Annotated in this window: 56 protein-coding genes, 1 other RNA gene and 3 other annotated features (2 of these 60 running past the window's edge); of the genes, 50 read left to right on the forward strand and 7 right to left on the reverse strand. The window is 36.9% G+C overall.

The features are described from left to right. Positions 1 to 2,423 carry the 3' portion of a valine--tRNA ligase gene (locus M948_RS34065; protein ID WP_021290969.1) on the forward strand. Its footprint begins 226 nt before the window's first position, so only the last 2,423 of its 2,649 coding nucleotides appear in the window; its start codon lies off the left edge, out of view; its stop codon occupies positions 2,421 to 2,423. 24 nt (positions 2,424 to 2,447) lie between these two features. Here M948_RS34065 and M948_RS34070 read toward each other — a convergent pair whose 3' ends face one another. After that, positions 2,448 to 3,317: an ATP-grasp domain-containing protein gene (locus M948_RS34070; RefSeq protein WP_021290970.1), complete on the reverse strand. Its 870-nt coding sequence runs from the start codon at positions 3,315 to 3,317 to the stop codon at positions 2,448 to 2,450. Between the two features lie 2 nt (positions 3,318 to 3,319). Further along, positions 3,320 to 4,228 carry an ATP-grasp domain-containing protein gene (locus M948_RS34075; protein ID WP_021290971.1) on the reverse strand — a complete coding sequence of 303 codons (909 nt, stop codon included), beginning with the start codon at positions 4,226 to 4,228 and terminating at the stop codon, positions 3,320 to 3,322. 73 nt (positions 4,229 to 4,301) lie between these two features. Here M948_RS34075 and M948_RS34080 point away from each other — a divergent pair, with 73 nt between their 5' ends. The 29 genes from M948_RS34080 to M948_RS34215 all read left to right on the forward strand — a co-directional run bounded on the left by M948_RS34080 (position 4,302) and on the right by M948_RS34215 (position 28,217). Beyond that, on the forward strand, positions 4,302 to 5,555 hold the full coding sequence (locus tag M948_RS34080) for a bifunctional folylpolyglutamate synthase/dihydrofolate synthase (protein ID WP_031335482.1): 1,254 nt from the start codon (positions 4,302 to 4,304) through the stop codon (positions 5,553 to 5,555). 106 nt (positions 5,556 to 5,661) lie between these two features. After that, a complete protein-coding gene (locus M948_RS34085; RefSeq protein WP_021290973.1) occupies positions 5,662 to 6,573 on the forward strand; it encodes an SPOR domain-containing protein in 912 nt (303 codons plus the stop codon). A 177-nt stretch (positions 6,574 to 6,750) separates the two neighbouring features. Continuing rightward, on the forward strand, positions 6,751 to 7,440 hold the full coding sequence (gene radC, locus M948_RS34090) for a RadC family protein (protein ID WP_021290974.1): 690 nt from the start codon (positions 6,751 to 6,753) through the stop codon (positions 7,438 to 7,440). Positions 7,441 to 7,785: 345 nt separating this feature from the next. After that, a complete protein-coding gene (locus M948_RS34095; RefSeq protein WP_021290975.1) occupies positions 7,786 to 8,826 on the forward strand; it encodes a rod shape-determining protein in 1,041 nt (346 codons plus the stop codon). A gap of 12 nt (positions 8,827 to 8,838) precedes the next feature. Beyond that, a complete protein-coding gene (gene mreC / locus M948_RS34100; protein WP_021290976.1) occupies positions 8,839 to 9,714 on the forward strand; it encodes a rod shape-determining protein MreC in 876 nt (291 codons plus the stop codon). Further along, on the forward strand, positions 9,714 to 10,253 hold the full coding sequence (mreD, locus tag M948_RS34105) for a rod shape-determining protein MreD (RefSeq protein ID WP_021290977.1): 540 nt from the start codon (positions 9,714 to 9,716) through the stop codon (positions 10,251 to 10,253). Before mreC ends, mreD begins: the two co-directional genes overlap by 1 nt. 43 nt (positions 10,254 to 10,296) lie before the next feature. Continuing rightward, positions 10,297 to 10,986 (forward strand): septum site-determining protein MinC, encoded by a 690-nt coding sequence (gene minC, locus M948_RS34110; protein WP_021290978.1) that lies wholly within the window; start codon positions 10,297 to 10,299, stop codon positions 10,984 to 10,986. Continuing rightward, positions 10,979 to 11,779, forward strand: coding sequence for a septum site-determining protein MinD (gene minD, locus M948_RS34115; RefSeq protein WP_021290979.1), 801 nt, complete (start codon positions 10,979 to 10,981; stop codon positions 11,777 to 11,779). Before minC ends, minD begins: the two co-directional genes overlap by 8 nt. A gap of 322 nt (positions 11,780 to 12,101) precedes the next feature. Then, positions 12,102 to 12,872, forward strand: a complete 771-nt coding sequence (locus M948_RS34120; RefSeq protein WP_021290980.1) for a M23 family metallopeptidase — start codon at positions 12,102 to 12,104, stop codon at positions 12,870 to 12,872. Next, a complete protein-coding gene (locus M948_RS34125) occupies positions 12,856 to 13,722 on the forward strand; it encodes a site-2 protease family protein (protein ID WP_021290981.1) in 867 nt (288 codons plus the stop codon). Before M948_RS34120 ends, M948_RS34125 begins: the two co-directional genes overlap by 17 nt. Positions 13,723 to 13,841: 119 nt before the next feature. Then, positions 13,842 to 14,495 (forward strand): reverse transcriptase-like protein, encoded by a 654-nt coding sequence (locus M948_RS34130; RefSeq protein WP_021290982.1) that lies wholly within the window; start codon positions 13,842 to 13,844, stop codon positions 14,493 to 14,495. A gap of 165 nt (positions 14,496 to 14,660) precedes the next feature. After that, positions 14,661 to 14,732 (forward strand) — a sequence feature (ribosomal protein L21 leader region). A 16-nt stretch (positions 14,733 to 14,748) separates the two neighbouring features. After that, on the forward strand, positions 14,749 to 15,057 hold the full coding sequence (gene rplU / locus M948_RS34135; protein WP_021290983.1) for a 50S ribosomal protein L21: 309 nt from the start codon (positions 14,749 to 14,751) through the stop codon (positions 15,055 to 15,057). An 11-nt stretch (positions 15,058 to 15,068) separates the two neighbouring features. Continuing rightward, entirely contained in the window at positions 15,069 to 15,398 is a 330-nt protein-coding gene (locus M948_RS34140; RefSeq protein WP_021290984.1) for a ribosomal-processing cysteine protease Prp, read from the forward strand. A 13-nt stretch (positions 15,399 to 15,411) separates the two neighbouring features. After that, positions 15,412 to 15,702 carry a 50S ribosomal protein L27 gene (gene rpmA / locus M948_RS34145; protein ID WP_021290985.1) on the forward strand — a complete coding sequence of 97 codons (291 nt, stop codon included), beginning with the start codon at positions 15,412 to 15,414 and terminating at the stop codon, positions 15,700 to 15,702. Positions 15,703 to 15,830: 128 nt separating this feature from the next. Beyond that, positions 15,831 to 16,361 (forward strand): Spo0B domain-containing protein, encoded by a 531-nt coding sequence (locus M948_RS34150; RefSeq protein ID WP_021290986.1) that lies wholly within the window; start codon positions 15,831 to 15,833, stop codon positions 16,359 to 16,361. A 14-nt stretch (positions 16,362 to 16,375) separates the two neighbouring features. Beyond that, positions 16,376 to 17,659 carry a GTPase ObgE gene (gene obgE / locus M948_RS34155; RefSeq protein ID WP_021290987.1) on the forward strand — a complete coding sequence of 428 codons (1,284 nt, stop codon included), beginning with the start codon at positions 16,376 to 16,378 and terminating at the stop codon, positions 17,657 to 17,659. A 76-nt stretch (positions 17,660 to 17,735) separates the two neighbouring features. Continuing rightward, positions 17,736 to 18,593, forward strand: coding sequence for a prephenate dehydratase (pheA, locus tag M948_RS34160; RefSeq protein ID WP_021290988.1), 858 nt, complete (start codon positions 17,736 to 17,738; stop codon positions 18,591 to 18,593). Between the two features lie 418 nt (positions 18,594 to 19,011). Next, the gene (gene safA / locus M948_RS42565) at positions 19,012 to 19,956 is read left to right on the forward strand and encodes a SafA/ExsA family spore coat assembly protein (protein WP_021290989.1); all 945 of its coding nucleotides are present in this window, start codon (positions 19,012 to 19,014) and stop codon (positions 19,954 to 19,956) included. Positions 19,957 to 19,960: 4 nt separating this feature from the next. Then, entirely contained in the window at positions 19,961 to 20,908 is a 948-nt protein-coding gene (locus M948_RS34165; protein ID WP_155974799.1) for a phosphotransferase, read from the forward strand. Positions 20,909 to 20,942: 34 nt separating this feature from the next. Beyond that, a complete protein-coding gene (gene nadE / locus M948_RS34170) occupies positions 20,943 to 21,686 on the forward strand; it encodes an NAD(+) synthase (protein WP_021290991.1) in 744 nt (247 codons plus the stop codon). A 67-nt stretch (positions 21,687 to 21,753) separates the two neighbouring features. Next, positions 21,754 to 22,323, forward strand: coding sequence for a YhcN/YlaJ family sporulation lipoprotein (locus tag M948_RS34175; RefSeq protein WP_021290992.1), 570 nt, complete (start codon positions 21,754 to 21,756; stop codon positions 22,321 to 22,323). A 140-nt stretch (positions 22,324 to 22,463) separates the two neighbouring features. Further along, on the forward strand, positions 22,464 to 23,195 hold the full coding sequence (locus M948_RS34180) for a YebC/PmpR family DNA-binding transcriptional regulator (RefSeq protein WP_021290993.1): 732 nt from the start codon (positions 22,464 to 22,466) through the stop codon (positions 23,193 to 23,195). A 99-nt stretch (positions 23,196 to 23,294) separates the two neighbouring features. After that, positions 23,295 to 23,894 (forward strand): Holliday junction branch migration protein RuvA, encoded by a 600-nt coding sequence (ruvA, locus tag M948_RS34185; RefSeq protein WP_021290994.1) that lies wholly within the window; start codon positions 23,295 to 23,297, stop codon positions 23,892 to 23,894. 16 nt (positions 23,895 to 23,910) lie between these two features. Further along, on the forward strand, positions 23,911 to 24,924 hold the full coding sequence (gene ruvB, locus M948_RS34190) for a Holliday junction branch migration DNA helicase RuvB (RefSeq protein WP_021290995.1): 1,014 nt from the start codon (positions 23,911 to 23,913) through the stop codon (positions 24,922 to 24,924). Further along, positions 24,911 to 25,108 (forward strand): DUF2905 domain-containing protein, encoded by a 198-nt coding sequence (locus M948_RS34195; RefSeq protein ID WP_021290996.1) that lies wholly within the window; start codon positions 24,911 to 24,913, stop codon positions 25,106 to 25,108. The genes ruvB and M948_RS34195 overlap by 14 nt, the downstream gene beginning before the upstream one ends. 20 nt (positions 25,109 to 25,128) lie before the next feature. Further along, on the forward strand, positions 25,129 to 26,157 hold the full coding sequence (gene queA / locus M948_RS34200) for a tRNA preQ1(34) S-adenosylmethionine ribosyltransferase-isomerase QueA (protein WP_021290997.1): 1,029 nt from the start codon (positions 25,129 to 25,131) through the stop codon (positions 26,155 to 26,157). 22 nt (positions 26,158 to 26,179) lie between these two features. Next, complete coding sequence (tgt, locus tag M948_RS34205; protein ID WP_021290998.1) at positions 26,180 to 27,319, forward strand: tRNA guanosine(34) transglycosylase Tgt; 1,140 nt, start codon at positions 26,180 to 26,182, stop codon at positions 27,317 to 27,319. A gap of 24 nt (positions 27,320 to 27,343) precedes the next feature. After that, complete coding sequence (gene yajC, locus M948_RS34210; RefSeq protein WP_021290999.1) at positions 27,344 to 27,601, forward strand: preprotein translocase subunit YajC; 258 nt, start codon at positions 27,344 to 27,346, stop codon at positions 27,599 to 27,601. A 160-nt stretch (positions 27,602 to 27,761) separates the two neighbouring features. Continuing rightward, the gene (locus M948_RS34215; protein WP_031335490.1) at positions 27,762 to 28,217 is read left to right on the forward strand and encodes a DinB family protein; all 456 of its coding nucleotides are present in this window, start codon (positions 27,762 to 27,764) and stop codon (positions 28,215 to 28,217) included. Between the two features lie 44 nt (positions 28,218 to 28,261). Here the strand turns inward: M948_RS34215 and M948_RS34220 are convergent, their stop codons facing one another. Then, on the reverse strand, positions 28,262 to 28,648 hold the full coding sequence (locus M948_RS34220) for a TIGR04086 family membrane protein (RefSeq protein WP_021291001.1): 387 nt from the start codon (positions 28,646 to 28,648) through the stop codon (positions 28,262 to 28,264). A 143-nt stretch (positions 28,649 to 28,791) separates the two neighbouring features. On the opposite strand from M948_RS34220, the gene M948_RS34225 reads away from it, so the two are divergent. Next, positions 28,792 to 30,090, forward strand: a complete 1,299-nt coding sequence (locus M948_RS34225) for an ArsB/NhaD family transporter (RefSeq protein ID WP_021291002.1) — start codon at positions 28,792 to 28,794, stop codon at positions 30,088 to 30,090. A 67-nt stretch (positions 30,091 to 30,157) separates the two neighbouring features. Here the strand turns inward: M948_RS34225 and spoVB are convergent, their stop codons facing one another. Then, positions 30,158 to 31,708: a stage V sporulation protein B gene (gene spoVB / locus M948_RS34230; RefSeq protein ID WP_021291003.1), complete on the reverse strand. Its 1,551-nt coding sequence runs from the start codon at positions 31,706 to 31,708 to the stop codon at positions 30,158 to 30,160. A gap of 120 nt (positions 31,709 to 31,828) precedes the next feature. Here spoVB and M948_RS34235 point away from each other — a divergent pair, with 120 nt between their 5' ends. The 7 genes from M948_RS34235 (at position 31,829) to dtd (ending at position 40,671) form a co-directional block, all read left to right on the forward strand. After that, complete coding sequence (locus M948_RS34235) at positions 31,829 to 32,125, forward strand: post-transcriptional regulator (protein ID WP_021291004.1); 297 nt, start codon at positions 31,829 to 31,831, stop codon at positions 32,123 to 32,125. Positions 32,126 to 32,177: 52 nt separating this feature from the next. Next, the gene (secDF, locus tag M948_RS34240; RefSeq protein ID WP_021291005.1) at positions 32,178 to 34,448 is read left to right on the forward strand and encodes a protein translocase subunit SecDF; all 2,271 of its coding nucleotides are present in this window, start codon (positions 32,178 to 32,180) and stop codon (positions 34,446 to 34,448) included. A gap of 112 nt (positions 34,449 to 34,560) precedes the next feature. Then, entirely contained in the window at positions 34,561 to 34,881 is a 321-nt protein-coding gene (locus tag M948_RS34245; protein ID WP_021291006.1) for a LapA family protein, read from the forward strand. A gap of 79 nt (positions 34,882 to 34,960) precedes the next feature. Continuing rightward, the gene (gene recJ, locus M948_RS34250) at positions 34,961 to 37,291 is read left to right on the forward strand and encodes a single-stranded-DNA-specific exonuclease RecJ (protein ID WP_021291007.1); all 2,331 of its coding nucleotides are present in this window, start codon (positions 34,961 to 34,963) and stop codon (positions 37,289 to 37,291) included. Then, positions 37,281 to 37,793, forward strand: coding sequence for an adenine phosphoribosyltransferase (locus M948_RS34255; protein ID WP_021291008.1), 513 nt, complete (start codon positions 37,281 to 37,283; stop codon positions 37,791 to 37,793). The genes recJ and M948_RS34255 overlap by 11 nt, the downstream gene beginning before the upstream one ends. A gap of 198 nt (positions 37,794 to 37,991) precedes the next feature. After that, complete coding sequence (locus M948_RS34260) at positions 37,992 to 40,190, forward strand: RelA/SpoT family protein (protein WP_021291009.1); 2,199 nt, start codon at positions 37,992 to 37,994, stop codon at positions 40,188 to 40,190. 34 nt (positions 40,191 to 40,224) lie between these two features. Next, on the forward strand, positions 40,225 to 40,671 hold the full coding sequence (gene dtd / locus M948_RS34265; RefSeq protein ID WP_021291010.1) for a D-aminoacyl-tRNA deacylase: 447 nt from the start codon (positions 40,225 to 40,227) through the stop codon (positions 40,669 to 40,671). 169 nt (positions 40,672 to 40,840) lie between these two features. On the opposite strand, the gene M948_RS34270 is transcribed toward dtd, so the two are convergent. Beyond that, a complete protein-coding gene (locus M948_RS34270) occupies positions 40,841 to 41,893 on the reverse strand; it encodes an N-acetylmuramoyl-L-alanine amidase (RefSeq protein ID WP_021291011.1) in 1,053 nt (350 codons plus the stop codon). A 126-nt stretch (positions 41,894 to 42,019) separates the two neighbouring features. On the opposite strand from M948_RS34270, the gene M948_RS43475 reads away from it, so the two are divergent. The 4 genes from M948_RS43475 (at position 42,020) to ssrS (ending at position 45,907) form a co-directional block, all read left to right on the forward strand. Further along, the gene (locus M948_RS43475) at positions 42,020 to 42,193 is read left to right on the forward strand and encodes a hypothetical protein (protein ID WP_021291012.1); all 174 of its coding nucleotides are present in this window, start codon (positions 42,020 to 42,022) and stop codon (positions 42,191 to 42,193) included. 51 nt (positions 42,194 to 42,244) lie between these two features. Beyond that, positions 42,245 to 42,462 (forward strand) — a binding site (T-box leader). Between the two features lie 127 nt (positions 42,463 to 42,589). Then, positions 42,590 to 43,876 carry a histidine--tRNA ligase gene (gene hisS / locus M948_RS34275; RefSeq protein ID WP_021291013.1) on the forward strand — a complete coding sequence of 429 codons (1,287 nt, stop codon included), beginning with the start codon at positions 42,590 to 42,592 and terminating at the stop codon, positions 43,874 to 43,876. Further along, the gene (aspS, locus tag M948_RS34280) at positions 43,873 to 45,648 is read left to right on the forward strand and encodes an aspartate--tRNA ligase (protein WP_021291014.1); all 1,776 of its coding nucleotides are present in this window, start codon (positions 43,873 to 43,875) and stop codon (positions 45,646 to 45,648) included. Before hisS ends, aspS begins: the two co-directional genes overlap by 4 nt. Positions 45,649 to 45,720: 72 nt before the next feature. Then, a non-coding RNA gene (gene ssrS / locus M948_RS42835) (6S RNA) lies at positions 45,721 to 45,907 on the forward strand. Between the two features lie 67 nt (positions 45,908 to 45,974). Here ssrS and M948_RS34285 read toward each other — a convergent pair. Both M948_RS34285 and M948_RS34290 read right to left on the reverse strand, forming a co-directional pair. Next, positions 45,975 to 46,646 carry an RsfA family transcriptional regulator gene (locus M948_RS34285; RefSeq protein ID WP_021291015.1) on the reverse strand — a complete coding sequence of 224 codons (672 nt, stop codon included), beginning with the start codon at positions 46,644 to 46,646 and terminating at the stop codon, positions 45,975 to 45,977. A gap of 97 nt (positions 46,647 to 46,743) precedes the next feature. Then, on the reverse strand, positions 46,744 to 48,021 hold the full coding sequence (locus tag M948_RS34290; protein ID WP_021291016.1) for a replication-associated recombination protein A: 1,278 nt from the start codon (positions 48,019 to 48,021) through the stop codon (positions 46,744 to 46,746). Positions 48,022 to 48,189: 168 nt separating this feature from the next. Between M948_RS34290 and cymR the strand changes: the two genes are divergently transcribed. The 8 genes from cymR to alaS all read left to right on the forward strand — a co-directional run. Beyond that, positions 48,190 to 48,609 (forward strand): cysteine metabolism transcriptional regulator CymR, encoded by a 420-nt coding sequence (gene cymR, locus M948_RS34295; RefSeq protein WP_021291017.1) that lies wholly within the window; start codon positions 48,190 to 48,192, stop codon positions 48,607 to 48,609. A 33-nt stretch (positions 48,610 to 48,642) separates the two neighbouring features. Then, positions 48,643 to 49,785, forward strand: coding sequence for a cysteine desulfurase family protein (locus tag M948_RS34300; protein WP_021291018.1), 1,143 nt, complete (start codon positions 48,643 to 48,645; stop codon positions 49,783 to 49,785). A 15-nt stretch (positions 49,786 to 49,800) separates the two neighbouring features. Beyond that, the gene (gene mnmA, locus M948_RS34305; RefSeq protein ID WP_021291019.1) at positions 49,801 to 50,913 is read left to right on the forward strand and encodes a tRNA 2-thiouridine(34) synthase MnmA; all 1,113 of its coding nucleotides are present in this window, start codon (positions 49,801 to 49,803) and stop codon (positions 50,911 to 50,913) included. A gap of 14 nt (positions 50,914 to 50,927) precedes the next feature. After that, positions 50,928 to 51,590, forward strand: a complete 663-nt coding sequence (locus M948_RS34310) for a tetratricopeptide repeat protein (protein WP_021291020.1) — start codon at positions 50,928 to 50,930, stop codon at positions 51,588 to 51,590. Positions 51,591 to 51,615: 25 nt separating this feature from the next. Beyond that, positions 51,616 to 53,919, forward strand: coding sequence for an SF1B family DNA helicase RecD2 (locus M948_RS34315; RefSeq protein ID WP_021291021.1), 2,304 nt, complete (start codon positions 51,616 to 51,618; stop codon positions 53,917 to 53,919). A gap of 70 nt (positions 53,920 to 53,989) precedes the next feature. Further along, positions 53,990 to 54,184, forward strand: a complete 195-nt coding sequence (locus tag M948_RS34320) for a hypothetical protein (protein ID WP_021291022.1) — start codon at positions 53,990 to 53,992, stop codon at positions 54,182 to 54,184. A 55-nt stretch (positions 54,185 to 54,239) separates the two neighbouring features. Then, positions 54,240 to 55,316, forward strand: a complete 1,077-nt coding sequence (locus tag M948_RS34325) for an AI-2E family transporter (RefSeq protein ID WP_231378682.1) — start codon at positions 54,240 to 54,242, stop codon at positions 55,314 to 55,316. A gap of 110 nt (positions 55,317 to 55,426) precedes the next feature. Next, positions 55,427 to 55,636: a binding site (T-box leader), on the forward strand. A 56-nt stretch (positions 55,637 to 55,692) separates the two neighbouring features. Beyond that, a protein-coding gene (gene alaS / locus M948_RS34330; RefSeq protein ID WP_021291024.1) for an alanine--tRNA ligase crosses the window boundary here: on the forward strand, positions 55,693 to 57,671 show its 5' portion. The gene runs 664 nt beyond the window's last position; 1,979 of the gene's 2,643 nt are visible here — the first part of the coding sequence; it begins with the start codon at positions 55,693 to 55,695; its stop codon lies off the right edge, out of view.

Here is a 57,671-nt window from a genome sequence, read left to right on the forward strand (position 1 = left end):
GAATGCAAGGATATGATGTGCTATGGCTGCCAGGAATGGATCATGCTGGAATTGCAACCCAAGCAAAAGTAGAGGCAAAACTGAAAGAACACGGTACGAGCAGGTACGAATTAGGTAGAGATAAATTTTTAGAAAAAGCTTGGGAATGGAAAGGGGAATATGCTGATTTTATTCGTTCCCAATGGGAAAAATTAGGTCTTGGCTTAGATTACTCCCGTGAACGTTTCACGTTGGATGATGGCTTATCAGATGCTGTGAAAGAAGTGTTTGTAAAGCTTTATGAAGAAGGGCTTATCTATCGCGGAGAATATATTATTAATTGGGATCCTCAAACGAAAACAGCATTATCGGATATTGAAGTTATTTATGAAGAAGTAAATGGAAAATTCTATCATATGCGCTATCCGATAAAGGGTAGTAAAGAAACAATTGAAATTGCAACAACACGTCCAGAGACGATGCTAGGTGATACTGCAGTAGCCGTTCACCCAAAAGATGATCGTTATGCTGATTTAATTGGAAAAAAAGTTATATTACCAATCGTTGGCAGGGAAATTGAGATCGTTGCTGATGAATATGTAGATATGGAATTTGGTTCAGGTGCTGTGAAAATAACACCTGCGCATGATCCGAATGATTTTGAGATCGGTAATCGCCATAATTTGGAAAGAGTTCTAATTATGAACGAGGACGGAACGATGAATGATAATGCTGGGTCCTATGCAGGCATGGATCGTTTTGATTGCCGGAAACAGATTGTAAAGGATTTACAAGATCAAGGCATTCTGTTTGAAATTGAAGATCATACGCACCAAGTAGGCCATTCGGAGAGAAGTGGAGCCGTGGTCGAACCATATCTTTCGACTCAATGGTTTGTTAATATGCAGCCGTTAGCTGATGCCGCGATTGCGTTACAACATCAAGAAGATAAGGTTAATTTTGTTCCACAACGATTTGAGCGAACGTACTTGAATTGGATGGAAAATATTCGAGATTGGTGTATTTCTCGTCAACTCTGGTGGGGACATCGAATTCCAGCTTGGTATCATAAAGAAACAAATGAAATTCATGTTGGCAAGGAGGCACCAGAAGATATAGAAAATTGGGAACAGGATGAAGATGTCTTAGATACTTGGTTCTCATCCGCATTATGGCCATTTTCTACAATGGGTTGGCCGAATACAGCTAGTGAAGATTTTCAACGCTATTTTCCTACAGGGGTACTAGTTACAGGTTATGACATTATTTTCTTCTGGGTTGCCCGGATGATCTTTCAATCGAAGCACTTTACGGGGCGTAAACCTTTTAATGATGTATTAATTCACGGACTTATTCGTGATGCAGAAGGTCGAAAAATGAGTAAGTCACTTGGCAATGGTGTCGATCCTATGGATGTCATAGATAAGTATGGTGCTGATTCCTTACGCTATTTCTTATTAACTGGGTCAACACCAGGTCAGGATTTACGCTTCCACTGGGAAAAGGTAGAATCCACATGGAATTTTGCCAATAAGGTTTGGAATGCATCTCGTTTTTCGATTATGAATTTGGAAGGGTTTAGCTATGAAGATATTGATTTAACTGGTGAAAAATCACTTGCTGATAAATGGATATTAACACGATTGAATGAGACGATTGAACAAGTTACTAAAAATACGGATAAATATGAATTTGGCGAAGCAGGACGTTATCTTTACAACTTTATTTGGGATGAATTATGTGATTGGTATATAGAAATGGCGAAATTACCGCTGTACGGTGATGATGAGTTGAAAAAGAAAACAACTCGCTCTGTTCTCGCTTATGTACTAGATCAAACCATGCGTATGTTACATCCATATATGCCATTTATAACGGAAGAAATTTGGCAACAATTACCTCATCAAGGGTCGTCCATTACAGTAGCAAATTGGCCGCAAGTAAATCATGCATTTCATGATGAGAAAGCTTCGCAAGAAATGAAACGACTTGTATCGATTATTAAATCTGTGCGTAATATTCGAGCAGAAGTTGATACCCCAATGTCGAAACAAATAAAATTATTAATTCAAGCTGAGAACCAAGCTGTAATTAATGAATTGAAAACACATCGCGATTATCTGGAGCGTTTCTGTAATACGAGTGAATGTACGATTGCTACTACGGTAAATGTGCCTGATAAAGCAATGACTGCGGTTGTAACAGGTGCTGAATTATTTTTCCCACTAGAAGGGTTAATTGATTTTGATAAAGAAATTGCGCGGCTAGAGAAAGAATTAACGAAGTGGAATAAAGAAGTTGAACGCGTCAAGAAAAAGCTTGCAAATCAAGGTTTTGTTAATAAAGCACCACAGGCCGTTGTGGAGGAAGAGAAACAAAAAGAGCGAGATTATCTAGATAAACAGGCGAAGGTAAAAGCTAGATTGGAAGAACTGAGGGGATAATAAAAAGAAGGGAACTGTCTATCATTAGAGCAGTTTCCTTCTTTTTAACTTCTCACTTATATGGTCTACATAAATACGAAGAATATTTATATCACTTGAATTACTTAATGTTCGAGAACCGACAATATCCTCAATTTCATTAAATAACAGATTCCCATCATAATCAATTAAAAAGTCTATCCCTACCATTCCAAAATCAAAGTATTCGACTATTTTCTTAATCAGGCATCGTTCTTCATTATTCAATTTATATAATGTTGCTGAGCCTCCCAATTTAAAATTGGCCCGAAAATCTGTATCATTCTGTCGTAATACAGCTGCGACAATTTTTTTCCCAACTACAAAGACACGTAAATCCTTTCCCATTTGCACATGACAAGATTGAATAACAAGATTAGTAGTGCGAAGTAACTGTTGACATCTTAGGTAGCTTTGCTTATCTGCAATGTAGTAAACCTGTTTTCCACTTCTCCCGGAGGTTTCCTTAATAATAAACGGATAAGGTAAAGGTGGGTGAGAAGAGAGCTGCTCTTTTTTGGAATAGATGGTATCTACCATCGGAATATTCAATTGTTGAACAATATGATGAGTAAGAGCCTTATCATTACAAACTCTGGAAACATAAGCAGAATTAAAGACGATGATATTACATGCTTCCAAATGAGTGCTCAACATGGGATCAATCGTGCGAACAATAGCGAAGTCTAAATCCGTTATCATCTCACCGTTGAAGTAAACTCTTCGTTGATTATTTTCAATACCGATTGTAATGTTTTCTCGAATTACAAGTTGTAATTGAAGTGATTGTCGAGCAGCTTCTTTGATAAACCAATTAATATAGGATTGGTTTCCTCTGAAGTCTTTCTTGCTGTAAACGATCCAACCTTTAAGCAATGTTATTCTCCTTTTTGAAAATCAGTTAATTGCTGATAAATATAATCAATCATATCATCAGCCACATTAATTCCAGTACAATCAAACATATTACGAATGTGGGCATTCGAATTGATTTCGCATACAATCGGGGTTTGGTCAGGTCCGAACAATAAATCAACTCCAGCGAAGTCTGCCCCTATTGCTTTCGTAGCAGCAATTGCTAATTCTTGCTCATCAATTGTTGGGGTATAGGCTTCCATTTTACCACCAGCGGAGACATTTGCCCGAAAATCATTATCAGCTTGACGCTTCATGGAAGCAACAACCTGGTCACCAACCACATGAAGCCGCAAGTCTTGACCATAACTTGTTGCTATGAATTCTTGGAACATATATGGCTTCCCTTCTAGTTCGGCAAGCTTTATCCTTAACTCAGCTTCTGTTTGTATAAAGTAAACCTGTTGCCCGAATGAACCAAATGCTTCTTTAACAATCATTGGGAAACTAAATAATTGAATGGCTTGTTTCATGACATCCATATCTGGTTCCCCCTGCGTAAATGATTTAGGTGCTATCAATGTTTTAGGGATCGGCAAATTGTTAGCTGCCAGTTGCTGATAGCTGGCAATTTTATCATCACTAATGGAAATTGCTTCGGCACTATTAAATACACGCATTCCTATCTTTTCTAATTGTTTTGCTAAATAGATGTCTTTATCTGCGAATACGATATAATCAGGTGCTTTTCTATGTTGGAGATGTAGGATTTCTAAATTTCCTTCGCCAAGATACGCAAGCAACTCAGTATTCTTATAAATGGATGCAGTACCTCCTTTATGAATAGCAGCTGCTTGAATCCATTCAGCAAAATCAATAAATTTTTTTCCTGGTAAACTTCCATTATAAATAATCCAACCGTGTAACTGCATTGCTTCTGTCCTTTCTGATATACTAAATAGGAAAATTAAACGATAAGTGTGGTGCTGTAAGTTGTTTCAACAAATGAATCAAATAGAAAGTTTTATAAAAAATCGTAGACAATTGGGAATTAAGCCGGGGCTTCAACGTATGGAAAAGCTACTTAATCTTTTAGGAAGGCCCCAGGAAAAACTAACAACTATCCACATAGCAGGTACGAATGGAAAAGGTTCTACAGCAGAATTTGTGAAACAAGGTTTAATTGCAAATAATTATCAGGTAGGTATGTTTACATCCCCTAGTTTAACAGGGTTAAGAGGGCATGTTTTTCTGAATGACGAGCCTATCCCTGAGCATTTAATTTTGGATATCTGGTCCGAAATCTATCCAGCCATCTTACAATTGGATGATATGGAATTACATCCTAGTGAATTTGAAATCATTACTGCTATTGCTCTTTTTTATTTTGTAGATCGGACAGATATAGCCATAATAGAAGCTGGAATGGGAGGCAGGGAAGATACAACGAATTGCATTCTACCTATCCTGTCCATTATAACAAATATCGCTAAAGATCATACTGCTTTTTTAGGGGATACCATTTCCGAAATTGCCTCCCACAAGGCTGGTATAATAAAATCAGGTACTCCAGTCATAACTGGGGAACTATGCCAAGAAGCGACAGAAATTGTCAAGAAGGAGGCAACTGCAAAACAAGCACCTATATATCGACTTGGCAGTAATTTTACATATCACGCATTACAAGGAAATAGCATAACGTGGATGCAATCACCAGCAATGCCTTATGACTTAACCATTAATATGCCTGGGGAACATCAAAAGGATAATGCCTCCATTGCTATGATGGCACTTCAATTACTGACCAGAGCTGGATTTCATTTGGTTATATCCAAAGTTCAATCTGCTTTTTGTCGGGTGAAGCTGATTGGAAGGTTTGAAATTGTTCAGAATCACCCATTAATTATTGTTGATGGTGCACATAATCCAGCCGGAATCTCTCGTTTTCTGGAAACAATGGAGAGCAACTATAAGTATATGGATCGTGCGTTATTGTTTGCTGTCTTTAAAGATAAAGACTTAGAAAATATGCTTCACCAATTACAAGGTAGATTTACTTCGATCACCTTGACAACTTTCAATCACCCAAGAGCTGCCAGTGTTACAGAAATGCAACAATATGGAGGTGAAATGATAGTTGAACCAAATTGGCAAAAAGCAGTCAATAAGATGGTAAACCCAAACACTGTATATTTTATAACTGGTTCATTACATTTTATTTCGTTCGTACGTGACTACATGAATGTTAATAAAAGATAAATATATGTTGAACGATTCTTTAGTAAGATGACAGATTTCGTCTTACTTTTTAACCTTGCTGTGCTAGAGTTTAACATAAATCTAGTGCGGGGAGGGAAGAAAGGTAGTGGAAAATAAGGACAAGCGAAAAATAACAGTCTGGGAAAATGGTAAGCAAGTAAAACTCTATATAAACAAGCAAGAAACACAGGATTCAATTCCGACATCTGATTCCCCTGGAAAAAAACAAGAAGCAGCTACAGTTTCAGATGATGAAGGTGAAGTACCTGCTTATACTAGATTGACCAAAATACAAGCTGCACGATTTGAATCCTTAAAGCAGAAAGTAAAGAAATGGAAACCAGTTATTATTGCAATCCTTTCTGCCCTAGTAATTGGTTCATGTTTAGGGATAATGATGCTTAAAATGTTTGTTACTATAGAGGATAGCGGTCAAGCAAATGGAAGTGCAAGTATACCAGCTGTCGATAATAAAGACCAGGAAGAAAATGAAAGTCAAGGAACGGCCACAACCATTCATGGACTTCAAGCATTTGTATTACAGGGAGGCGTGTTCTCTGAAAAGGCAAATGCTGAAACATGGGCTACTAACTATAAGGACAATGGGATTCCCACCATGACCTGGGAAAGAGAGGGAAAATACTTTTTATTAATTGCTGCCGTTGCTAGTGAGAACGAGGCTGATCAATTGAATAAAAGCCTGGCTGCTGCCGATATGGATATTTATGTAAAAAATTGGTCAACGGATAGTTTTGAAGTTAATCTAACACAAAGTGAAAGTGATTGGATCAAGTCATTTACAGACATATGGAAAGCAGATCTAGAAACTGAAGGCTTCCAAACAAAAACATGGCAAGAGCTTTTGGATAAGTATCCACAAGAGGGAAACAAACTTGATGGGTTAAAAACGGAAATAGAAACTGCAATATCGGAAAATGAAAAGGGAGATTATTTACAAAGTAGAGCTGTTCTCTTAAATCTATGGTATGCTTACATGTCTGTTGCAAAAAATAATTAAGTGAATGGATGGAAAATTCCATTTTAAATCATAAGGTAATACGTATTAACTAATTATTTGTTATGGAAAAAGCAATTATGTAAATCATTCATTCCATTTCTTTTTGAAATTACCAATTTGTATCATTCTCTGAGGTGTTCTAAGATAATACTATCTTATAACAGAGGAATGGTCTGAATGAACGCTACACCTATTATGATAAAAGATGTACCAAAAGATGATCGCCCTAGAGAAAGACTATTAAGATTAGGTGCAAACCATATTTCGAATGCAGAATTGCTATCCATCGTGTTAGGAAGTGGGACAAAAAAAGAGTCTGTAATCACATTATCAAGTCGCGTTTTAATGCATTTTGAAGGTTTGAAGCTATTAAGTGATGCAACCATAGAAGAATTGATAGCTATAAAAGGAATTGGTACAGCAAAAGGTGTCTTGATCTTAGCAGCCATAGAAATAGGTAAACGCATGCATGATTATAAACCAGATGAACGATATGTTGTTCGCTCTCCTCAGGATGGAGCAGACTACATAATGGAAGAAATGCGAGGGTTGAAACAGGAACATTTTATTGCATTATTCTTAAACACGAAAAATCAAATTATTCACAGACAAACTATTTTTATTGGTAGTCTCAATGCTTCCATTGTACATCCACGTGAAGTGTTTCGGGAGGCAATCAAGCGTTCAGCAGCCTCAATTATTGTTGCCCACAACCATCCATCCGGAGACCCTACCCCTTCACAAGAAGATATCCATGTAACAAGGCGATTAGCTGAATCAGGAAAAATGATAGGAATTGAATTAATTGACCACATTATAATAGGTGATCGTAAATTCATTTCTTTAAAGGAAAAAGGGTATTTATAAGAATTATGTATTATTTGAGCTTATTTCAGTATATAGAAGTATTGAGATAAAAAGGTAAATAACTTTTTGGTGAATGAACAAAAATGATCCGATAATAACACTATCTATTTTATTCTTTTTTTCGTATAATTATATAGACGAATGATTCAGTAGCGCCATTTTTCAATTATTCATGGAAAGTGGCGCTTGTTGAGCTTCATTTTAATTGGATTGCTAAAAACGAAAATTAAAGATTAGGACATGGTGGTAATTGTTTTACTTTTAACGATTAAAACGAGATAATTGGATTCGATATTATGAACCTACATATAACCACATGAATGTGATTTGGAAAGGGAGATTTTTTTGGGAATATTTAATTTTTCTCAGGACTTAGGGATAGATTTAGGTACTGCAAATACTCTTGTGTTTGTAAAAGGCAAAGGTGTTGTTGTAAAGGAACCTTCTGTGGTTGCAAAGAATAAACAAACAGGCGATATAGAGGCCGTGGGAAGTTCAGCACGTAATATGATTGGTAGAACACCTGGTAATATAACAGTTATTCGGCCGATGAAAGATGGAGTTATTGCTGATTATGATACAACTGCAGCTATGATGAAATACTATATACAAAAAGCAATGAAGAATCGGTCTTATTTTGCTAAGAAGCCAAATGTTATGGTATGTGTACCTTCTGGCATAACAATGGTAGAAGAACGTGCTGTGATTGATGCTACTAAACAAGCAGGTGCAAAAGAAGCTTTTCCTATTTCAGAGCCGTTTGCAGCAGCGATTGGTGCGGGTTTACCGGTATGGGAACCAACCGGAAGTATGATTGTTGATATTGGCGGTGGCACAACGGAGGTCGCTGTAATTTCGCTTGGAGGAGTTGTGACAAGCAGATCAATTCGTACGGCAGGGGATGATATGGATGAAGCTATTACCAATTATATTCGTAAACATTATAGTTTAATGATCGGCGAAAGAACCGCAGAATCCATAAAACTTGAAATTGGTACGGCTGGTGACATTACTAAAAATGAAGAAATGGATATTCGTGGCAGAGACCTTTTAACTGGCCTGCCAAAAACGATTACCATAACCGCCGAAGAAATTGCGTTATCATTGAAAGATACAGTAGAATCGATAGTTGATGCAGTCAAAAATACATTAGAAAATACACCTCCTGAACTTGCAGCAGATATTATGGACCGTGGAATAGTCTTGTCCGGAGGCGGATCTTTGTTAAAACAAATAGATAAAGCTATTAGTGATGAGACAAAAATGCCTGTCTTTGTTACGGAAGATCCACTTGAAAGTGTAGCAATTGGAACTGGCAAATCTTTAGAATACATTCAGCACTTCCGCTCCCATCCGAATGTATCATCACGTCCGACTGTAGAGTAAGTTGGTGTTCCTATGTCTTTTTTACGTAAAAAACGCTTATTTATAATATTAATTGGTTTTATTATTCTAGTCGCGTTAATTGGTTTCTCGCTTAGAGATCGAGATAATCTAACAGGCGTAGAAGAAGTTATTAATGATACAGTAGGATGGGCACAAGGTATTATTCATGCTCCGATTAATTTTATAACAGATATTGTAGGAAATATGGATGATTTTAAAGATACGTACAAAGAAAATCGGATATTAAAAGAAAAACTGGCTGAATATAAAGGACTTATTTATGAAGTTCAAGAATTAAAAGAAGAGAATGAGGATTTAAGAAATAATTTAGAGCTCACCGATTCCGATAACATGCGGAATTATAATCCAATCCAAGCAACTGTTATGTCAAGATCACCTGAACGGTGGATTGAGCAAGTAACGATTAATAAAGGGAAAAAGGATGGCGTAGAAGCTAATATGGCAGTCATAACTCCAGAAGGAATGGTTGGTAAAGTGCTTGCACCATCACAAAGTACTTCAACCGTTCAGCTGCTAACAGGTTTTGATCAATTTAATCGTATATCAGGTACCGTTTCTAGGGATGGACAAGAGATTTTTGGAATGGTTGAAGGATTTGATAAAGAAACCGAAAGCCTGATCTTCCGAATTATTGAGGAATCTAAAGAGGATCTAAAAGAAGGAGAATTAGTTGTTTCGTCAGGGATGGGCGGTGTATTCCCTGCAGGGTTGCCAATTGGTGAAGTGAAAGAAGTCGTTCCCGATCAATACGGACTAACCCGAACGGCATTAGTTGAACCTGCTGCTGATATGTATGATATAAATCAAGTCATTGTAGTTGATCGTGCCGTGCAAGAGGATACAGAAAATGGAGAGGAGGGCGAGTAATGAAACGTCTATACTTGCCCCTCATTCTTTTTTTAATTATGGTACTAGAAGGAGTAGCATTGGAGTTGCTACCGGGAAGTCTACTAACAAATGATTTACTTATTGTACCGCATTGGGTATTTATCTTCCTTGTGTATATTGCCATTTTTTACGATAAAGATAGAACATATTTTTCGGTAATGTATGCCCTTATATTCGGGTTAGTTATCGATATTGTATATACAGAGGTACTAGGTGTCTATATGTTTTCCTATGCCTTACTTATATATGTCGTACATGGTTTAAAGAAGCTGCTACACGGTAATATTTTTGTGACGATCTTGCTTGGAATTGTTGGATTAGCACTAGCAGATGTCGCTATCTATTTAATTTATATGGTAGTAGGAATTACCGATGTAGCTTGGAAAGAATATTTGTCCATTCGATTACTACCGACAGTACTATCTAATCTAGTATTTTTACTCGCTTTATATCCAATCGTTGTTAAAAAACTTACTGCATGGGGAAGGGAGCAATTGGCAAGAAGCAATCCTATTTAATGTTTTGTTCAATTTTCTCATGTTAGATAAATGAGGTGAACATGTGGTACAGGAGAAAAAGCAATTAATTACGATGAAGGGAACAAAAGATGGACTAACATTATTTATCGAAGATAGTTGTTCTTTTGAACAGGCGATACAAGAGCTTGGACGTAAAATGAAAGAAAGTAGGCCAACCCAGCATGAACCTATTGTCAGTGTTAGAGTGAAATTAGGTCATCGTTATCTAAATGATGAGCAACTAGAACGGTTAAAACAAACGATATGTGAGGAAAACCGGTTTACGATTCATTCAATAGAATCGGATGTCGTTCTTCGCGAAGAAGCTCGTCTTTGGCAAGCAAATAGCGAAATTAAAGCAATGAATCGAATTGTTCGTTCGGGCCAGATATTACATGTCACTGGAGACCTATTACTTATAGGAGATGTAAATCCTGGTGGCAAAGTTACAGCAACAGGAAATATTTACATATTGGGGAATTTACGGGGAATTGCCCATGCTGGTGTTGACGGTGACATAAAAGCATTCATAGCAGCATCTTTCATGAACCCTAGTCAACTTCGAATTGCTGATTATATCAGTCGTGCTCCTGACTATGAATCTGATGGTGTGTATATGGAATGTGGTCTAGTTGATGAAGAGAAGGATAAAATCATAATTGATCGACTACAAGTTCTCTCACATAAAAGAAAAGAAATAAACAGGTTCGAAAGGAGAATGCAAAATGGGTGAAGCGATCGTTATTACATCAGGTAAAGGCGGAGTTGGTAAAACAACTACGACTGCAAATATTGGAACAGCATTAGCATTAATGGAGAAAAAAGTTTGTCTAATAGATACAGATATTGGTTTAAGAAATCTTGATGTAGTGATGGGGCTAGAAAATAGAATTATCTATGATATTGTTGACGTGATTGAAGAAAGGTGTAAATTAAAACAAGCTTTGATCAAAGATAAACGTTTTGATTATTTATCCGTACTGCCTGCCGCTCAAACAAGTGATAAATCATCTGTCACTACAGAGGGTATGCTGCGTATCATTACAGAGTTAAAACAAGAATATGATTATATAATAATTGATTGCCCAGCAGGAATAGAACAGGGGTTTCAAAATGCAATTGCTGGTGCTGACAAAGCAATAGTTGTGACAACGCCAGAGAAGTCAAGTGTAAGGGATGCAGATAGAATTATTGGCTTATTAGAAAAAGAAGACATGGTTGAACCACCGCGATTAGTTATTAATCGAATTCGGAATCATATGATGAAAAGCGGTGATATGCTTGATATAGATGATGTGCTCCAAATTTTATCCGTTGATTTAATTGGCATTGTTATTGATGATGAGGAAGTTATCAAAGCTTCGAATAAAGGTGAACCAGTAGCATTTAAGCCAAATACGAAAGCTTCGATTGCTTATAGAAATATTGCTAGAAGGATTCTAGGTGAAACCGTTCCTTTACAGAACCTTGATACGGAAAAAGGGATGATGCAGAAAGTGAAAAAGTTTTTCGGAATGCGTGTATAAAAAGGTTTAAGGAGCAGGCATCGAGAGGTTCTCGTTGCCTTGTTTTTTTGGTTGTTTTTCTTTTATTCCATCTTTTTAGGAATTCCTTTCGACTAGACTTTAGGCGAGATCAAAGCAGCACAGACCGTGGCAATGAAGCGAAAAAACTTACAGTCGGCCGCAGAAAGGGAACGGGATGTGATTCTGGAGGCAAAAGATCCTCGTTGAAAAATACGGATCGCAATGGTATAAGAAATGATTTCTTTTTAGCTTAGCCTTTTTCTGACATATCTTTATAATCTCTCTCATAGACTTGTACAAATGCTTGAGAAGGATTGTGAGGATGATGAGTAAAGGAGTAAAAAAAGTACGTCAATCAATCGAACAACGAAAAAAAGCCCGAGGTGTACCCACTAAAGGAAAACCAAGCAAACAGGTGATCCCTCCTTTTTTACAAGAGGAGGAAAAGCATGGATATGCACCAGTATTTTCTGATCCAGGATATCCTTCAAAATCAAAAGGTAAAACGGTAACAAATTTTTTATTAAAAGGTACACTTTCTATTTTGTTATTTTTAGGTGTCGCTTTACTTTGGCAAGTAGAATCCCCTGTATTACAATCACCGAAAGAGTGGACAGGTAGTGCATTAACAGAGGAATTTCCTTTTGCTAAAGTAAATGTTTGGTACCAAGAGACCTTTGGAAGCCCATTAGCATTTGTTCCTGATAATCAATCGGAGAACGTAACGAGTAATGCTTCTGCTATGCCAGTTAATGGAAACGTGACAGAAACATTTCAAACAAACGGCACCGGAATAAAAATTGCTCCAACGGGAGAGAGTACAGTAACGGCCTTACAGGAGGGTGTTGTAATATTTGCTGGTAATGATAAAGAAACAAATAAAACGATTGTTGTACAGCATCCTGATAGTAGTAAAACAACATATGGTTATTTGAGCAATATTGATGTACACATTTATCAGCATGTAACAGCAAACCAAACAATCGGCCAATTCAGCCCTACACAAGAAAGCCAGTCCGTATTCTTCTCGATTGAGAAAGATAACGATTATATCGATCCAGTACAGGTGTTAAAAGTTGACGACACTCAATAGTCTTCCTAAAATTCATCTCCATCCGATTTTATTAGTATTTATTATCATATCTTTTTTTACAGGAACGTTTATGGAACTGGCTATTCTATTATTTATCGTATTTTTTCATGAAATGGGTCATCTATTGGCTGCGCGCCATTTTAAATGGCGAATTCGAAAAGTTATGCTTTGGGTATTTGGTGGGGTAATGGATACAGAAGAACATGGGAGTAAACCATTAAAAGAAGAAATGTATGTTACTTGTGCAGGGCCATTTCAACATATAATTATTTATCTTGGATTACTGATCGTAGGGACTGGAGATATATTACCTCCTCCCGTTTTGGAACTATTTTATTATTATAATACGATTATTTTATTATTTAATTTATTACCTATTTGGCCTTTAGATGGCGGTAAGCTGTTATTATTATTTTTATCTTCTTTATTACCATATAAGAAAGCATATTATTCCATTATTTTCGGTTCGATGATAGCTAGTTTAATTTTATTATCTATTCAACTTTTTGCATTTCCTTTTACATTAAGCTCATTCTTTATTTTTATTTTTTTATTTATGGAAAATAGAACCGAATGGAAACAGCGGTATTATGCTTTTATGCGATTCCTTTTGCAACGTTATGAAGAGGAATCAAAAAATAATACAAGACGCATGCCGATTCATGTTAAGGATAGTGAATCATTAATGGAAGTGTTTTCTTACTTTTATCGAGAAAGAAAACATGATATTCATATATATGATGCTAATTATAAACGACATGCTCTAGATGAAGCGTTCTGTTTGAAAAGTTTTTTTTACGATAAACAGGTGAATAAAAGCATTGGAGAAATTGCCGATCACATAACCTAAGGGCAAGCCTTTTATTGGGCTTGCCCTTTTTTATTTTTAAATAGAGGAGATTGCTATTAGGAATTAAAATAATTAGGGTAAAGTATATATACGAAAGGTGTTTTCAAGGAGGCAATGAAATGAAAGTAAGAATGGAATTTACGTATCGAACCCCAAAAGGTGCTGAAATGACTTGTTTTTCTGAAGAGATGAAGGTGCCTAAAGCATTATTACTAACGGAGGATTTAGAAAGAACTGGACGTTTAAAAAAGATCACTTATGTAGATAAGCATGATACAACATGGTCCATGAAGGAATTACAGCGTCATATTGAGGAATTAAAAACAGAGGTTCATGATATTATCCTCTACTTCGACGGTGGGTTTGATCCAGAATCAAATCAGTCAGGGTTAGGTTGTGTTTTGTATTATAAACAGAACAATAAATCATTTCGTCTCAGAAAAAATGCACTGGTTGAGGAACTTAAGACAAATAATGAAGCTGAATATGCAGCACTTCATTTAGCACTTCAAGAACTTCATTCATTAGAAGCACATCACATCCCAATTACAATTATAGGTGATTCAAATGTTGTTATTAATCAATTACGTGGGGAATGGCCATGTTATGAGTTTGAACTTTCGAGATGGGCTGATCGAATTGATGCCAAGCTTGAAAAATTGGGAATGGAACCAGAATATGTGCTAGTTTCTCGAAATAAAAATAAAGAAGCAGATCAACTAGCTTCGCAAGCTCTTCGAAAAATTGAAGTAGTTAGTACGAAAGAAATTTAACCATTGCACAATACATGAATAGATTGTCCAGTAAAAATTGTGTTGTGCCAATTTTATATGAAAGTTGCAGTTCGTTAAAGTTGTTAAAATGAATCAAATACCTGAATGTAATCTTGACACATGTACTGAAAACATGGTAGCATTAATACGTTATTCATCGTAGCACCAGTGCTACAACCGCGCAGAACAGGTTTTTAAACCAATGAAGGTACCTGTATGGCGAGTCTGAGTTAATTAAGGAGGTGCATGTAGTATGTACGCTATTATTGAGACAGGTGGTAAACAAATCAAAGTAGAAGAAGGTCAAGAAATCTACATTGAAAAAGTTGCTGCTGAGCAAGATGATGCTTTTACATTTGATAAAGTTCTTTTTGTTGGTGGAGATGACGTGAAAGTCGGCGCCCCGTATGTTGAAGGTGCTACTGTAACTGCAAAAGTTGCCAAACATGGTCGTCAAAAGAAAATTACTGTATTTAAATACAAACCAAAAAAGAATTATCATCGCAAGCAAGGTCATCGTCAGCCTTATACCAAATTGGTAATTGACAAAATTAATGCATAAAGGATTCTAACATGATAGTTATAACCGTAATTCGTGAAAATGAGCAAATAACAGCATTTGAACTTTCTGGACATGCTGAAAGTGGACCATATGGCTATGATTTGGTTTGTGCAGGAGTATCAGCTGTATCCATTGGAGCAGTAAACGCAGTTATGGATCTATGCGATACAGATCTTGTTATTAGACAAGGAAATGACGGTGGGTATCTTCATGTAACTATTCCAACCTCTGTTTCAGATGAGAAAATGGAGAAGATACAATTGCTATTTGAGGGAATGCTTATATCATTAAGTTCAATTGAACAAGAATATAGTAAATTTATAAAAATACAAACGAAATAAGGAGGTGGAAATAATGCTACGTCTAGATTTGCAATTTTTCTCTCAGAAAAAGGGTGCAGGTAGTACGAAAAACGGTCGTGACTCTGAATCGAAACGACTAGGATCAAAACGTGCGGATGGCCAATTTGTTACTAGCGGATCGATTCTTTATCGTCAACGTGGTACCAAGATTTATCCTGGAGCGAACGTTGGACGCGGTGGAGATGATACACTTTTCTCTAAAATTGATGGTGTAGTTAAATTTGAACGTTTTGGACGTGACCGTAAAAAAGTAAGTGTATACCCAGTTGCTAAAGAAGCATAAGTATTATAAAAAACTCCAGCCAGTATGTTGGCTGGAGTTTTTTATAATCTGAGGAAAAGGTCTACCCAATATGAATGATCTTTTCTTAATTTTTTGCTATACTTTGGAACATAGTGAGGGGGCGTAACATGACAGAAAAAGAGGTAGTTCAGCTAATACAGCATTACCGACATGACTTGATGAATCATTTACAAGTCATTCATGGTTATGCATCCATGGGAAAAGTAGAAAGAGTAGAGGAAAAAACGTCTGATGCTATTGCCTATTATCATGAAGAGCGGAAATTAATGCAACTACAAGCTTTTGAATTCTTCTTGTGGGTGCTTCAATTTCATCAAATGTATCAAGATATGCGATTAAAATTTCGAATACATACGGAAAATAAAAAGGTAGAAAAAGCAGACAAGCTATTAACAGAACAATGTCGTCAGATCATGGCATTGGTCCAAGACGAAAATCAGAGTAATGATCTAATTGATATTGAATTGGAAATGGTAACAGGTAGGACAGAAGTTATAGAGGTTCGCTTGATGATTTATGGGATAATAAATCAGGAGAGCTTACTAATTCGCTTAAATTCTTTAACGAGTTTATACACGTTATCTGTATACAAACAAGCGAATTGTTTAATATGTGATTTCTCTGTACCATGTTTCTAAGATGAGGTGAAAGTATGTTTGTAGATCAAGTTAGTGTATATGTAAAAGCTGGCGATGGAGGAAATGGACTCGTTGCGTATCGTCGAGAAAAGTACGTTCCTAAAGGTGGACCAGCAGGTGGCGATGGAGGAAATGGTGCAGATATTATCTTTAAAGTAGATGAAGGTCTTAATACATTAATGGATTTCCGGTATAATCGCCATTTTAAGGGAAAGCGTGGAGAAAATGGGATGAGTCAAAATCAGCACGGTAAAAATGCAAAATCGTTAATCATTCCTGTTCCTCCTGGCACTACTGTGACGGATGAAGAAACGAATGAAGTGATTGCTGATTTAACCAATCATGGGCAAGAGGCAATTATTGTCAATGGTGGCAGAGGCGGACGAGGAAATTCACGATTTGCCACTCCTAGAAACCCAGCGCCAGATATGGCTGAAAATGGAGAACCAGGCCAAGAACGTAATATAAAGGTCGAACTGAAGCTTATTGCTGATGTTGGCTTAGTGGGTTTTCCGAGTGTGGGTAAATCTACCTTGCTATCTGTTGTTAGTGCAGCAAAGCCCAAAATCGCAGATTACCATTTTACAACATTGGCGCCAAACCTTGGTGTGGTTGAAACAAAAGATCATCGTGGATTTGTGATGGCAGATTTGCCGGGTTTAATCGAAGGAGCGCATGAAGGGGTTGGTTTAGGCCATCAATTCCTTAGACATGTAGAACGAACAAGAGTTATTGTTCATGTCATTGATATGGCTGCAACAGAAGGTAGGGATCCATATCAGGATTTTCTAAAGATAAATCAAGAGTTAACGAAATATGATGCAAAAATCATGCAACGTCCACAAATCATTGCTGCAAATAAAATGGAAATGCCAGGTGCGAAAGATAATTTAGCACAATTCAAACAAGAATTAGACGACAAGTATCCAGTTTTTGAAATTTCTGCTCTCACAAAAGAAGGAATCAGAGATCTATTATTCGCTGTTGCTGATGCACTAGATAGTATACCGAAAATATCTCCAGAAGAAGAGCCTGAGCAAGAAGAAAAAGTAATTTATCGCTATCACAAGGAAGAAGCACCATTTAAAATTACTCGTGATGATGATGGAGCTTATGTTTTATCTGGAGCAAAAATTGAAAAATTATTTAAAATGACTGACTTTAATCATGATGAAGCTGTACAGCGATTCTCTAGACAATTACGGGGAATGGGCGTTGATGATGCACTACGAAAACGAGGTGCAGAAGATGGGGACACCATTCGTCTTTTAGATTTTGAATTTGAGTTTATTGAGTAATCGAAATAAATCCGTGTAGGTAGCTGAACCAGGCTACTAAAGAATTTTTTAAAAGAAGTGAAGGGAGATTATGGTTTTGGCAGCAACGATTGGTTATTTAGGTCCAAAAGGAACATTTACAAAATTAGCAGTAGATACAGCTTTTAATGGCGAAGTAAAACAAAGCTTTGCTACAATTCCTGAATGTATAGACGCTGTGAATGAAGACGAAATTGATATTGGCGTCGTGCCGCTTGAGAATGCAATAGAAGGCACCGTGCAGTTAACGATTGATTATTTAGTACATCAAGTGAGGTTACCGATTGTAGCAGAAATCGTTGTTCCGATACAACAACATTTATTAGTGGATCCTGAATTCACGGGTAGTTACGGAGAATTAAGTGAAATACACTCACATAGTCATGCAATTGCTCAATGCCATCAATATCTTCATCAGCATATAGCAAATGCATCGATTCATTATACATCGTCAACAGGCAAGGCTGCTGAATTAGTTGCTGAGAAGAAAGGATCGATTGCGGCAATTGGCAATAAATTAGCAGCAGAATTGTATGGATTACGTATTTTGGATGAGAATATACACGACTTCCCAAATAACCATACAAGGTTTGCTGTTTTAAGTAAGAAGGAAAACCAGATAAAGATTAATCACCCAAAATATTCTGAAAAGACAACCGTCTTAATTACGTTACCTAGTGATTACGCAGGAGCCTTACATCAAGTTTTATCTGCTTTTGCCTGGAGAAAAATGAACTTATCAAAGATTGAATCACGACCTATGAAAACCGGTTTAGGCAATTATTTCTTCATTGTTGATGTTAATCAAGAATATGATGAGGTGCTATTTCCAGGGGTCATTGGAGAATTAGAAGCATTAGGATGCAATGTGTCAATATTAGGAACATATCCAGTATATCAAATGAATGATATGTAGATAGTTAATTGAGTCGGTAATCTAAATGATTGCCGATTTTTTTGAAGTTAAGAAAGTATAAGGTTTTGCTTTGTTGTGTCTAGCTCGAGCGTCTACCCCCTCAAGGTCTTAAGCAATCTTACGTTGTGGCAGAAAACGTCACTTCGGAATTAAGATTTTGTCGGGGATGACCAAGGTACTTGCGCTATTCATGAGTGTAATTATTTAGATGAGCAGCTAACTTGAAGGTATTCGTCGCATGCTTTATAGGCTCTATATTTAGCCTCTTCATCAAGAATAAGGTGTGTACGTGGCCTCAATGACTAACTTGGAAGAGAACCCTGAGTCTTAAATTAAATTATTCAACATTTAAACTTTCCATGCATATGTTGATATAGAGTATTAGCCCAGAAATGAAAAGAGAGGAGATTGATTCATTTTGAAGATACACATTGTACAAAAAGGAGATTCATTATGGGAAATAGCACAGCAATATGGTGTTGATTTTGAAGAATTAAAACAAGTCAATAGTCACTTATCAAGTCCTGATATGATTATGCCTGGTATGAAAATTAAAATCCCAGGATCCTCCAAGGCAGTAAAGCAACAACAAATGCAACAAAAACCAAAAGAGCATGCGTATAAAGATGTTTCACCGAAACCATTACCAGTAATAAAAGAGGATGATAAAGAAAAGCCAAAAATGATGAAACCTGAAATGCCAGTACATCAAATGCCACCAATGCCGGCTCAACCACAGATGCAAATGCCAATGATGGAGCAAGATTTTCACAATTATACAACGATCAATTTTCCACAAATGCCAATGCCTAAACAACCAGAAAAGAAAGAAATGAAAAAGGAAGAGCCGAAGAAGGAACAAGTTAAACCGATGCCTTTACCGTATCCGATGCCACAACCTCAACCACAACAACCTATGGTACCGTTGTGCTGTTATGTAATGGATCCATGTTATCCACAAGTACCATTTCAAATGATGGGGCCTGCGCCGTTTGGATATGGTGGGCCTGGTCATCATCATGGACACCATCCTATGCCACAGGTGCAAGGAGCAATGGATGCAAAACACGACTGTGGTTGCGGGGGTTCTAAACCTTCATATGGAATGTACAGAAATCAAGATTATCAAGTACCACCAACGCTACAGCAACCAGAAGGCATGAATCAACAGCAACCACAACAACCACAGCAACCACAGCAACAACAACCGGAAGGCATATATCAACAGCAACCATCAAACCTTTACCCTCCACAAGTTAGAAATGATATGTATCAGCATCCTCACCCAATGCCGCCTGGATATCCTCCATATGCTAGCTTTGGTGACGAGCAACAACAATCAGGTAATAATCAAAGTGAATAGAAGTATGAGTAGAGACGAATCCTATCATCGTCTCTCTTCTTTTTTCTTTCATAAAGGAGAATTAATGGTGAAGAAAATACGGATGATTAAACAACCATCCGTTTATTCCCTCACAACTAGTGATGAACAGAAATATATTGTGAAGCACCACCTTCAAAGACAGAAGGTAAAAAGGCAGTGGGAATTCTTTGAAGCAATGGAAGATCGAACGATAATAAATACTTTTATTCATTTTCCGAATGGTAAAGCTTATCTGGATAGTGATGATGGTGTATGGACAATTGCGCCTTATTTAGAAGGAAAAAAACTACATTATATGAATGAAGAAGATCGATGTAAAGCACTAGAATGTATAACTCAATTTCACCAAAATGCAGTCCATATCTATCCCCGCTCTTCCCGTACCAATACAGAATATATTAAACGTTGGTATCAACGTATTTTGTTATTTCAAGAAACCAAAGCCATTTTTGATCATTATCATTTTACATCCCTATTTCAAGATATTATACAGACTGCGAAATACTATCTTTCGAAATGCATGCAAATTCCGATTCGACAATATGAAGAAGAAGCCATAATGAATGGAAAATGGATTCATGGGGATGTAGCAGCACATAATTTTCTAAAAGTTGACGACACTGTATATCTAATTGACTTTGATTTAGTAAGGAATACGGCACCTATTTATGATAAAATTCAACTTGGGCAACGCTTTCTTCCGTATATTGGATGGAATTTAAATAAACTACTCTCCTATCCTATGGTTAATGAATACGATCTTAAGGCTTGGTTATACGCAATATGTATCCCAGTAGATATTATGCGGGAGTGGTTACGATTTTTAAGGCAAGGTAATCATTCAAACAGCTATAATGAACTTATTCATATACAAAACAAATGGGAAATACGTCAATATTTTTTTAATGATATGAAAATAATGCTAGAATAAAAACGTAGGATTAATTATTCAAGGAGCGATCATTATGCAAAAAGAAGTAGACCAAATTGTTAATTGGTTACAAGAACAGGTGAAATTAGCCGGCGTTAATGGATTATTAGTTGGTATAAGTGGTGGGATAGATTCGGCGGTTGTAGCTCATTTGATTAAACGTGCATGCCCTGACCATTCTTTAGGGGTTCTTATGCCGATTAATACCAGTGAGGAAAATATGCAAGACGCCAAAGAGGTAGCAGCAAGTTGCGGTATTAATACTATTACGGTAGATCTAACGGAAGCACGTGCATCAATGTATGGTAATATTACAAAAGAATTAAAGTCATCCGCAACATATAAAGAAGAAAATGCCCAGCTAGCAAAAGCTAATTTAAGTGCAAGATTACGCATGAGTACTTTATATACTGTAGCAACAAACCATAATTATCTTGTGGTAGGTACAGATAATGCTGCTGAATGGTACACTGGTTATTTTACAAAATACGGTGATGGTGGCGTGGATATTTTACCAATTGTAGAATTTACAAAAGGTGAAGTGAAAGAGCTGGCAGATTATTTAGGCGTACCCGATTCCGTACTAAATAAACAGCCAAGTGCTGATCTTTGGGAAGGGCAAAGTGATGAAAAAGAAATGGGAACCACCTATGCAGAGATCGATGCGCTTATTAAAGGAGAATCAATTCCTGAAAAGGATAAAGAAATAATTGAAGCAATGCATAAACGAACAGCACATAAACGAGATCCTTTACCACAATTTAATCGTACGATTTAATTTCCTTAAATTAACTGTGTAAAAATACCTCCTTTATCCAAACTAATCGATAAAGGAGGTATTTCCTATGCGTATCAAACATGGATTAATATTGCTTTCTTTGCTTCTAGTTTTGACAGCTTGTGCAACAAATTTAAATGAAGATGTACAAGAAGAACAACAACAGTCTGGCAATACGCAACCAATTCACTATGAAACAGATCAAGAAAAAACCGAACGAAAGAATCAGCGGGAGCAAACGATTGGAGACAAAGGTGGCTATCCTCAAACACATCAAAAGAAAGCAAATAATGCAAACTATAAAAACGGTTATTCAGACGCCTTTACAAATGATGAGGCAATTAAACTGTCTAATAAGTTACAAAATAAACGAGAAATTGTGCAGGCGCAGGTTGCTTCCACGGAGAAACGGATTATTGTCGGAGTTATCCTCGCAGAAGATGAGAGGCAAGGGACCGCAAACACAATTAAACAAGAGGTAAAAAAGATCGTCCCTGATACTGATAAAGAAATTGTTGTATATACGGATGATGTTCACTGGGATAGTATGAAGAATTTGGATTCGAGAATAAAAGCCAAAAGTAATGGGGAGAAAATCGAGAACATCATCAATAATTTTATTGAAAATAATCAATAAACCCTTATATAAAAGGGTTTATTTTTTTATACTTTGGCTATCGACAGCAGTTACTGTATTGCTATTCTTAGTCAAAACTTTAATAAGTTCCATTTTTTTGATATAGTAATAAAGGAAATTTCTAGAGAGGAGAATGTCCGATGGCTGGTCATTCTAAATGGAAAAATATACAAAGACGAAAAAATGCCCAGGACGCTAAAAAAGGAAAGGTATTTATGCGTCACGCAAAAGACATTTATACTGCAGCTAAACAAGGTGGCGGTGACTTGTCAACGAATGCTGCTCTAAGGCTTGCGGTCGATAAAGCCAAATCAGATAATATGCCGAACGATAATATAGATCGAGCGATTAAAAAAGCTACTGGAACATTAGATGGTGCTAGTTTTGAAGAGTTAACATATGAAGGCTATGGCCCTGGAGGGGTTGCAGTTATTGTTAATGTATTAACAGATAATAAGAACAGAACAGCAGCGGATATTCGGCATGCATTCAAAAAGCATAATGGAAACTTAGGTGAAAATGGCAGTGTATCGTTTATGTTTGACCGTAAAGGTTACATCGTTATCGCGGATGAAGAAGGAGCAATCGACGAAGATGAGCTTACTTTAGAAGCGTTAGAAGCAGGAGCAGAAGATATTAATAATGAAGAAGGAGCGTATGAAGTATTTACAGCTCCAGAGGATTATCAAGCAGTTGTGGATCATTTAAGGGAAGCGAAATATACGATTACAGACTCAGAGGTTACAATGTTTCCGCAAACATACAGTTCCCTTTCAGAGAAAGATGAATCCAATATGCTTCATTTAATTGATATGTTAGAAGATAATGAAGACGTTCAAGATATTCATCATAATTTAGAGGTTTCAGAGTAAGGTAAGTCAAACTTCTATTTCTTTTCGAAGGAATAGAAGTTTTATTCATTTGTTATGACTTGTGATAAAATGGTGGAGAAGGTTAAAGGAGCCGATTCAATGATTTCATATATAAAAGGATTACTGACATATATAAAGGATGATAGCATTATAGTAGATGTCCAAGGGATCGGCTACGAAATTATCTGTGCCAACCCTTTCGCATTTCAATCCTTTGAAAATGAACAAGTATTCGTGCATACATATCATCATATTCGTGAAGATGCACAGCTATTATTTGGCTTTAAGAATGAAGATGAGAAATATTTATTTACTAAGCTTATCTCTGTCTCAGGAATTGGGCCAAAAGGCGCTTTAGCTATTTTAGCATCTGTTGATGTTGCAGGATTTGCTGCTGCTATCGAAAGGGAAGATGATAAGTTTTTAACTAGCTTTCCTGGTATTGGTAAAAAGACAGCACGTCAAATTATTCTTGATCTTAAAGGGAAATTAGTGGTTACTACAGCCGTTGTTGAAGATTCTGATCAGCCTACAGAAATGGCTAATCAAGCGATCATTACGGAGACACGGGAGGCCCTGAAAGCATTGGGGTATACGGATAAGGAAATTAAGGCAATATTACCTCAGCTACAAAAAGAGGAGAGTAAGAATACGGATGAGGTTATCCGAAAAGCCTTAAGTCTACTTATGAAAAACTAAGAAAGGGGGATAATGAATGGAAGAACGGATGATTACTGGAGAGCTTCAAGAAGAAGATACGTCAATTGAATTAAATCTGCGACCGACAACATTGAAGCAATATATTGGACAACATAAAGTGAAAGAAAATTTAAGTATATTTATTCAAGCTGCAAAAATGCGTGAAGAGCCTTTAGATCATGTCCTATTGTATGGACCTCCAGGACTAGGCAAAACAACGCTTGCTGCAATCATTGCAAATGAAATGGGAGTCCAATTTCGTTCTACATCGGGCCCCGCAATTGAACGTGCGGGAGATCTTGCGGCAATTTTGTCGTCATTGGAACCTGGAGACGTTTTATTTATTGATGAGATTCATCGGCTGCCTAGGTCAGTTGAAGAGGTGCTCTACCCAGCTATGGAAGACTTTTTTTTGGATATCGTAATCGGTACGGGGCCTAGCGCTCGGTCGGTTAGAATTGATTTGCCTCCTTTCACATTAGTTGGTGCGACTACCAGGGCTGGCTTACTATCAGCTCCATTAAGAGATCGCTTCGGGATTCTTAGTAGATTAGAATATTACGATGCCAGAGATCTTTGTTCTATTATTGAACGTACAGCAGATATCTTTAATACGTCGATTTCTCAAGAAGCTGCTGTAGAAGTTGCTAGGAGATCTAGAGGTACTCCCCGGGTTGCTAATCGTTTATTAAAGCGAATTCGAGATATCTCGCAAGTAAAAGGGGAATCGGAGATAAGTTTGGCTACCTCGGGAGAGGCCCTTCAGATGTTGCAAGTAGATAAAGTAGGTCTGGACCATATTGATCATAAATTATTAAAAGGAATCATTGAGAGTTTTCAAGGAGGCCCCGTTGGTTTAGACACAATTGCTGCAACAATTGGAGAAGAGTCACAAACAATTGAAGATGTATATGAACCATATTTGTTACAAATTGGTTTTATCCAGCGAACTCCCCGTGGGAGGGTAGCAACGTTTCAGGCTTATGAACATTTTGGTTTGAAGGTAGCGGATGATCATGAATCTCGGTAAATTATTTATTATAATAGGGGTCATTTTTGTAATCGTTGGTATCATTTGGAGCTTTATTGGTAAGCTTCCTGGTGATATCACGTTTAAAAAAGGGAATGTTGTATTTCACTTTCCAATTGTAACATCAATTGTTGTAAGTATTATTTTAACACTTATTTTTTATATTATTGGCAAGTTTCGCTAAGATAAGTAAGGAGATTCATAATGAATATAGACGATTTTGATTTTGATTTACCAGAAGAGTTAATTGCACAGACACCATTAAAAGATCGATCCGCGTCGAGACTTCTCGCATTGAATAAACGAAATGGTGAAATGGAACACAGCCATTTTACGGATATTAAGCGATATTTTAGAACAGGAGATTGCTTAGTATTAAATGACACACGCGTGTTGCCTGCTAGACTGCATGGCGAGAAAGAAGATACAGGAGCAAGTGTCGAAATTCTTCTTTTGCATCAAACTGAAGGAGACATGTGGGAGGTCCTTGCAAAACCTGCAAAGAAAATAAAAAAGGGAACCATCATTAGCTTTGGTGATGGGAAATTAACAGCTACTTGCATGGGGCTGAAGGAACATGGCGGACGTATCGTAAAGTTTGATTATGAAGGAATTTTCTATGAAGTATTAGATGAGTTAGGTGAAATGCCTTTACCGCCCTATATCAAAGAGCAGTTACCAGAGAAAGAGCGTTACCAGACGGTTTATGCGAAAGAGGAAGGTTCTGCGGCAGCCCCAACTGCTGGGTTGCATTTTACCAACGAATTACTCGATGAACTAAAGGAAATGGGAGTAATTATTACATTCATTACTTTGCATGTTGGATTGGGCACTTTTCGACCAGTAAGCGTAGATAAAGTGGAAGAGCATGAGATGCATGCGGAATTTTATCACATGACAAAAGAGACAGCTGAAATTCTTAACCGTGTTAAACAGGAAAATGGCAGAATCATTTCAGTTGGTACTACATCAACGAGAACATTAGAAACGATTGCTAGAGACCATAATGGTATGTTTCTGGAAGCAAGTGGTTGGACAGATATATTTATTTATCCCCCATATGAATTTAAAGCAATTGATGGATTAATTACTAATTTCCATCTCCCTAAATCCACTTTAATTATGCTAATAAGTGCTTTCGCTGATAAGGATACGATACTAGCTGCATATCAGGAAGCAGTGAAACATCGTTATCGATTCTTTAGTTTTGGCGATGCCATGATAATTATTTAAAATAAAAAGGAACGAATAATTTATGACACCAATCACATATGAATTAATAAAGACATGTAAACAAACAGGCGCTAGACTTGGAAGAGTTCGCACACCTCATGGATCATTTGATACGCCAGTATTTATGCCTGTTGGAACCCTGGCAACGGTAAAAACAATGAGTCCCGAAGAATTAAAAGAAATGAATGCGAATATTATTTTATCTAATACCTACCACTTATGGCTTCGACCAGGACAAGATATTATTAAAGAAGCTGGAGGGTTGCATCGTTTCATGAATTGGAATGGTGCGATTCTTACTGATTCAGGTGGATTTCAAGTATTTAGTTTAAGCGATATGCGTGATATTAAGGAAGAGGGCGTACATTTTCGTAATCATTTAAGTGGAGAAAAATTATTTTTGTCTCCTGAGAAGGCTATGAGTATACAGAATGACCTTGGTTCTGATATAATGATGGCGTTTGATGAATGTCCACCGTATCCAGCTGAGCACCAATATATGAAAGATTCTGTGGAAAGAACATCCCGTTGGGCTGAACGTTGTCTAACGGCACACCAACGAAAAGACGATCAAGGCCTATTTGGTATTATCCAAGGTGGGGAATATGAAGACTTAAGGAAACAAAGTGCAAGTGATCTCGTTTCCCTCGATTTTCCCGGCTATGCAATCGGCGGATTGTCTGTTGGAGAACCCAAAGCTGTGATGAACAAAGTACTTGAGTTCACAACGCCTCTTTTGCCTGCTAATAAGCCGCGATATTTAATGGGAGTTGGATCCCCGGATTCACTAATTGATGGAGCACTACGTGGGGTCGACATGTTTGATTGTGTACTACCTACAAGAATTGCAAGAAATGGAACGTGCATGACATCAAATGGACGATTAGTAGTGAGAAACGCTAAATATGCTCGAGATTTCACACCAATCGATGAAAATTGCGATTGCCATGTTTGTCGAAATTACACACGTGCATATATACGACACTTAATTAAGTGTAATGAAACATTTGGTTTTAGGCTTACTACTTATCATAATCTCCATTTTCTGTTAAAATTAATGGAACAAGTACGTACCGCTATCAGCGAAGATCGGCTTGGCTCATTCAAGGAAGAATTCTTTGAACAATACGGTTTTAATAAACCCAACGCAAGGAATTTCTAACAAACCGAAGGGAGGAATTTTATAATGGACATGCTTATCTCGTTATTACCAATTATCCTGATGTTTGTTATTTTCTACTTCTTGCTCATACGTCCTCAACAAAAACGTCAAAAGCAAGTGAAACAAATGCAAACAGATTTACAAAAAGGAGATTCGGTAGTTACTATTGGCGGATTTCATGGTGAAGTTCATGCCATGGATGAAAATACAGTAGTTATTCAAGGTGGAGACGGTACGAAGTTAACTTATGACCGCTCAGCAATCCGTGAAGTGAAACAATAATCTCCTCTACTCGTTGGAATAAGCAATAGGCAATGTTGTCTGTTGCTTATACCCTGAGCATTTATATTTACATATGATCGATATAAAACCAACACACCATGTTTATACCAAACTGGTTTGTTGGTTTTTAATTTACATTTAAAAAGGAGGAAACATGGAAATGGAGAATGTCTTGCAGTCTATATCTTATTGGATAGATAAAGTTCCTGAAGAATTAATGAAGTTGGATGAAGAAGAATGTTGCATAAAGCCATCCCTAACAAAATGGTCTAAAAAAGAAATCCTTGGTCACTTATGTGATTCTGCGATTGTTAATATAGAAAGATTTATCAAAATACAGTATGAGGCAGAACCGTATAAAATAACAGGGTATAACCAAGATAAATGGGTAGAATTACAGAACTACCAAGTAGTCCCTGTCAAAGATATTTTGGAACGATGGATATGTCTAAATAAACAAGTAATCAGAATTATTGAAGCAATAGACGATGAAAAGCTTCACATAAATTGTGATATTGGTAATTCAGAGTTAAAATCGTTATCTTGGTTGATCAATGATTATCTTGAGCATATGGAACATCATATTACGAATCAACTTTTACCGATAAAATCATAAAGAAATCCGCTAATTTTAAGATTAGCGGATTTTTTCTAGTATTATTAGCTTTCAGTGACTTGAGGTCCCACAATATTAACGCCAACTGCTCCACCAAAGAGTGCTGCGGCTATATAGGCAACATGATGTAACATTTGTTCTAGCGAGAATCCTTGTTGATAACCCAGATATTGAACTAGAAAGATAAATAGTGTAAATCCTGTTCCAGTAATTGCACCGATTATCCAGCCTTTTGCTTTCCCTTTTATCCCAGCTGCCATACCACCGATAAATAACGATAGGAGACCAATAATGAGTGTAACCCATGATAATGCAGGCTCATTGAATGAGGTGAATCGAAGTAGTAAAGCTAAGATAAAACTCGCTATCATGATTAATCCAAATACAGTGATCCAACCATAGAGTAATGCAGTGAATTGGTTTTTCTGCATGGTTGTTTCCTCCCTTCCTGTTTGTCCACTTTATTTAATCGTATTCACGACTGAAAAATAATAGACGAAAAATATTTTGTTTTTTAAATACATATAGTGTATTAAGGTGTTCAAAAGCAGATGAATGGGAAGGTAGGTGTAAGATGGAAATTATTCTAGCCTCTCTTATATTTATTATTTGTTATATATTTATAATGACGGAGAAGGTTAACCGCGCGATTGTTACCATGGCTGGAGGTACATTATTACTATTAACTGGTATTTACACGACAGAACGAATGTTCATGCATTATATTGATTGGAATACGATTGCTTTGCTTTTTTCTATGATGGTGTTAATAGCTATTACGGAGAAAACCGGATTATTTTCTTTTATTGCTATTCGTTTTGCTCAGAAAGTGAAAGGAGCACCACTACCATTATTGTTAGGTGCTGGTATTTTAACTGGATTAGGCTCTGCATTGTTGGATAATGTAACTACAGTGTTAATTTTTGTACCAGTGATGCTAAAAATAACGAAATTGCTCAAGCTACCCGCCTTTCCATATCTAATTACTATTATATTTAGTTCCAACATTGGTGGCGCTGCAACACTAATTGGAGACCCACCGAATATTATGATTGGACAGGCGGTTGATCATTTAACTTTTTCATCCTTCCTGGTTCATGTTGCACCGATAGCCCTAATTATGTTTTTCATTATGTTATTAATGGTAACTTTGCTTTTTCGTAAGAAAATAAAACGTCATTCTATGGATACGGATGAACTTTTAAGATTAAATGCCTCTGCTTACTTAAAAAAGTCACCAATGCTCTATCAATCTGTGTCTGTACTTGTCATGACAATCTCAGGTTTTTTATTACATGCTTTTATCCATGTTGAATTAACTACCATAGCTTTATCAGGTGCAATATTATTATTGTTACTAACGGAGAGAGAGCTTGCGACAGAAAAAATATTCGAAAAGGTTGAATGGGTGACGTTATTTTTCTTTATTGGTTTATTTACGCTTGTTGGTGGTTTGGAGGAAGTGGGAATTATTGATGAGTTGGCACGGGCTATTGTGCTTTCAACTGATGGGGATTACGTTCAAACAACCTTATTAATACTTTGGGTATCGGGGCTGTTTTCAGGGATAGTAGACAATATACCATTTGTTGCAGCAATGATTCCAGTAGTTCAAGAGTTTGAAAGTTATGGGATGGTATACCTTGACCCTATTTGGTGGTCATTAGCACTAGGAGCATGTTTGGGAGGGAATGCTACGCTTGTTGGCGCCTCCGCCAATGTCGTAGTGGCTGGGTTGGCTGAAGGAGCAAAACAAAAAATCTCCTTTGTTCGATTCATGTTATATGGTTTTCCATTGGTGATCCTATCGCTAATCATTGTAACGATTTATATTTATTTCCGTTATCTCATACCATATATGGGGCAACCATAAAAACCTGCCTGTTACTTGGCAGGTTTTTTAACTAGTTAATAAATTGTAAGATGATTACGTACCCACTTTACAGCCACTTTTGTAGGAAGGGAAGTTGTTTTAATTCTTCTCTCGTAATAAATCGAAGTAAAAATAAGAATAGGATATAAATAAACATTAAGCCAATTAATAAGCTAATAAACACGAGTATTCCTGGCTGGAGGTTGTCATAAATTCCTTTAATAAATCGGCCTACTCCCCAAGTCATTGTTAAGAGTAGTATCATTTTAGTAATATCTTTCAGCGGAATACCAAACCCGATAGCTTTATATAATGATCCAAGATGCAGTAGAGTAATGAGTACAACGCTTAATGCCATGGAAATAGCGACACCCATAATACCAAAATTAGGATTGGATGCAAGCATAAATAGAGCAACAAATTTACATATTGCCCCAATCAGGCTGTTCCACATAGCAGGCCTCGCTAAATCCAATGCTTGTAGCGCTGCTTGTAAAGGTGCTTGTATATAAAGTAAAATATAAAATGGAGCCATCAATAATACAAACCTGCTTGCATCTCCCGTGCCGTACATGTATGTTAAAATTGGTACAGAAAAGAGTGTAAGTACAATGGTGGCAATAGCTCCTGATGAAAAGGAAATGCGAATAGACTGATGAATACGGTAATGGATTAATTTCGTATTGTTTGTAGCTTCTGCTTCAGAAATAGAAGGTACCAATGCTGTAGACAGAGAATGCGTGATAAAAGTTGGTAAGAATAATAAGGGTAATACATAGCCTGTAAGTTCGCCATATTGCTTAGTCGCTAATGTACTAGATATCCCGGCAATAGCTAGACTTTGCGCTACTAAGATAGGTTCTAGAAAATTAGATATCGATCCGATCATTCGGCTACCTGTGCTAGGAAGTGCAATGGAGAACAATTCTTTAAGTGTGTCTCTACTTGAACGTAAATAGGAAAAGAAACGAGAGCGGATTTTAATTCGTTTTTTTAACTTGAACATGCGCACCATATAAAGTAAGGAGACGAATTCACCTAGAATTATACTAAACATCGCACCAGCTGCCGCAAACTCTAATCCATATGGTAGTAATAGTTTCACAAAAAGTGCGACACAGGAAATCCGGATAATTTGCTCGATGACTTGTGCATAACTTTGTGGCTTCATATTTTGTTTTCCTTGAAAATAACCTCTTAAAACAGATGATATAGCTATGATGGGGATAATCGGACTAATGGCTAATAATGGATAAAGTGTGCGATCATCGGTTAGTAATGTAGTTGCAATAAATGGTGTAGCTAAGATCATACCTGTAGTAAAAATAATACTGGATATGCCAGTAATTACTAGAGATACGATGAGGATCTTTTTAATTTTAGCATGATCCCCTTGAGCCTCGGCTTCAGCGGTCCTTTTTGAAATAGCAACAGGTAAACCGAGTTGCGTAAGGGTAATCACTAAGAAGAACGTAGGAAGTGCCATCATGTATAGACCTACACCTTCTTCTCCCATGAGACGAGCAACAACAATACGGTTAATAAAACCAAGAAAACGTGTAATCATACCAGCTAGTATTAAAATAAGTGTACCTTGTAAAAATGTTTGTTTGGTCATTATATACGACCTGCCTTCTCAAAAAATGGAATTTCATATACAATGATATATATGCGATTCACTTGGCCAAGCATGACAAGTTACCGAATTTTAGTACTCCGAATTTAGGAGGGTTCTTTTTTGGAAATTGTACAAACTGTAACAGAATGGAAAGAAATGGTGATGCCTGCATTACAAAGTAAGGCAGAAGAGTTTCATTTAATGGGGTATGAACAAACAACAACCGATGACGTATGGAAGTGCTTAATGCAGAAGGTATGGAAGGGTGATCCAGAGAAGCGAATTTATGAAGTAGTACAAGATATCTTCCAGTTGAGTACAGCTGCTTATATAAGTTATTTGACCGTAGAAGCTTACCAGGATGGCGATTTAATGGCATCCATTCAAGCTGTAACAAATGAGACAAACAATCATTAGTTTAAATTACATAAAAAATTATCACCCTAAGAAAAAGGGAGGCCATGGATAGATGAAAAATAGAGGCAGAATAGTTGCCTTTTTTCTAATCGTACTTATTTTTGCAGGTACAATTGGAACAACGGTTACAGGCATTACAAAAGATATAAATTTAGGATTGGATTTACAAGGTGGATTTGAAGTACTCTATGAGGCAGAACCAGTTGATGGAAATCAGGAAATGGATAGGGGCTTATTAGAATCCACCGTTGAAACCTTGAATGATCGAGTAAATCGATTAGGTATAAGTGAAGCAAGTATTGATATTGAAGGGGAGAATCGAATCAGAGTACAGCTTGCCGGTGTAGAAGACCAAACAGAGGCAAGAGAGTTACTTTCTACCGCAGCACAGTTATCGTTCCGTGATGTCAACGATAAGGAACTTTTAAATGGGAACGATGTAAAAGAAGGAAGTGCCAAGCAAGACTTTGACCCTAATAGTAATCAACCGATTGTTACATTGCAGTTAAAAGATGCGGAGAAATTTGCTGATGTGACAAGTCAAATTAAAAATATGGATAATCCAGAAACACCTTATCCAGATAATTTGCTTGTGATTTGGATGGATTATAAAGAAGGCGACAGTTATGCTGAAGAATACCAAAAAGAGGATCCTAAATTTGTATCGGCTCCTAGTGTGAGCGAAACATTAAATACGAATAATGTTATGATAAGTGGAAACTTCACAGTGGATTCTGCGAAGCAATTAGCTAATATCATAAACTCTGGGTCTTTACCGGTACATTTGGAAGAGATTTATTCCACATCAGTTGGAGCACAATTCGGAGAACAAGCATTGGATAAAACGGTCTTTGCCGGGTTTATAGGTGTAGGATTAATTTTCTTATATATGATTGCTGTGTACAGATTTCCAGGCTTCATTGCAGTTATTAATTTAAGCATTTATATTTATCTGATTTTATTAGTGTTTGAATTAATGAATGGGGTACTGACATTACCAGGTATTGCTGCTTTAATTCTTGGTGTCGGTATGGCTGTCGATGCAAATGTGATTACCTTTGAGAGGATCAAAGAGGAAATTCGTGCTGGTAAATCGATCATCGCTTCGTTTAAAGCAGGAACAAAGAACTCGCTGTCAACCATTCTTGATGCAAATATAACAACCCTGCTGGCTGCTTCTGTCTTATTTATATTTGGGACAAGTTCGGTAAAGGGATTTGCAACCATGTTAATTGTAAGTATTTTAGTAAGTTTTGTGACGGCCGTATTCGGTACACGTTTACTATTAAGTCTTTGGATTAAAACTAAATTCATAAAAAATCGTCCAAGCTGGTTTGCAGTGAAGCGAGCAGACATCAAAGATATTAAACAAAAAGGGGAAGAAGAACCAAAATTATTTAACCGGTCATTAAACGTTGTGCAGCATCGTAAGAAATTCTTTATGGTTTCATTAATCATGGTTATATTAGGAATTGGCTCTTTGTTTATCTTTAAATTAAATCCGGGTATTGACTTCACAAGTGGTTCACGAATCGAGATTTTAGCAGAAAATACGATTACAACCGAAGAAGTAGAGCAAGGATTTGATGAATTAGGTTTAGAGGCTAAATCAATTGTGTCTACAGGTGAAGATGGCGAATCAGCAGTTGCCAGATTTGATACCGTACTGTCTCAAGATACAATAGCTGAGGTGAAATCCTATTTTGACAATGCATACGGTAACGAGCCTAGTATAAGTGTCGTATCACCAATTGTTGGAGAAGAGTTAGTTAAAAATGCTGCTTACGCGGTTGGAATTGCTTCCATCTTTATGATCCTTTATGTTACGATTCGATTTGAATTCTTCTTTGCGATTACGGCAATAATTGCACTCTTGCATGATGCATTTTTCACGATAGCAATATTTAGTATTACGCAAATTGAATTTGATGTTACGATTGTAGCAGCGATTCTTACAATTGTTGGGTATTCCATTAATGATACGATTGTAACGTTTGACAGGATAAGAGAAAATCTCCGGAAACGGAAAAAAGTGAAGTCCTTTAAAGAATTAGCGGTCATTGTTAACCGAAGTTTAGTACAAACATTTATGCGTAGTATTAACACCTCTGTTACCACATTAATCGCTGTTCTTGCTTTCTTATTTCTAGGAGCACAATCAATAGGAGGCTTTGCTATAGCGCTTGCTGTTGGGTTGTTGGCTGGAACTTATTCTTCCTTGTTCTTAGCTGCGCAATTGTGGCTCGTATGGCGAGGCAAGATGATCAAGAAGAAACCAGTTGATTTTACGAAGAAAAAGAAAGTGGAAGGCCCACAAGTATAAAAAACAATGACCTCTGTTGCTATATAGTAACAGAGGTTTGCTTGATTTATGTAAGGGTAATAGGAGAACATAATCAAATGGACTACGACACATTCTTGATAGGAGGAGTTACATGAAAGGACAATCTTATGTATTATTTGCAATTCTATTTGTTATTATTGTAGCTGTTTTTGCAGTTACGAATGTGGAAGCAGTAGAAGTAAATTATTTATTTTGGACGGCAGAGTCTCCACTGATTCTAATTATTTTGTTCTCCGTACTTATGGGTGGCATCATTACCGCTGCTGTTGGCGCTTTAAGAATATTCCGATTACAACGTGAAATCCGTCATCACAAAGCGGAAATATTTAACTTAACAAATAAGTTAGAAGAGGCTGGTATAGCAGTAAACGATGAAGCTAATGGAGTGGAAGCGGATCATCATGAGAAATAATTAACCAATCTTATCATATGAGTTCTAGTTGCTACCCCTGATGTAATTTATGTATAATAGATTAGTCAGGGGTGAATTTATGTTAAAGAGTAAGGCAAAATGGAACTATATAGAGAAGATACAGGATAATGATAATTTACATTGGATGGATGACTCGCTTTCTTTATCTCCTGTAATTCAAGAGCTTTTACTACAAAGAGGAATAACTTCAGAACATGCAGCCTCAAAATTTCTTGCGCCTGATCTTTCTGACTTACATAATCCGAATATGCTTCTAATGATAGATAAAGCAACAAACCGTGTCCATCAAGCAATTGAAAATCAAGAAAGAATCCTTGTGTTTGGTGATTATGACGCGGACGGTGTAAGTTCAACAACTGTATTATTAAAAGCACTGCAAGAACTCGGAGCAGATTGCAATTTTTATATCCCTAATCGATTTACAGAGGGTTATGGTCCGAATGAAAAAGCTTTTCGCAATGCTTATGATGAGGGGTATCAACTAATTATCACTGTTGATACGGGAATAGCTGCTGTCCATGAAGCAGAGGTGGCTAATGAACTTGGAATCGATTTAATTATTACGGACCACCATGAGATTCAAGCTGAATTACCTGATTGTTATGCGATTATACATCCTAAATGCTCACCTGATTATTTATTTCAAGAGCTTGCGGGTGTTGGCGTTGCTTTTAAATTTGCCGAATCCTTATTAGGTTATTTTCCAAAACATTTATTGGAATTTACTGCAATAGGTACGATTGCAGACCTTGTACCACTCGTGAATGAGAATCGAATTCTAGCTTACTACGGATTAAAAGCACTCTCTGCTACATCGAATGTTGGGTTAAAAGCATTGAAGCAAGTTTGCAAAATAGAGGATCAAGTTACGGAAGAAGACGTAGGTTTTCTAATTGGCCCAAGGATAAATGCAGTTGGAAGATTGCAAGATGCCGATCTGGCTGTTCATTTATTAATGACTGATTCTAAAGAGGAAGCAATTGAAATTGCAGAAACGATACAACAAATCAATCAAGAGCGTCAGCGTATCGTTACTGAAATTGTAAATGAAGCAGAGGAAATGTTAAATGGGTGTGAGCAACAAGGTGTTATTATTGTAGCAAAAGAAGGTTGGAATGAGGGCGTTCTTGGAATTGTTGCTTCTAAGCTAGTACGTAAATATGATCGGCCTGCTATCGTGCTTGCTAAGAAATCAGATAAAGGAATAGCAAAAGGGTCAGCCCGAAGTATTCCAGCATTTGACTTATTTCAAAATTGTATGCAGGTAAGACATTTATTTCATAGTTTTGGAGGACATGCTCAAGCGGCAGGAATGACATTACAATTAGAACAAGTAGAAGTCTTGCAAGCAGCTTTAAATGAGTTGATTTTTAGTCAATTAACTGCAGAAGATTTTAAACAGGTTATTGATATAAGCCAGTCTATCCCAATATCTGAAATCACTGAAGAGCTTATTGGGGAGATTGAACGATTAGCACCATTTGGAATGCACAATCCAAAACCGTTATTTCATATACAAGAGCAGCCAACACAAGCAAGACAGATTGGTAGCTTGAAAAATCATTTAAAGCTTCAATTTAAATCGAATAAGGCGATGTTAGATGCCATTGGCTTTGGACTAGGAGAGCTATTTCATTACTTAACGCCACATACGGCTATTCAATTGGTCGGTGAATTAGGAATCAATGAGTGGAATGGACAACGCAAACCCCAAATGATGATTCAAGATATTTCAATTAATGATTGGCAATTGTTTGACCATCGAGGTAAACGTACATTGGATATATCTCCTTTTATAAACGAGGAATCTCGTCAATTGGCAGTCGGTAAAGAAGAACGTACGCAGTATGAAGGAATCGATTACAAGACCTATCAGGATTTGCTGGATGATCCGGAGCAATTGAACAGCTTATTTATTATCGACATGCCAAATGAAATAGCAGATCTTGAACAGTTAATAAAAAATACCAAACCAAATAACATACATGTATGTTATTATGTGAAAGATAGTACTTATTTAAGGGCATTTCCATCCAGAGAAGAATTCAAGTGGGTTTATGCCTTTATTCTCAGACGTAAACAATTACATGCAGATCGTGATATAACTGTTCTGATACAATCGAAAGGGTGGACGAAAGATAAACTTTTATTTATTTTAGATGTGTTTGAAGAATTGGATTTTATAAGTAATACGGATGGAATCATCCAGCCGAATCCTCAACCGATGAAAAAAGATCTTCGATCTTCTTCCATTTATCAACAACGATTAAGACAGGCTGAGATTGAGAAGGTACTTTATTATTCCACCTATGAAGAATTAAAAAGCTTTTTTACAAGATGCGCGGAATATTTGGGGATCCCCAAGGAGGAACTGAGTTATGGATTATAAAAATTATGTTAAAATTGTTGAAAACTGGCCTAAAGAGGGTATAAAGTTTAAAGATATTACACCGTTAATGGCAGATGGTAATGCTTTTCGATCAGCAGTCGATGAAATCGTTGATTACGCAAAAGAAAAAGAAATAGATGTAGTAGTTGGTCCTGAAGCAAGAGGTTTTATCATTGGTTGTCCTGTATCATACGCATTAGGAGCTGGCTTTGCTCCAGTGCGAAAAGAAGGAAAACTTCCAAGAGAAGTTGTAAAAGTTGATTATGGACTAGAATATGGGTCAAATGTCTTAACTATTCACAAAGACGCGATAAAGCCGGGACAACGCGTGTTAATTACAGATGATTTGTTAGCAACCGGTGGCACAATTGAAGCAACCATTAAATTAGTAGAAGAACTTGGCGGTGTTGTTGCAGGGTGTGCGTTCATTATCGAATTAAGCTATTTAGATGGTTTAGACAAACTAGAAGGTTATGATGTACTAACATTAATGAGTTACTAACTCATTTCATATGGGTCTGACGATAATATAGATCGTTAGGCCTATTTGTTATTATTGGTGAAGCTCTTTAATACAACTTACATAGATATTAAGCATTTACAAAAATTAACGATGGACATGAAGTGTCGAAAAAGCATATAATTAATATATTTAAGATTAATATTAGAAACTTGAGATAGCGAATAAAGGTGATTATTAATGGCAAAAAGCGATATTATGACAATTGATGATATTTTGGAAAAGGCTGGTCAGTATCTAACGGAAGAAGATACTGCTTTTATTCGCCAAGCTTTTGAATTTGCTGAGCAGGCACATGCCGATCAGTTCCGGAAATCTGGAGAGCCTTATATCATTCATCCTGTACAAGTTGCTGGTATATTGACGGAGCTTGAGATGGATGCGGAGACAATAGCTGGGGGATTTCTTCATGATGTAGTAGAAGATACGGATGTTTCCATAGAATCGATTGAAGAAGCGTTTAATCATGAAGTCGCTATGCTCGTTGATGGTGTTACGAAACTAGGTAAAATTAAATATAAATCCAAAGAGGCTATTCAAGCAGAAAACCATCGAAAAATGTTCGTAGCAATGGCAAAAGATATCCGTGTAATTTTAATTAAGTTGGCGGATCGATTGCATAATATGCGAACATTAAAACATTTACCTCCAGAAAAACAACGTCGCATTTCCAATGAAACGTTAGAAATATTTGCTCCCTTGGCACATCGACTCGGAATTTCTACGATAAAGTGGGAGCTTGAGGATACCGCTTTACGCTATTTAAATCCTCAGCAATATTATCGAATTGTTCAATTGATGAAACAAAAAAGAGACCAACGTGAATCTTATATCGAAGAAGTAATGAATGAAGTTTCTCAACAATTGAAAGAAATGAATATTGATGCAGATTTATCAGGACGGCCGAAGCATTTGTATAGTATTTATCGAAAAATGATGAAACAAAATAAGCAATTTAATGAAATATATGATCTTCTAGCAGTCCGAATCCTTGTAAACAGTATTAAAGATTGCTATGCAGTTCTAGGTATTATTCATACATGCTGGAAACCAATGCCGGGGAGATTTAAAGACTATATTGCAATGCCGAAGCCTAATCTCTATCAATCACTGCATACTACCGTTATCGGACCAAAAGGCGATCCTTTAGAAGTACAGATTCGAACAAAAGAAATGCATGATATTGCGGAATATGGCATTGCTGCGCATTGGGCATATAAAGAGGGAAAACGAGTTAATAACGATAAGAAGTCGTTTGAAGAGAAATTGACTTGGTTTAGGGAGATTCTTGATTGGCAAAACGACACGCATGATGCAGAAGAATTCATGGAATCTCTTAAGGTAGATTTATTTTCAGATATGGTTTATGTGTTTACTCCTAAGGGAGATGTAATTGAGCTTCCATCAGGATCTGTACCATTGGACTTTGCATATAAAATTCATACAGAAATCGGAAATAAAACCATTGGCGCAAAAATTAATGGGAAAATGGAGCCACTTGATTATCAATTAAAGAATGGCGACATTATTGAAGTGATGACTTCAAAACATTCGTATGGGCCATCCCAAGATTGGTTAAAGATTACGCAAACTTCACAAGCAAAAAATAAAATAAAACAATTTTTCAAGAAGCAGCGTCGAGAAGAAAACATTATTAAAGGAAAAGAAGCAGTAGACAAAGAAATTCGAGATTTATCGTTCGAACCTAAAGATGTCCTTACACAAGAAAATTTAGAACGCGTATATGAAAAATTTAATTTTTCTAATGAAGAAGATATGTATGCAGCGGTAGGATATCAAGGTATTACTGCAGCGTTAATTTCCACTCGTCTGACGGATAAACTAAGAAAATCAAAAGAAAAACAGGATCTAGAGCAAACTATCGAAGAAGTGAAAACGGAAGTTAAAAATAAAAAGCCGCAAAAACGTGATTCTGGTGTGAAAGTGGAAGGGGTTGATAATCTATTAGTACGTTTATCAAAATGTTGTAATCCTGTACCTGGTGATCGTATTGTTGGTTATATTACGAAGGGCAGGGGAGTATCTGTTCATCGAGCAGATTGTCCAAATGCTCAAACAGAGGAAGCAAAACAACGATTTCTTCATGTTGATTGGGAGGATAATCGCACGGATCAGAAGCAATATCATGTTGATCTTGAAATATCAGGGTATGATCGGCGCGGGTTAGTAAATGAGGTACTGCAAGCAGTAAATGAAACGAAAACAAATATTACGTATGTAAATGGTAGATCAGACCGTAATAAAATGGCGTTCATTCAAATTACTATTCTTATTCATAATACCGGTCATTTACGCAAAATTGTCGAACGAATTAAACAAATCACAGATGTTTATACGGTAACTCGAACGTTGCAATAACCGTAGTATTGGAGTTCTATAAAGGAGTATTTCAATGAAAGCAGTAATTCAACGAACTACACAAGCAAGTGTCTCTGTGAATGATGAAATTATCGGTCAGATTGGTTCAGGGTTAGTAGTGTTACTTGGTGTCACCCATGAGGATACGAAAGATGATGCAAGTTATTTAGTTAATAAAATCATCAACTTGCGAATTTTTGAAGATGTAAATCAAAAAATGAATTTGTCCCTAAAAGACGTTGGCGGAAGTATTTTATCTATTTCCCAATTTACACTGTACGGAGATACTAGAAAAGGAAGAAGACCCAATTTCATGAGAGCTGCTAAACCTTCCGATGCAGCTGTTTTATACCAGTATTTTAATCAATTGTTGCAGGCAGAAGGAGTAGAGGTACAAACCGGTGAATTCGGAGAAATGATGAATGTGGAACTTACAAACGCTGGTCCTGTCACATTACTTATTGACAGTCATGAAAAATAAAACGAGTGGCCGACTTGCGTCACGCTAATTTATTGTTTTATGTCTCACAGACGAGGCTATCCATTTCTAATGGCAGGAATCGCCCTTCTAAAAAAGAACGATAGAAAAATCCGAACTACTTTCCGAATATAATTGCTCGGATACTAGTTCGGATCCTTTTGTTCTGGCTTTATCGTTCATTAGATGCAAAGTAACTAGCTAGGCCATTTACAATACCAGATACTAGTTTTTTTTGATAGGCTGTTGTATCAAGCAAGGATTCTTGTTCCTGATTAGAAATAAATCCAAGCTCCAGTAATACAGAAGCTTTTAAGCTCTGTCGTAAAACGAGAAAGTCGCCAAATGAAGTTCCACGATCGTTTGCGCCTGTTGCTTTAACTAATTCTGATTGGATCTGAGAGGCTAAACCATCATTGTAATCCTGATAATAATATGTCTCAATACCTGAAACTGTTGGAGACTCTGGAACACTGTTATAATGAATACTGATAAAAGCGTCCGTAGCAACCAAATTACTAAAACTTATTCGACTTCCTAATGGAATAAATTCATCACTTGTACGGGTAAGTCTTACATCAGCACCTAGCATGGTTAATTCTTGTTTCAACTCCATGGCAGTAAGTAATGCAATGTCTTTCTCAAACGTTTCTGCTACCCCAATAGCTCCTACATCTCTACCGCCATGACCTGCATCAATAACAATTGTTTTATTAAAAAAACGACTGGCAGTAGGCAAATTAATTGGATCTGCTAATGCTTGCAATAGATATCCATGTACTTCATCGTTTTGGATTTCATACCAATCTCCATCTACAGATAATACATTAAATACGCTGCCCTTTTTCGCAAAATGTTCGATTGGTTCATCAGTGGATGGTCCACTCCGAATTTGCGTATGATTATTTGCGATTGTTATTGTGGATGGTGGCGAGACACTTGTTGTTGCTTCTGATTCTTGAGGGTGGCTAATATCAATGTAAGAATTGATAATCCAGCCAGTTCCATTTGATAACTGGACTTCAATCCATTCTCCCTTTTCCTGAATAATTGGATAATGTTCACCTTCATTAGCTTGATCAATGACACCAAAATTTATTCCAGGTCCACTTCGAATGTTTACATTATTTCCAGAAATGCTGCCATTTTTAGCAAAAGCAATAGAGGGAACAAAAACAATACACAATAGGATACTGGATAATAAAAATTTTTTTGCTACCGCCATTAAGTACCTCCTTGTACAACGAATCGTTGTTATGCGTGGCGTTGTTACGATCAAAATCCTCTTTTCAGTATAATAAAAAGTTTGCTATTAGGCAAAACTATAGTTATTCAAGAAGGAGGTCTTTCTATGCGATCGCCGGAAAAACAATGGTACGCTCATAATCATAATCAAGTATTTGGGGTAAACCTACATCGTTTTATGGAATTAGAAGGTAATACAAGTCATATGGAGATAGCGCAAGAATTAGGGATTTCTTTGGGTGAGGTAAAAATGTTAAAGAAAAAAATTAATCGTGCTTGACATAATCCGAAGGAAAGCTTAATATAATATACATTCATAATTACGAATAGAAATGAACCGATGACGGAAAAAGTAATTGGTGCCCAAATGGACAGAGAAAAAATGTCACTGGCTGGAAGCATTTTTGCAATTTGGTCCAATGAAAGACATTCAAGAGGCTTTATATCGAAAAGAGTAGGTATAAACGTTTTGCAGGCGTTAACTGTGTAAAGGCGGATACATAATTTGTATCAACTAGGGTGGCAACGCGGGTAACTCTCGTCCCTTTTCATTTTTGAAGGGACGGGAGTTTTTTATGTTTTTAACGATGGGTTTGGCAAGTAGTTGTTACTCTAAATTTGCCAGTAACAGACAGTATCTGGTTGAAATACGAAAACTTAACTAGGGGGTTATGATATGAGTTATAAAGCACCGAGGGGAACAGCTGATATACTTCCGCAAGATGCTAATAAGTGGCAATTTGTTGAGGCTAAAATAAAAGAAATATGTAATAGATACCATTTTCATGAAATTCGCACACCTTTGTTTGAACATACGGAAGTATTTCAACGTGGCGTAGGGGATTCTACAGATATTGTACAAAAAGAAATGTATACCTTTGAAGATCGCGGTGGGAGAAGTATTACCCTACGTCCAGAAGGAACGGCCTCTGTAGTACGCTCTTTTGTAGAAAATAAATTATATGGTTCGGTTAACCAACCCGTAAAATTATATTATTTTGCTCAAATGTTTCGATATGAACGACCGCAAAAAGGACGTATGCGGCAATTAAATCAATTTGGAGTTGAGGTATTAGGAAGTGCGGATCCCGCTGTGGATGCTGAAGTTATCGATTTAGCAATGACATGCTATCGAGAAATGGGATTAACTTCTTTAAAATTGGTTATCAATTCACTAGGAGATAAAGAGAGTAGAGAGAATCACCGTCAGGCTTTAATTGATCACTTTACTCCACATAAGAATGAGCTTTGCGGTGATTGCCAAATGCGCTTAGAGAAGAATCCGCTTCGAATTCTTGATTGTAAAAAGGATCGTGAACATCCAGCAATGAAAACAGCTCCTTCCATCCTTGATTATTTGAATGATGAATCACAGTGCTATTTTGAAAAAGTAAAAGAATACCTAACCTTAATGGGGATTGAATACCATGTTGATAAAAATCTTGTACGCGGACTTGATTATTACAATCACACTGCATTTGAAATTATGAGTGAAGCAGATGGCTTTGGTGCAATTACGACATTAGCAGGCGGTGGTCGCTATAATGGTCTTGTTGAGGAACTTGGTGGTCCAAATGCTCCTGGAATTGGATTTGGAATGGGATTAGAACGTTTATTAATGGCATTGGAAGCAGAACAGCGGGAGATTCCTGTCGATTCTTCGTTAGATTGTTATTGTATTGCTGTTGGTGAACAAGCAGAAAAAGAAGCGGTTCGTCTTGTGCACAATCTGCGCAACCATGGAATTCAAGTAGACAAAGATTATCAATCCAAAAAAATGAAAGGGCAGTTCAAAGCAGCTGATCGTTATGAAGCGAAGTACGTATTAATTTTGGGTGAGGATGAATTAAACCAACAGCATATTGCGGTACGTGAAATGAAAACAGGCAATCAAGAAAATATCCCACTTTCAGAGGTGGTAGACGTCATGAAGGCAAAGCTTTTAGGAGGAAATCAATTATGAGTGAACAACAACGTAAAATGGCAGGAACGCTTGAAGAAGCGAATGTAGGTGAATTTGTACGACTAAAAGGATGGGTGCAAAAACGACGTGATTTAGGAGGACTGATTTTTATTGATCTTCGTGATAAATCGGGTCTCGTTCAAATTGTTTTTAATCCAGATCATTCGGCACAAGCATTACAAGTGGCTGAAACCGTACGAAGCGAGTATGTAGTAGAGGTAGATGGCCAGGTTGTAAAGCGCGATCCTTCAACAGTTAATCCATTAATGAGTACAGGATCAATTGAAGTCATCGTTTCAGCTATTTCTGTATTAAACAAAGCTAAAACACCTCCTTTTGCTATTCAAGATGAGTCAGAAGTAGCAGAGGATTTACGATTGAAATATCGCTATATTGATTTGCGACGTGGGCCATTACAAGAAACGTTTAAATTGCGACATCGAACTACAAAAGCAGTTCGAGATTTCCTTGATCAGCGAGATTTTTTGGAAATGGAAACGCCTATATTAACAAAAAGTACCCCTGAAGGAGCTCGTGACTATCTGGTACCAAGTCGTGTTCATGATGGTGAATTTTATGCTTTGCCACAATCACCACAGTTGTTTAAACAATTGATTATGATGAGTGGTTTTGAAAAATATTACCAGATTGCTCGTTGTTTTCGTGATGAAGATCTTCGGGCAGATCGCCAACCAGAATTTACACAAATCGATATTGAAACTTCATTTTTAACTAGTGATGAAATTATGCAAATGACAGAAGAAATGATGCAATATGTCATGAGAGAAGTGAAAGGGATCGATATCTCGCTTCCGTTACAACGAATGCCATATGACGAAGCGATGTCTCGATTTGGGTCCGATAAACCTGATACCCGATTTGGGCTGGAACTAATTCATGTCTCAGAAGTGTTAAAAGATTCCACCTTTAACGTATTCCAAGGTGCGCTTGCATCCGGAGGGAAAGTAGCTTTATTAAATGTGGAGCAACAAGCTGCTAATTATTCGCGGAAAGACATCGACAAATTAACTGATTTTGTAAAAGTATATGGCGCCAAAGGGCTTGCTTGGTTAAAGGTAGAAGGCGATGAATTAAAAGGTCCGATTGCTAAATTTATAACAAATAAGGAAAAGGCAGGATTGTTAACTGCTGCGCACGCTAAAGATGGGGATTTGCTTTTATTTGTAGCAGATAAAACAAACGTCGTTTATGATAGTCTCGGTGCACTTCGCTTAAAATTAGGTAAAGAGTTGAAATTAATTAATGAGTCAGCATTTCATTTCTTATGGGTGACGGATTGGCCATTACTAGAGTATGATGAAGAATTGGGTAGATATTTTGCTGCGCACCATCCGTTTACATCTCCTGTTGAGGAGGACATGGATAAAATACAAACGGAACCAGCAGCAGTTCGTGCCAATGCTTATGACTTAGTACTAAATGGTTTTGAACTTGGCGGTGGCTCTGTACGTATCTATAAAACAGAATTACAACACGAAATGTTTAAAACGTTAGGTTTTACGGAAAAAGAAGCAAGGGAGCAGTTCGGTTTCCTACTAGATGCATTGGAATATGGTACACCTCCACATGGCGGTGTGGCCTTAGGATTAGATCGAATTGTTATGTTGTTAGCAGGCAGAAGCAATCTAAGAGATACCATTCTATTCCCTAAGACAGCATCTGCGTCTGACTTGTTAACCAATGCACCAAGTGAAGTAGACCAAGCACAGCTAAATGAGTTATCCATTCAATTGAATCCTAAAAAAGATTAATTGTTTTCTTAAGTTGATCATTGCTATATAATTCGTTTACGTGTTAAAATAAATTTACAAATTCAATCAAAGCATATCCTGATGTGTTCGTTCATGAAAAGTGTTTTGACCGAACAACTATAAACATGGGAGCTCGCAAATGGTTTCTATATTGCGTGCGTGCCTCCAATGAGAGGAAGCATAACAAATATAGAACAGAGCACCCACCTGCCAAGAGCGGGATCAAAGCTTCAAACTGGACGGCACAATCGGGATTGTGATACATAAAAAAATCCTAGGTAGCATGAAAGGAGAGCATCCTTTTAGCATCTAGGATTTTTCTTTATTTAATTTGACCCTTGAGCAAGTTGCTGTAGATTACCGTTTTTATCCATTCTAAATGCGGGCGCTGCCACGGAACTTTGATCATCTAGTACGGTCATTTTTCTAGCTCGTTCCATAATTTGAATAAATGCTTGATAGTCCTCTTGAATGGTTTCTAATTGGACTTTGGTTTGTTCTAATTGTTTATTCAATGTATCTACTTGGTTTTGTAAGCTTTTATTTTCCTTTTCCATCTGTTCAAGAGAAGCTTTTGATTGATTCGAAGAAATAGTCTGTTTTTTTATGTCTTTTAAATATCGTATGACCATATCCATGTTTAACGTTGTATCTTCTTCGATGCTTGGTGTTACGTTGTTGTCATTTGCAGTGACACTATTATCCGAAATTTGTGGTAAAGATACAACGGCTTTTCTCGTATTTTGCTGCCCAGCTTTTGCCATTGCACGTTTCTTTTCTTTTCGTTGTCTTTTTGCAAGATCAATAGCGTTAACATATTTCATGCGAATTTCTGCATTCCACCGAAATCCGCATGCTGCGGAAGTACGATTAAGCTTGTCTCCTACTTCCTCAAAAGCATTTAATTGTGTACTGCCTTCTCTAATATGTCGTAATACGGTTTCTGCCAATAATAAATCATCTTCATGTGACCAGGCATCTTGTCTTACTTTTGCCATTATGTTTTCCACTCCTTTAGTAATTTCTATTGTTAACTAAATAATAGATTTAGCTATTTTTATATTTATTGTTACCTCGGGAGTGGAATCTTATACGTTAAATCTTTTTATCTTTCTGAATACGTTCGTAAACTTGTTTAATAGCCTGTTCGAACTTTCCAGTAGCTTTTGGTTGATAGTACTGCTTATTTTTTATGGAATCTGGTAAGTACTGCTGTGATACCCAACCATTATCATAGTTATGTGGATATCTATACGCATTCCCTCTGCCTAATGTTTCCGCTCCACTATAGTGGGAATCTTTTAGATGAATGGGTACTTCTCCGCTCTTTCCTTGTTGAATATCATGAAGGGCCGCATCTAATGCCTTATAGGCGGTATTGGATTTTGGTGATAAACATAGTTCCACAATAACAACTGCTAAAGGGATTCTAGCTTCAGGAAAACCCAATCTTTCCGCAGCTTGAACAGCAGCAACTGCTCGTGGTCCAGCCTGTGGATTAGCAAGCCCAATATCCTCATAAGCAGTTACTATCATTCTTCGAGCAATACTTTCTAGATCACCTGCCTCAATTAATCTACCTAAATAGTGAAGAGCTGCATCAGCATCACTGCCTCGGATGGACTTTTGGAATGCTGATAACACATCATAGTGGGCATCACCATCCTTATCATGTGTAAAGCTTTTCTTCTGCATGCACTCTTCCGCTATTTCTAGAGTTATAACAATTTCTCTATTTTCATTTTCTGGTGTGGATGCAACTGCTAATTCTAAACCATTTAAGGCACTACGCATATCTCCGTTCGCGCTAAAAGCAAAATGTTCTGCAGCCTCATCGATGATTGTTATCCTTTCTTCTCCGTAACCATGTTCTGTATCTGAAATCGCTCGGTAAATTGCCTGCTTTACATGCTTTGCAGTTAAACGATGTAATTCAAATAAATGACATCTGCTACGGATAGCAGGATTAATGGAATGGTAGGGGTTACTTGTAGTACAGCCAATTAGAATAATTAAATTACTTTCTAAATGTGGTAATAAAAAGTCTTGTTTTCCTTTATCTAAACGATGTACCTCATCAAGAATAAGCACTATTTGTCCCATCATTTTGGCTTCTTCTACGACAATTTCCATATCTTTCTTCTTATCGGTGACCGCATTTAAGGTTTTTACTGACTTTCCTAGACTTTTCGCAATCGCCATAGCCATGGAAGTTTTACCAGTTCCTGGTGGCCCGAATAGGATCATGGAGGCTAATCTTTCAGCCGCTATCATACGTTGAATAATTTTTCCTTCTTCTACTAGATGCTCTTGTCCGATAATTTCGTCAATATGGTCCGGCCGCATACGAAATGCGAGTGGTTTTTGTTTCATATATACCGTCCTTTATATTATAATAAAACACTGTTTCTCACATGTTACTTATTTTAGACAAGATTGCTAATGCTTGTAAAATTCGATAACATGCACGAACAATACGTTCCATGCTATAATATCATGTATTAGTAATATTGGAACGTAATTAAAATTGAGGTGTCATGGATGAAGATATCAACAAAGGGAAGATATGGACTAACAATTATGATTCATTTAGCAAAACAACATGGCAAAGGACCGACTTCGCTGAAACAAATTGCTAAAGAAAATAAATTATCGGAACATTATTTAGAACAGCTTGCTTCTCCCTTAAGGAATGCAGGATTGATTAAGAGTATTCGTGGTGCATATGGTGGATACATGTTAGCGAAAGATCCAGTAGAAATAAAAGCTGGTGATATTATACGTGTATTGGAAGGGCCGATAACACCAGTTGAAGGAATCGAGGATGAAGAGCCCGCAAAGCAAGCGTTATGGTTACGAATTCGAGATGCTGTCAAGAATGTGTTAGATACGACTACGCTAAAGGATTTAGCAGAACATAATAATGACCAGCCACAAGATGCGTATATGTTTTATATTTAAATGGTAATTGTTTGAGGAAGGAAAAGATAAACGATGGAACAAATTTATTTGGATCATGCTGCAACGACCCCGATTCACTCTGAAGTATTAGATGCAATGTACACGGTGGAAAAGGATGTATTTGGTAATCCATCTAGTGTTCATTCATTTGGAAGGAAGGCAAGACGATTATTAGATGAAGCACGGCTTACATTGGCTCGAAGCATTCATGCTAGTGAGAAAGAGATTGTATTTACTAGTGGGGGTACAGAAGCAGATAATCTTGCTATTATTGGCACAGCATTAGCTAATCGACAAAAGGGAAACCATATCATTACTACTGCGCAGGAACATCATGCTGTACTGCATACGATGGAAAGATTAGAACAGGAAGGGTTTGAGGTAACCTATTTACCAGTTAACCAAGATGGGAGAATTAATGTAGAAGATGTAAATCAAGCGTTAACAGATGCTACCATCCTTGTTTCCATTATGTATGTAAACAATGAAACAGGTGTTATTCAACCAATTGAAAAGGTTGGCGAATTATTACAGAAGCACCAAGCATATTTTCATACAGATGCTGTACAAGCCTTTGGATTAATTGAATTGGATGTTACGAAGATGGGCATTGATATGCTGACGGTTTCCGCTCATAAGATAAATGGTCCAAAAGGAATTGGTTTTCTATATGTGAATGAGAAGGTGAAGTTAAATAGTTTACAATTTGGCGGAGAGCAAGAGAGAAAACGTCGCGCTGGAACGGAGAATCTTGCTGGAATTGTAGGTTTTCAAAAAGCAGTTGAATTAGCTATGGAGAATAAATCAATTCGAAAGGAACGTTATTTATCTTATAAACAAGCATTCCTTAACATCTTAAAGAAAAACGGAATCGATTTTGAAGTCAATGGTGCCATAGAAGCTAGTATTGCTTCCACGGTGAATATAAGTTTTCCTGGTACAAAAGTCGAAGCGCTGTTAACCAATTTTGATTTAGAAGGTATTGCTGCTTCCAGCGGAAGTGCGTGTACAGCTGGATCTGTAGAGCCTTCACATGTATTAACTGCTATGTTTGGCAAAGCGCATGAATGTACAACAAATTCGATTCGCTTTAGTTTTGGACAAGCTAATACACCAGAGAATATTAAAGAAGCTGCTGAACGTGTTGCGAAGATAGTAAAGCGACTAGTTAAGTAAAGGATGTGTAAGTATATGAATGAAAATAAAGACACAAGAGTTGTAGTTGGTATGAGTGGGGGCGTTGACTCCTCTGTAGCTGCTTTACTCTTAAAACAGCAGGGCTATGATGTTGTAGGGATCTTTATGAAGAACTGGGATGATACGGACGAATTTGGGGTGTGTACAGCGACGGAAGATTTTGAGGATGTTGTTCGTGTCTGTAACCAACTGGATATTCCTTATTACGCTGTTAATTTTGAAAAGCAATATTGGGATAAAGTATTTACGTACTTTCTAGATGAATACAAAGCAGGAAGGACACCGAATCCAGATGTCATGTGTAATAAAGAAATTAAATTTAAGGCTTTCTTGGAACATGCGATGTCTTTAGGCGCTGATTATTTAGCTACGGGACACTATGCGCAAGTAAAAGCACATCATGGACGGTATGACATGTTACGTGGCGTGGATGATAATAAGGATCAAACTTATTTTCTCAACCAATTATCAGAAGATGTTTTATCTAAAGTAATGTTTCCACTTGGACATCTCCCCAAATCAGAAGTTCGTAAGATAGCCAAAGAACATGGTCTTGCTACGGCAGAAAAGAAAGATAGCACAGGAATATGCTTTATAGGAGAACGTAACTTCAAAGAGTTCCTGAGCGAATACCTGCCAGCTCAACCTGGTGAAATGCAAACATTAGAAGGTGAGGTCAAAGGTCGCCATGATGGTTTGATGTATTACACGATCGGGCAACGTCAAGGACTGCGAATTGGTGGATCAGGGGAACCGTGGTTTGTTGTTGGCAAGAACTTAAAGGACAATGTGCTCTATGTAGGACAAGGGTATGATAATGATAAGCTATATTCAGATGCACTGATTGCGACCGATGTGAATTGGATCCACTCAGAAAACCTTAATGATACGTTTATTTGCAGTGCGAAATTTCGTTATCGTCAACAAGATAGCAAAGTGAAAGTTACCATTTTAGAAAATAATCGGGTGAAAGTTGATTTCATAGAAAGTCAACGCGCAATCACTCCTGGACAAGCTGTTGTTTTTTATGATGGAGACGTTTGTCTCGGTGGCGGAACAATTGATGAGGTAAGAAAACAGGACCAAATGTTAGATTATGTTGGATAGTTAGGAGTTTTACCGTGGATAAGATAAAACAAGCTATAGCTTACATGCAAGAAAATAAAATTGAAGAAGCAGCTGCATTGTTCACAGAAGTTATCGAAGAAAACCCGGAAGACCCCGTTGGTTATATTAATTTTGGAAATTTGTTATTTCACATGAATGATTTTACTAGGGCACAGCGTTTTTATGAACGGGCAATGGAGTTAGATAAACATGCAGCAACAGCGTATTATGGACTTGGTAATCTGTATTATGAGCAATCACTCTACCCTAAAGCATTAGAAAACTTTCAGAAAGCAATTGAACTAGGTTTGGAAGAACCAGATGTTTATTTTCTTTTAGGAATGACTTTCCAACATCAAGAACAATATAAATTATCACTTCCTTATTTATTACGAGCTACGGAACTAGATCCGGATAATCAGGATTCGTTATTCCAATATGGTCTTGCACTCGCTCAAAGTGATCATTTGAAAGATGCTGAAAAAATCTTTCATAAGGTTTTGTCACTAGAAACAAATCATAGCGATGCCAATTATAATTTAGGTGTTGTTGCCTTGTTTGAAGATCGTTTAGAACAAGCCCTCACCTATTTTAATGAGGCATTGCGTATACAACCAGAACATATATTAGCTGCGAACGGGAAAGAAAAAACCGAAGCGTTATTAAACGAATCGTAAGTTGAAATAGGTTGGTGTTTCTTGGATGGAAGAGGATAAACAAAGTAAAGGCTATATTAGAGGCGAATTAATTCATACCATTTTTCATAATGAAGCGGAACAGTTTTCGATTGCTAAAATAAACGTGTTGGAAACGAATGAAGCTTATAGTGAAAAAGACATTGTTATTAAGGGGTATTTTTCTAGTTTACAAGAAGGAACAAGTTATTATTTCTTTGGTATCTTTGAAAAACATCCTCGCTTTGGTATGCAATATAAAGTAACATCCTATAAAACATTTATTCCTGATACAAAAGATGGTTTAATTGCATATCTATCTAGTGATTTATTCTATGGTATAGGAACGAAAACCGCTGAAAAAATTGTAAATCAATTAGGTGGGAATGCAATTTCAAAAATCATGGATGATGAAGAAGCACTATCAGAAGTTAATGGGATTAAAAAGGAATCCGCTAAATCCTTGCGTAAGACGTTACAAGAGAACCAGGGATTTGAGCATGTTGCAGTATATTTAGCTAATTACAACATTGGTTTAAAAATGGCACAGAAAATTTATCAATACTATAAAGATGAGGCCATAGCTTTAATTGAGGAAGATCCATATCGATTTGTTTTTGATATTGAGGGATTTGGCTTTCGTACCGCTGATGAAATTGCTGCACAAATGGGAATTTCTACCACTCATGCGAACCGTATTGGTGCAGGTTGTGTTTATACTTTACAACGATCTGTTCAAGATGGACATGTTTATTTGCCAGTAAGTGAATGTGTCTCTCTTGTTGATCAACTATTAGCCTCTCCTGAGTTGACGGAAACTATCATCACTGACCGCTTAGTAGCTTTAAATGGGGATAAATCCCTTATTATTCAGGATGGCAATGTGTATTTGCCGTCTCTCTATTATGCTGAAGATGGGTTTGGTACACATCTGAAACGAGTGTTAACGAAACCCATTGAACAACGAACACCAATGGCCGAATTAATGAAAATAATAGGTGAAATTGAGGAAACAGAGATTCTTTCGTATGGGAAAGAGCAATTTACTGCGATTAATCAATCCATCCATTCGAAGTTGATGATTCTAACGGGAGGGCCTGGAACTGGTAAAACTACCGTTATTAAAGGAATCTTAAATGCGTTTGCAACGATTCACCAATTATCCTTAGATCCAAAAGATTACGATAATATGGACGAGTTTCCATTTATTCTTACTGCACCAACAGGAAGAGCTGCGAAACGATTAACAGAATCTACCAATCTTCCTGCTAAGACGATTCATCGTTTATTAGGATGGGATGGGATTAGTGGGTTTGATAAAAATGAAGATGAGCCATTAACCGGGAAATTTTTAATTGTAGATGAGTTTTCGATGGTAGACATATGGCTTGCAAATCAATTATTCAAAGCAATTCCTGATGATATGCAGGTATTAATTGTAGGGGATGAAGATCAACTTCCATCTGTAGGACCAGGTCAAGTGCTTTCAGATTTATTAAAGACGGAGCGAATTCCATTTGTGCGCTTAACGGAAGTGTATAGACAAAAAGAGGGATCAAAGATTATTCAACTAGCTCATCAAATTAAAAATGAAGAAGTAATCGATTTACAAAACGATCAAGACTTCAGTTTTATCTCATGCAATGAACAACAGATGGTTGATGTGATTATTAAAATTTTTACACGAGCAGTGGACAAAGGATTTGATGTGAGAGAGGTTCAAGTATTAGCACCCATGTATCGTTCGCAAGCAGGAATAACTAAACTTAATCAAGAGCTTCAAGCAATACTAAACCCAAAAACAGACCAAAAAAGAGAAGTGAAAACACAAGATGGACTGTTTCGAAAAGGAGATAAGGTAATTCAGCTGATCAATCAGCCGGAAGATGGCGTCTATAATGGAGATATTGGAGAAGTAGTGGCTATCTTCCGAGAAGAAGAAAACATAGATCAGGTAGAACAGCTTGTGATAGCCTACGATGATAAAGAGGTAGTATATGAACGGAAGGATTATCGAAATATTATGCTTGCGTATTGTATCTCCATTCATAAGTCGCAAGGAAGTGAGTTTCCTATTGTTATATTGCCAGTAGTACGTACTTACCGTCGTATGCTAAGAAAAAATCTCTTATATACTGCTATAACAAGAAGCAAGCAATCATTAGTTATTTGTGGTGAGGAGCAAGCTTTTATACAAGGAGTTGGAATGATAGATACGAACCGACGTTATACATCTTTAAATAAAAACTTGAAGATGAAACTGGATGATCAGGTTATAGATAACGCATATGAAAGTGAAGAGGATAACTTGTCGCCCTATGATTTCATGTGAGATAGGTATAAACATCATTCAATCGGGTTAGCATGGTAATATCAGATATGGATAAAAGGAGCCTTCATAAATGCGATGCCCGAATTGTAATGGAAAGGATATTGGGAAAATAGGTAGCCAGCAGTATTATTGTTGGAACTGTTTTATTGAGATGTCAGTAATCAATAATAAATTAACGATTCATCAAGTTGAAGCCGATGGTTCATTAAGTTCACTTAATGATTTATTCAGTGAGGATGAACGAACCTTTTATGGGAATCCATAAATTGTTCAGCTTGTATAATTAAGGAACTGTGCATATGTTTAAGGGTAATAAAAGCTTGAATTTCCTATATTGGTTATTGATCGGCATATCCCTGTTTTTATTTCTTTATTTAATGATTAAACTGTTTCCGTTCTACCATACAGTTTTTTTGTTTCTATGGCATCTATTTGCTCCTTTTCTTATCGCTTGCTTAATAGCGTATCTATTATACCCAATTGTTAATCAATTACATTATTATAATATACCAAAAGGGATAGCTGTTCTTTTGATTTACATCCTATTCTTTGGTGGGACGGCATATTTAATTTATCGTGTATATCCCATGATTGTGTATCAGGTAAGAGAGCTAAATGATCAATTTCCTCAGTTTATAAAGATGTATGAACAGCTTGTTTACCAAATGTATGAATATACTTCCTTCTTACCTGAAACAGTACATGATAAATTTGATCAGCTCTTTGCCCGAATCGAAAGCAGTCTGGACCAGTTGCTGTCACGGTTAGTTAATGGTTTCACGAAGGTTTTTGATTTGGTTATTCTACTTACTGTAATCCCAGTTTTAGTTTTTTACTTTTTGAAAGACTATAACAAAATGAAAGCCTTTTTTAAAGGGTTTATACCAAAAAAATACCGTTCGACATCAAGCAAAATGGTTCATGCCATTGATGAGACTTTGGGTAATTATATTCGTGGACAATTAATTGTTTGTTTATTTGTTAGTTTGACAACCTTTATAATTTTTAAGTTCTTATTAGGCTTGGATTTTGCATTACTCTTAGCTGTATTAATGGGTATAACCAACTTGATTCCTTATTTTGGGCCAATAATTGGTGCTATTCCAGCAGTAGCAATTGCATTTACCATATCAGGAAAACTAGTGATTTTTGTTATATTATCGGTTTTTGCTATTCAATTAATCGAAAGTAACTTGTTGTCACCATTTATAGTTGGAAAAAGTATAAATATCCATCCTGCAGCTATCATCTTTGCATTGTTATTAGGTGGTCAGTTATTCGGTGTAATCGGAATGGTGATCGCCGTCCCTTTAATGACGATTGTCAAAGTAATTGTTAAACATGTGATAGAATGGCGAAAAGTTAATATGAAGCTGAATACAAGTCACGAAGAGTAATACGTCCCATGAAATCATTTATAGCCATTTACTACAAATATGTCACGAGAAGCCTTCTTTATTGACATTCAACAAGATGTTTTTTATAATTACGCTTACAACACTACAATTTGAATTCGTTGAAAGTTACGAAGTACATGATAGGCTCTTTCAAGAGAGGGGTTTTCATTGGCTGTAAGAAACCCTAAAGGTAGCGTCATGGAAAGCTAAACTGGAGTGCGGTTAATTCCCGTCGGTGTCATACCGTTACAATGACTGAGTGGTGAATACAACTTGTATTCATAATTAGGGTGGTACCGCGAATATATCTCGTCCCTGCATTAGCAGAGAGGGGATTTTTTTATTCCATTTTATTACGTTTCGGGAGGAAGGAAAGATGAAGCAATTAACATCGGCACAAGTTCGACAAATGTTTATTGATTTTTTTAAAGAAAAGGGGCATCGGGTAGAACCAAGTGCTTCTTTGGTTCCGAAGGATGACCCTACACTACTATGGATTAATAGTGGTGTGGCGACATTGAAGAAATACTTTGATGGTCGGGTAATACCAGATAACCCACGTATTGTAAATGCACAAAAATCGATTCGCACAAACGATATTGAGAACGTAGGGTTTACAGCAAGACACCATACATTCTTCGAAATGTTAGGAAACTTTTCTATTGGTGACTATTTCAAAAAAGAAGCGATCGAATGGGGATGGGAATTCCTAACGAGTGATAAATGGATCGGATTTGACGAAGAGTTACTTTCTGTAACCGTACATCCAGAAGATGATGAAGCTTATGATATTTGGCTACATGATATTGGTGTACCAAAAGAGCGAATTATTCGATTAGAAGAGAATTTTTGGGATATTGGTGAAGGTCCAAGTGGACCAAATACGGAGATTTTTTATGATCGCGGAGAACAATATGGAAAAGATCCAAATGACCCTGAATTATATCCGGGCGGGGAAAATGAACGTTATCTAGAAATCTGGAATTTGGTATTTTCCCAGTTCAATCATAATCCTGATGATACGTATACACCTCTACCAAAGAAAAACATTGATACAGGAATGGGATTAGAACGAATGGTTTCCGTTATTCAAGATGTCCCAACAAATTTTGAGACGGACTTATTCATGCCGATCATCAAAAAGACAGAAGAATTAGCATCGGTTGCTTACGGCGATAGTAAAGAAGGAGATACTGCCTTTAAGGTAATAGCGGACCATATTCGTACTGTTAGTTTTGCGATTGGTGATGGAGCAGTACCTTCGAATGAAGGAAGAGGGTATGTATTACGAAGATTACTTCGGAGAGCCGTTCGATTTGCTAAGGAGATCGGTATTGAGAAAGCATTTATGTTTGAATTAGTTGATACAGTAGCTGATATCATGAAAGACTTCTATGATCAAGTAGTTAAGAAAAAAACGTTTATTAAGAATATGGTCAAAGTAGAAGAGGAACGTTTTCATGAAACCTTACATGATGGCTTAGAGATTTTAACAAGCATCATGGAGAGAGAAGAACAAAAAGGAAGTACGGTATTCCCTGGTGTGGAGGTCTTTCGTTTATATGACACGTATGGATTCCCTAAAGAGTTAACCGAGGAGTATGTCGAAGCTAAAGGGTTCACCATTGATGAACAAGGATTCCAAAAGGAAATGGAAAAGCAAAGAGAACGTGCTAGGAATGCTCGTCAAAAAGTAGACTCCATGCAGGTGCAAGACGGAGCGCTTTCAGAGATCGATGTGGAAAGTGATTTCATTGGTTATGATTACACCCAAACTGAAACAACTGTCGAGGGTTTAATAAAAGATGGTAAAACGGTTCGTGATGTTAGTGTAGATGAAGAGGTTTATGTTTTACTGCGCCGAACTCCGTTTTATGCAGAGAGTGGAGGACAAATAGCTGATAAAGGGGTAATCTATACGGAGACAGCCACTGCACAAGTAGAGGATGTACAAAAATCTCCAAAAGGCCAACATATTCATCGTATTCGAGTTACAAAAGGTTCTTTCTCACTAGGGGAAACAGTGAAAGCGGAAGTGGAATTAGTAACGAGAAGCTTTATTGTGAAAAATCATACAGCTACCCATTTACTTCACCAAGCTTTAAAAGATATACTTGGTACACATGTAAATCAAGCTGGCTCACTTGTTACTCCAGAACGTCTTCGTTTTGATTTTTCTCATTATCAAGCACTATCCAAGGAAGAGCTGGAGCAAATAGAGCAAATTGTAAATGAGAGAATCTGGGATGCCATTACGCTTGATATCACACATGAAAACATTGAAGATGCAAAGAATATGGGAGCTATGGCATTGTTTGGTGAGAAATATGGTGATGTTGTACGGGTAGTTAAAAT

This window comes from Virgibacillus sp. CM-4, from assembly GCF_000445495.1.
Classification (GTDB): domain Bacteria; phylum Bacillota; class Bacilli; order Bacillales; family Amphibacillaceae; genus Virgibacillus; species Virgibacillus salexigens.

Bases quoted from the DNA above. Each gene is read 5' to 3' on its own strand.
- hisS (WP_021291013.1), top strand. From the start codon at position 42,590: ATGAGTTATAAAGCACCGAGGGGAACAGCTGATATACTTCCGCAAGAT.
- M948_RS34165 (WP_155974799.1), top strand. From the start codon at position 19,961: ATGAGTAGAGACGAATCCTATCATCGTCTCTCTTCTTTTTTCTTTCAT.
- mnmA (WP_021291019.1), top strand. From the start codon at position 49,801: ATGAATGAAAATAAAGACACAAGAGTTGTAGTTGGTATGAGTGGGGGC.
- nadE (WP_021290991.1), top strand. From the start codon at position 20,943: ATGCAAAAAGAAGTAGACCAAATTGTTAATTGGTTACAAGAACAGGTG.
- M948_RS34270 (WP_021291011.1), bottom strand. From the start codon at position 41,893: ATGGCGGTAGCAAAAAAATTTTTATTATCCAGTATCCTATTGTGTATT.
- yajC (WP_021290999.1), top strand. From the start codon at position 27,344: ATGGACATGCTTATCTCGTTATTACCAATTATCCTGATGTTTGTTATT.
- radC (WP_021290974.1), top strand. From the start codon at position 6,751: ATGAACGCTACACCTATTATGATAAAAGATGTACCAAAAGATGATCGC.
- rplU (WP_021290983.1), top strand. From the start codon at position 14,749: ATGTACGCTATTATTGAGACAGGTGGTAAACAAATCAAAGTAGAAGAA.
- M948_RS43475 (WP_021291012.1), top strand. From the start codon at position 42,020: ATGCGATCGCCGGAAAAACAATGGTACGCTCATAATCATAATCAAGTA.
- rpmA (WP_021290985.1), top strand. From the start codon at position 15,412: ATGCTACGTCTAGATTTGCAATTTTTCTCTCAGAAAAAGGGTGCAGGT.
- M948_RS34175 (WP_021290992.1), top strand. From the start codon at position 21,754: ATGCGTATCAAACATGGATTAATATTGCTTTCTTTGCTTCTAGTTTTG.
- secDF (WP_021291005.1), top strand. From the start codon at position 32,178: ATGAAAAATAGAGGCAGAATAGTTGCCTTTTTTCTAATCGTACTTATT.
- M948_RS34285 (WP_021291015.1), bottom strand. From the start codon at position 46,646: ATGGCAAAAGTAAGACAAGATGCCTGGTCACATGAAGATGATTTATTA.
- queA (WP_021290997.1), top strand. From the start codon at position 25,129: ATGAATATAGACGATTTTGATTTTGATTTACCAGAAGAGTTAATTGCA.
- cymR (WP_021291017.1), top strand. From the start codon at position 48,190: ATGAAGATATCAACAAAGGGAAGATATGGACTAACAATTATGATTCAT.
- M948_RS34225 (WP_021291002.1), top strand. From the start codon at position 28,792: ATGGAAATTATTCTAGCCTCTCTTATATTTATTATTTGTTATATATTT.
- M948_RS34255 (WP_021291008.1), top strand. From the start codon at position 37,281: ATGGATTATAAAAATTATGTTAAAATTGTTGAAAACTGGCCTAAAGAG.
- M948_RS34220 (WP_021291001.1), bottom strand. From the start codon at position 28,648: ATGCAGAAAAACCAATTCACTGCATTACTCTATGGTTGGATCACTGTA.
- M948_RS34315 (WP_021291021.1), top strand. From the start codon at position 51,616: ATGGAAGAGGATAAACAAAGTAAAGGCTATATTAGAGGCGAATTAATT.
- M948_RS34215 (WP_031335490.1), top strand. From the start codon at position 27,762: ATGGAGAATGTCTTGCAGTCTATATCTTATTGGATAGATAAAGTTCCT.
- ruvA (WP_021290994.1), top strand. From the start codon at position 23,295: ATGATTTCATATATAAAAGGATTACTGACATATATAAAGGATGATAGC.
- minD (WP_021290979.1), top strand. From the start codon at position 10,979: ATGGGTGAAGCGATCGTTATTACATCAGGTAAAGGCGGAGTTGGTAAA.
- ruvB (WP_021290995.1), top strand. From the start codon at position 23,911: ATGGAAGAACGGATGATTACTGGAGAGCTTCAAGAAGAAGATACGTCA.
- M948_RS34120 (WP_021290980.1), top strand. From the start codon at position 12,102: ATGATGAGTAAAGGAGTAAAAAAAGTACGTCAATCAATCGAACAACGA.
- M948_RS34180 (WP_021290993.1), top strand. From the start codon at position 22,464: ATGGCTGGTCATTCTAAATGGAAAAATATACAAAGACGAAAAAATGCC.
- M948_RS34300 (WP_021291018.1), top strand. From the start codon at position 48,643: ATGGAACAAATTTATTTGGATCATGCTGCAACGACCCCGATTCACTCT.
- M948_RS34150 (WP_021290986.1), top strand. From the start codon at position 15,831: ATGACAGAAAAAGAGGTAGTTCAGCTAATACAGCATTACCGACATGAC.
- M948_RS34245 (WP_021291006.1), top strand. From the start codon at position 34,561: ATGAAAGGACAATCTTATGTATTATTTGCAATTCTATTTGTTATTATT.
- mreC (WP_021290976.1), top strand. From the start codon at position 8,839: ATGTCTTTTTTACGTAAAAAACGCTTATTTATAATATTAATTGGTTTT.
- spoVB (WP_021291003.1), bottom strand. From the start codon at position 31,708: ATGACCAAACAAACATTTTTACAAGGTACACTTATTTTAATACTAGCT.
- M948_RS34080 (WP_031335482.1), top strand. From the start codon at position 4,302: ATGAATCAAATAGAAAGTTTTATAAAAAATCGTAGACAATTGGGAATT.
- M948_RS34320 (WP_021291022.1), top strand. From the start codon at position 53,990: ATGCGATGCCCGAATTGTAATGGAAAGGATATTGGGAAAATAGGTAGC.
- mreD (WP_021290977.1), top strand. From the start codon at position 9,714: ATGAAACGTCTATACTTGCCCCTCATTCTTTTTTTAATTATGGTACTA.
- aspS (WP_021291014.1), top strand. From the start codon at position 43,873: ATGAGTGAACAACAACGTAAAATGGCAGGAACGCTTGAAGAAGCGAAT.
- tgt (WP_021290998.1), top strand. From the start codon at position 26,180: ATGACACCAATCACATATGAATTAATAAAGACATGTAAACAAACAGGC.
- M948_RS34290 (WP_021291016.1), bottom strand. From the start codon at position 48,021: ATGAAACAAAAACCACTCGCATTTCGTATGCGGCCGGACCATATTGAC.
- recJ (WP_021291007.1), top strand. From the start codon at position 34,961: ATGTTAAAGAGTAAGGCAAAATGGAACTATATAGAGAAGATACAGGAT.
- M948_RS34075 (WP_021290971.1), bottom strand. From the start codon at position 4,228: ATGCAGTTACACGGTTGGATTATTTATAATGGAAGTTTACCAGGAAAA.
- dtd (WP_021291010.1), top strand. From the start codon at position 40,225: ATGAAAGCAGTAATTCAACGAACTACACAAGCAAGTGTCTCTGTGAAT.
- M948_RS34260 (WP_021291009.1), top strand. From the start codon at position 37,992: ATGGCAAAAAGCGATATTATGACAATTGATGATATTTTGGAAAAGGCT.
- obgE (WP_021290987.1), top strand. From the start codon at position 16,376: ATGTTTGTAGATCAAGTTAGTGTATATGTAAAAGCTGGCGATGGAGGA.
- M948_RS34195 (WP_021290996.1), top strand. From the start codon at position 24,911: ATGAATCTCGGTAAATTATTTATTATAATAGGGGTCATTTTTGTAATC.
- M948_RS34130 (WP_021290982.1), top strand. From the start codon at position 13,842: ATGAAAGTAAGAATGGAATTTACGTATCGAACCCCAAAAGGTGCTGAA.
- M948_RS34140 (WP_021290984.1), top strand. From the start codon at position 15,069: ATGATAGTTATAACCGTAATTCGTGAAAATGAGCAAATAACAGCATTT.